The organism is Veillonella parvula DSM 2008, assembly GCF_000024945.1.
Lineage (GTDB): Bacteria > Bacillota > Negativicutes > Veillonellales > Veillonellaceae > Veillonella > Veillonella parvula.
The window spans coordinates 513,701-571,371 of record NC_013520.1 but is presented as its reverse complement, the minus strand read 5'-3'; the positions used below and the strand labels follow the sequence as shown (position 1 = coordinate 571,371).

General features: G+C 36.5%; 37 protein-coding genes, 3 tRNA genes and 1 riboswitch (2 of these 41 running past the window's edge). Of the genes, 5 read left to right on the top strand and 35 right to left on the bottom strand.

Features of this window, described 5'->3' with window-relative positions; all coding sequences use genetic code 11:
• The 20 genes from VPAR_RS02350 to VPAR_RS02255 form a co-directional block, all read right to left on the bottom strand.
• Positions 1–989 carry the 5' portion of an OmpA family protein gene (locus tag VPAR_RS02350; RefSeq protein WP_012864012.1) on the bottom strand. 49 nt of this gene lie to the left of the window's left edge, so only the first 989 of its 1,038 coding nucleotides appear in the window; the start codon lies at positions 987–989; its stop codon lies beyond the left edge, outside the window.
• Positions 990–1,660: 671 nt separating this feature from the next.
• On the bottom strand, positions 1,661–3,070 hold the full coding sequence (locus tag VPAR_RS02345; RefSeq protein ID WP_012864010.1) for an MATE family efflux transporter: 1,410 nt from the start codon (positions 3,068–3,070) through the stop codon (positions 1,661–1,663).
• A gap of 255 nt (positions 3,071–3,325) precedes the next feature.
• A complete protein-coding gene (locus tag VPAR_RS02340) occupies positions 3,326–10,033 on the bottom strand; it encodes an ESPR-type extended signal peptide-containing protein (RefSeq protein ID WP_012864009.1) in 6,708 nt (2,235 codons plus the stop codon).
• A 416-nt stretch (positions 10,034–10,449) separates the two neighbouring features.
• On the bottom strand, positions 10,450–11,421 hold the full coding sequence (locus VPAR_RS02335) for a 5-oxoprolinase subunit C family protein (protein WP_371079506.1): 972 nt from the start codon (positions 11,419–11,421) through the stop codon (positions 10,450–10,452).
• A 37-nt stretch (positions 11,422–11,458) separates the two neighbouring features.
• Positions 11,459–12,202: a 5-oxoprolinase subunit PxpB gene (gene pxpB / locus VPAR_RS02330; protein WP_012864007.1), complete on the bottom strand. Its 744-nt coding sequence runs from the start codon at positions 12,200–12,202 to the stop codon at positions 11,459–11,461.
• A 74-nt stretch (positions 12,203–12,276) separates the two neighbouring features.
• The gene (locus VPAR_RS02325; protein WP_004698382.1) at positions 12,277–13,473 is read right to left on the bottom strand and encodes an NRAMP family divalent metal transporter; all 1,197 of its coding nucleotides are present in this window, start codon (positions 13,471–13,473) and stop codon (positions 12,277–12,279) included.
• Positions 13,474–13,601: 128 nt separating this feature from the next.
• The gene (locus tag VPAR_RS02320) at positions 13,602–14,369 is read right to left on the bottom strand and encodes a LamB/YcsF family protein (RefSeq protein ID WP_012864006.1); all 768 of its coding nucleotides are present in this window, start codon (positions 14,367–14,369) and stop codon (positions 13,602–13,604) included.
• 179 nt (positions 14,370–14,548) lie between these two features.
• On the bottom strand, positions 14,549–15,196 hold the full coding sequence (gene thiE / locus VPAR_RS02315) for a thiamine phosphate synthase (RefSeq protein WP_004698376.1): 648 nt from the start codon (positions 15,194–15,196) through the stop codon (positions 14,549–14,551).
• Entirely contained in the window at positions 15,197–15,835 is a 639-nt protein-coding gene (gene thiF / locus VPAR_RS02310; RefSeq protein ID WP_012864005.1) for a sulfur carrier protein ThiS adenylyltransferase ThiF, read from the bottom strand.
• A gap of 12 nt (positions 15,836–15,847) precedes the next feature.
• Complete coding sequence (thiH, locus tag VPAR_RS02305) at positions 15,848–16,948, bottom strand: 2-iminoacetate synthase ThiH (RefSeq protein ID WP_008715682.1); 1,101 nt, start codon at positions 16,946–16,948, stop codon at positions 15,848–15,850.
• A gap of 9 nt (positions 16,949–16,957) precedes the next feature.
• Entirely contained in the window at positions 16,958–17,728 is a 771-nt protein-coding gene (locus VPAR_RS02300) for a thiazole synthase (RefSeq protein ID WP_004698374.1), read from the bottom strand.
• 1 nt (position 17,729) lies between these two features.
• Positions 17,730–17,927, bottom strand: coding sequence for a sulfur carrier protein ThiS (gene thiS, locus VPAR_RS02295; RefSeq protein ID WP_004695635.1), 198 nt, complete (start codon positions 17,925–17,927; stop codon positions 17,730–17,732).
• Between the two features lie 23 nt (positions 17,928–17,950).
• Positions 17,951–19,255, bottom strand: coding sequence for a phosphomethylpyrimidine synthase ThiC (gene thiC, locus VPAR_RS02290; protein WP_004698352.1), 1,305 nt, complete (start codon positions 19,253–19,255; stop codon positions 17,951–17,953).
• Between the two features lie 78 nt (positions 19,256–19,333).
• A riboswitch (TPP riboswitch) is annotated at positions 19,334–19,441 on the bottom strand.
• Between the two features lie 77 nt (positions 19,442–19,518).
• Positions 19,519–21,672, bottom strand: coding sequence for an ATP-dependent Clp protease ATP-binding subunit (locus VPAR_RS02285; RefSeq protein WP_004698322.1), 2,154 nt, complete (start codon positions 21,670–21,672; stop codon positions 19,519–19,521).
• A 273-nt stretch (positions 21,673–21,945) separates the two neighbouring features.
• Positions 21,946–23,145, bottom strand: coding sequence for a type I restriction enzyme HsdR N-terminal domain-containing protein (locus VPAR_RS02280; protein ID WP_012864004.1), 1,200 nt, complete (start codon positions 23,143–23,145; stop codon positions 21,946–21,948).
• 57 nt (positions 23,146–23,202) lie between these two features.
• Positions 23,203–24,360, bottom strand: coding sequence for a type I restriction enzyme HsdR N-terminal domain-containing protein (locus tag VPAR_RS02275; protein WP_012864003.1), 1,158 nt, complete (start codon positions 24,358–24,360; stop codon positions 23,203–23,205).
• A 241-nt stretch (positions 24,361–24,601) separates the two neighbouring features.
• Positions 24,602–32,068: a YadA-like family protein gene (locus tag VPAR_RS02270; protein WP_012864002.1), complete on the bottom strand. Its 7,467-nt coding sequence runs from the start codon at positions 32,066–32,068 to the stop codon at positions 24,602–24,604.
• A 604-nt stretch (positions 32,069–32,672) separates the two neighbouring features.
• Entirely contained in the window at positions 32,673–35,627 is a 2,955-nt protein-coding gene (locus VPAR_RS02265; protein WP_012864001.1) for a type III restriction-modification system endonuclease, read from the bottom strand.
• 1 nt (position 35,628) lies between these two features.
• Complete coding sequence (locus VPAR_RS02260; protein WP_012864000.1) at positions 35,629–37,569, bottom strand: site-specific DNA-methyltransferase; 1,941 nt, start codon at positions 37,567–37,569, stop codon at positions 35,629–35,631.
• 23 nt (positions 37,570–37,592) lie between these two features.
• Positions 37,593–38,447: a helix-turn-helix domain-containing protein gene (locus tag VPAR_RS02255; RefSeq protein ID WP_231968147.1), complete on the bottom strand. Its 855-nt coding sequence runs from the start codon at positions 38,445–38,447 to the stop codon at positions 37,593–37,595.
• Between the two features lie 181 nt (positions 38,448–38,628).
• Between VPAR_RS02255 and VPAR_RS02250 the strand changes: the two genes are divergently transcribed.
• The 5 genes from VPAR_RS02250 (at position 38,629) to VPAR_RS02230 (ending at position 45,279) form a co-directional block, all read left to right on the top strand.
• Positions 38,629–38,808 (top strand): helix-turn-helix domain-containing protein, encoded by a 180-nt coding sequence (locus VPAR_RS02250; RefSeq protein ID WP_012863998.1) that lies wholly within the window; start codon positions 38,629–38,631, stop codon positions 38,806–38,808.
• Positions 38,809–39,289: 481 nt separating this feature from the next.
• Complete coding sequence (locus VPAR_RS02245) at positions 39,290–39,586, top strand: hypothetical protein (protein WP_012863997.1); 297 nt, start codon at positions 39,290–39,292, stop codon at positions 39,584–39,586.
• Positions 39,549–41,507 (top strand): type IV secretory system conjugative DNA transfer family protein, encoded by a 1,959-nt coding sequence (locus VPAR_RS02240; protein ID WP_231968146.1) that lies wholly within the window; start codon positions 39,549–39,551, stop codon positions 41,505–41,507. The genes VPAR_RS02245 and VPAR_RS02240 overlap by 38 nt, the downstream gene beginning before the upstream one ends.
• Before the next feature lie 6 nt (positions 41,508–41,513).
• Positions 41,514–44,099 (top strand): MobF family relaxase, encoded by a 2,586-nt coding sequence (gene mobF / locus VPAR_RS02235; RefSeq protein WP_012863995.1) that lies wholly within the window; start codon positions 41,514–41,516, stop codon positions 44,097–44,099.
• A complete protein-coding gene (locus VPAR_RS02230) occupies positions 44,068–45,279 on the top strand; it encodes a site-specific integrase (protein WP_012863994.1) in 1,212 nt (403 codons plus the stop codon). The genes mobF and VPAR_RS02230 overlap by 32 nt, the downstream gene beginning before the upstream one ends.
• A 17-nt stretch (positions 45,280–45,296) precedes the next feature.
• Here VPAR_RS02230 and VPAR_RS02225 read toward each other — a convergent pair whose 3' ends face one another.
• From VPAR_RS02225 to murI, 15 genes are all read right to left on the bottom strand, one after another.
• On the bottom strand, positions 45,297–46,397 hold the full coding sequence (locus tag VPAR_RS02225) for a hypothetical protein (protein WP_012863993.1): 1,101 nt from the start codon (positions 46,395–46,397) through the stop codon (positions 45,297–45,299).
• A complete protein-coding gene (locus VPAR_RS02220; RefSeq protein WP_012863992.1) occupies positions 46,372–47,862 on the bottom strand; it encodes a DUF5677 domain-containing protein in 1,491 nt (496 codons plus the stop codon). The genes VPAR_RS02225 and VPAR_RS02220 overlap by 26 nt, the downstream gene beginning before the upstream one ends.
• 86 nt (positions 47,863–47,948) lie before the next feature.
• A tRNA-Arg gene (locus tag VPAR_RS02215) sits at positions 47,949–48,025 on the bottom strand.
• 101 nt (positions 48,026–48,126) lie between these two features.
• Positions 48,127–48,200: transfer RNA gene (locus tag VPAR_RS02210), tRNA-Gly, on the bottom strand.
• A 10-nt stretch (positions 48,201–48,210) separates the two neighbouring features.
• Positions 48,211–48,287: transfer RNA gene (locus VPAR_RS02205), tRNA-Pro, on the bottom strand.
• Between the two features lie 380 nt (positions 48,288–48,667).
• A complete protein-coding gene (locus VPAR_RS02200; protein WP_012863991.1) occupies positions 48,668–49,873 on the bottom strand; it encodes an NAD(P)-dependent malic enzyme in 1,206 nt (401 codons plus the stop codon).
• 288 nt (positions 49,874–50,161) lie between these two features.
• Positions 50,162–50,944: an adenosylmethionine decarboxylase gene (speD, locus tag VPAR_RS02195; RefSeq protein ID WP_008715652.1), complete on the bottom strand. Its 783-nt coding sequence runs from the start codon at positions 50,942–50,944 to the stop codon at positions 50,162–50,164.
• Between the two features lie 77 nt (positions 50,945–51,021).
• Positions 51,022–51,519, bottom strand: coding sequence for a metallophosphoesterase family protein (locus tag VPAR_RS02190; RefSeq protein WP_012863990.1), 498 nt, complete (start codon positions 51,517–51,519; stop codon positions 51,022–51,024).
• A gap of 66 nt (positions 51,520–51,585) precedes the next feature.
• On the bottom strand, positions 51,586–52,161 hold the full coding sequence (locus VPAR_RS02185; protein ID WP_012863989.1) for an XTP/dITP diphosphatase: 576 nt from the start codon (positions 52,159–52,161) through the stop codon (positions 51,586–51,588).
• A gap of 1 nt (position 52,162) precedes the next feature.
• On the bottom strand, positions 52,163–52,918 hold the full coding sequence (rph, locus tag VPAR_RS02180; protein ID WP_012863988.1) for a ribonuclease PH: 756 nt from the start codon (positions 52,916–52,918) through the stop codon (positions 52,163–52,165).
• 163 nt (positions 52,919–53,081) lie between these two features.
• Positions 53,082–54,506, bottom strand: a complete 1,425-nt coding sequence (locus tag VPAR_RS02175; RefSeq protein WP_012863987.1) for a histone deacetylase family protein — start codon at positions 54,504–54,506, stop codon at positions 53,082–53,084.
• On the bottom strand, positions 54,496–56,208 hold the full coding sequence (locus VPAR_RS02170) for a hydantoinase/oxoprolinase family protein (RefSeq protein ID WP_012863986.1): 1,713 nt from the start codon (positions 56,206–56,208) through the stop codon (positions 54,496–54,498). Before VPAR_RS02170 ends, VPAR_RS02175 begins: the two co-directional genes overlap by 11 nt.
• Before the next feature lie 192 nt (positions 56,209–56,400).
• Positions 56,401–57,051: a coenzyme F420-0:L-glutamate ligase gene (locus tag VPAR_RS02165; RefSeq protein WP_004693597.1), complete on the bottom strand. Its 651-nt coding sequence runs from the start codon at positions 57,049–57,051 to the stop codon at positions 56,401–56,403.
• 12 nt (positions 57,052–57,063) lie between these two features.
• Entirely contained in the window at positions 57,064–57,603 is a 540-nt protein-coding gene (locus VPAR_RS02160; protein WP_012863985.1) for a hypothetical protein, read from the bottom strand.
• 12 nt (positions 57,604–57,615) lie between these two features.
• Positions 57,616–57,671: the final stretch of a glutamate racemase gene (murI, locus tag VPAR_RS02155; RefSeq protein ID WP_012863984.1), read on the bottom strand. 748 nt of this gene lie beyond the right edge of the window; the window shows 56 of its 804 coding nt (coding positions 749–804); its start codon lies off the right edge, out of view; its stop codon occupies positions 57,616–57,618.

Below are 57,671 nucleotides of genomic sequence, written 5' to 3'. Positions count from 1 at the left end.
GCTGTAGAGTTAGTTGCAACTGGTTTAACATCACCATTAGCAATACCGATAAGACGATCGGCAGATACACCGTGGTTAACTAAATATTGAGCCACATGTTGTACGCGGCGTTCAGACAAAGCAATGTTGTATTGAGGGTTTGCATCAGTATCAGCGTTACCCATCAATTTAACTTGGTCTTGAGAATATTGGTTAGCAGCATTTACAGCAGCCGTTAAGTTTGGATATTGGTCTGCACGAGCAACATCTTGATCAGAGTCAAAGTAGATAGATTGTACATAGTAGTCCAATTTAGGAGTTTTATATGCAGGCGCTTCTACAGTAGGAGCTGGAGCCGGAGTGTATACAGGAGCTGGTGCTGGAGTGTATACAGGAGCTACGGATTTGTGACCACCGAAACGGTAAGATAATCCTACTACAGGACCTTGGAAGGAAATATTAGACTTATCATCACGTTTAGTATTGATATAACGATACCCTGCATTAATATCCCAGTCTTGGTTAACTTTATAACCTAAACCTGCTTCCCAAGTGGTAGTTCTCTTAGTCCCTACACCCGCTTTACCATAAACGTCTACTTTGGAGCCAAGATTAGCTTTACCAATTACACCCAATTGAGCAATATTATTTGCTTTAGGGAATGTATCACCAGAAATATGAGCATAACCGCCATATACTGCGAAATTTTTATTCAAAGATTGAACCAAGTTAACTTCTTGCATTCTGTCACTATAGCTAGTGCCGAACATTTTATCATTCAAACCATGGTATTGGTATTGTAACGCGGTTTTATCTGTGAAAGCGTATGTTACACCACCATCAAAGTTCCATTTTGCATCAGAAGTCCAAGCTTTAGTTTTTGCTTTAGAATCAGACGCGCCAAGATCAACTTGAAACTCACCTTTATTGAATTGAGTTTGAGGAGTTGCACCTGCTACGGACACGCCTACAGCAGCAACTGCCAATAAAGCTAATAATTTTTTATTCATTATAATTCCCTCCAAAAACAGCCCTTATAATACTTAGGCTTTGGTAATAATATGCTTATATTTTACACAATTTTTCAATATAATTCAATATCCTTCATGAATATCAGATGAATTTTTAGTTATATCTATTAATGTTATAAATATAAATATTTAAATCCTCTTAATTACCTAATCACTGCGATTTTCTGCACATATTACAGTCCCGTAATTATAATACTATTTATCTTTTTTAAGATTCTCTAACAATAATAAGATCACTGGTTCTGTAAGTTCATCAAAATCATTATTATATACACTGATAGATCTAACTATAATTGAACAAATAAAAGCCCCCTTATACACTAAGGAGGCTTTTATCATTTCATATGTATATCCCTTACATATATACGTGAAATCAGAAGTTTCTGGTCAGATAACACATTCCCCAATGTGTCATTTTTTTCACATTAAGTATTGTACATCAAAAATTTTTAATAGACAAGAGTTTATTCACTATTTTTTCATGAATTTTTCTAAAAATTTCAATGTAAAAAAGAATAATCAACAAAATATATAATTATTATCTACCGTTTAAAATTATATCGAGTATTAGTATTTTAAATTTTAACATTTACATGAAGCCTATTTTTAATATAAAGCGAAAGTTAAATTAAAACTATATTTATATCTCATTAAACAACCTTATGTTGCCATGCTCCTCGAATAAATCTCAAATAAGAACAACATAATCTTAGAGACTGATCAAAGCACAAAGATAACCATGCCCCAAAAAGTCCTAAACCTAATGTAATGCACAATAGATACGTAATAATAGGTCGAATGATTGCTACGCTTACAAGAGAATATTTCATGATGTAATATGTATCTCCTGCCCCTTTCAACACACCAGAATACACTTGCTGCAATGCTTGAGGGAATGCAGCGATAGCCATAATACCCATCAAAGTGGCTGAAAGTGTAACAACATCACTTTCACGAGTATATAACTGTACTAAAAAATCACCAGGACCAATAAAGATTAATGCACTTACAAGGCCCACGACTAAACCAATTCGAGCCCCAATTTTACCATAAGTACATGCAATATCCGGTCGTTTGTGTCCAAGGCTTTGCCCCGTATGTGATGCACCTGCAAATCCAAGGCCCATAGCAAAATAATAAAATATATCCATTAAATTCATACATACGTAATGTGCTGCTAAAGGTACCGCACCTAAGGAAGCAACAATCATAGTGTATGTATACATACCGAATCGCTCAAAGAACTGTTCTCCTAAAGAACTACCACCTACATGAAATATTGTATGTAATACGGGTCTTTCAAAAGTCCATTTCGACGAATGACGCAATGTTAATCCAGTAGCAGTATGTTCTGAAATCGTACGCAACAACAATAATGCAATAATCGCACTACTGATCATGGTGGAAACCCCTGCCCCCATAACACCAAGTTCAGGGAAGAAACCAATACCATAAATCAAGAAGAAGTTCATTATTGTATTCAAAATATTCCCTACTACATTAGATTTAAAAATAACTTTAGTATTACCATATCCAATGAGTGCAGCCCCTACGATTTGACTAAAAGACTGAAAGATTAAACTAATAACTATGAAACGACCATACCAAACAGCTGTTTCAATATAGCCATCTTCAGCACCTGTAAAACGTAGAATATGCTCTAAATTTAAGAAACATATCAATAATAACGGTACATAAATCAAAAAATTCAATAAAATAGACTGCTTGAGTACGGCATTCATACCATCCACATCACCTTCACCATGACGACGAGCTATGATTGCCGTCACAGCAATGGATACGGCACGACAGAAGATGAGCATTACCATCTCAGGTTGTCCCATAATACCTACCGAAGCAAGAGCTGATGCACCTAAGGCACCAACCATCGCCAAATCGATGGCCGTCATAAATTGTAACATCAAGCCTTGTAATGTAGCTGGCCAAGCTATTTTTAAATAATTACCATATAGCTGCTTTGTCGTGCCTACAGGTCCTAATCGTTCTGCAACAGGTAACATGGTATCTATTGAAAGCCATCGTTGTATACGGTCTAACATCCTATCTCCTATTCATGTAAGATCATACATAGTAGAGGCATCACTTCGCCTCTTACTTCCACTGTATTATATCACATAACATATGAGAAGTCATTCATATGTTATGCATTTTAAATAAGAATATATATCAAAATAGCAAAAGAACCTCTTATACAAAATGTATGTACCCTATCAGGTATAACAGTGTATAAGAGGTTCTTTAGGTCTACAGGAAAATAATTATCTTAAACTATTATCAAAACTAGCTCTCAACTCTTAACCTTTAGCGGCTAATAATTGATTTACTACTGCACGCAAGTCATCTAAGCCTTGTTTAGTCTCAGCCAATTCTTGACGTTGACGTTCATTTTCAGCTTCCAATGTATTTAGACGTGCTGCTTGATTAGCAATAACAGTTTTTTGATTACTATTTTCTTTTTTGAGACTAGATACTTCATCTTGCATTACATAGACAGAGCTAATTGGACCTGCTTTATAACGTTCTGGAATAGCGTCTTTTCTTTCACGACTACCACCAAATTTATGCGTTACACCTGCATTTACCATGTTATGACTAGTACCAAGTGAAACGCCTACGTTGAACATAGTATCTTCAGTTCGGTAGTGAGCAATACCGATAGCACCCGCAGTTTCACCACGGTAGTTACCAATGCCAGCCATAATTTGTGTTGGTTCCAATGGATCGTATTGAATTGGTTTCAACGCTGCCATAGCTGCCGCATGAGCACCAACACGTTGTGTTTCAGTACCTACACGATTAACAGCTTCTTGTAAACCGGCATTAGATGCTTTCAATTGGCTAACATTTACTGCATCAGTATCAGCTGTGCCAGGAGCTACACCACGAATCTGCTTACCACCATTATTTAAGCCGTCTACAGTAAGGGATACAGGGCTAGCTGTTGCATCTGTCGGAGTAATAGTCATACCACCACCCTTAATTACAGTAGAGTTGCCAGCTGCATCTTTCACAGTTGTACCTGCAGGAGTAATCTTAGTGGATACACCGTTTTCATCACCTACGGTAACACTGTTTAGACCTTTCAAGTCTTTAGCCAAGCCATATGTAAAAGTAGTTTTATCTTGATTAACTACAAGATTATCACCTGCTTGGAATTTTATGGTATCGCCACCTTGTACTTTTTCAACGGTACCACCAGCAGCTGTTACATTCCATGCAGATATATCTTTAACTTGTTGTTTACCAGTCTCTGTTAAGTTGCTCAAGTCTTGATTTGCTGCATTATCGATTTTGCCTTTAGTCGCATCATCGAGTTTAACAGTGACATCGTCTCCATTAGCAACAGTAGTAAGACCATTTTCTCCTTTAACATTGAATTTCACATCACCTGTGCTCAACGATTTTTCATCGGTAGAACCAGAGTTACCACCTAAAGAAATCTTACGGGCAATAGCTGTCGTGTTTTTGTCGATATTAGCTTTATTGGTTGCGATGTTATCCTTATTAGTTGCAATATCAGCAGCATTTCTATCAATTGCAGCTTTATTATTAGCTATTTTTTGCTTGTTATCCGCAATGGCATCAGCATTTTTACCAATCTTATCTGTATTATCAGCAATGTTGGCTTTGTTTTCTGCTACTTGATCATCAACATGTTTCAATTGATCTTCTGTGGCGGCACGTCCAGAGACAGGCTGTGTTTGACCAGGAGTCCATGCAGTGTTAGTCAAACCCGTTACTTGAGGTGTTTCTACACCTTCTGTAGCTTTCACTTTTGGTGCTGTAATTGTTTGATTTGCTTTTACAGTATTGAAGGTTACGTCTTGTTTAGTAGCAATTGTGAAGTCTTTACCATTTTGAGTAATGGAAATGTTATCACCATCGATAAACTTAACTGTATTGCCACCTTCAACTTTTTCGGCAGTATTACCATTAGCTACTACGTTCCATGCGGATAAATCTTTAACTTGTTGTTTACCAGCATCTGTTAAGTTGCTCAAATCCGTATTTGCTGCATTGTTGATTTTATTAGCCGTAGCATCATCTAATTTGACAGTTACATCTTCTCCATTAGCTTCAGTAACAATACCATTTTGCCCTTTAATATTGAATTTCACATCGCCTGTACTTAAGGATTTCTCATCGGTTGAACCAGTATTACCACCTAAGGAAATCTTACGACCGATAGCTTCTGTATTTTTATCAATATTAGCTTTATTGGCTGCGATATCGCCAGCATTTTTAGTGATGGCCGCTTTGTTATCTGCAATATTTTGTTTATTCGTCGCAATATTATTTTTATTAGTTGCTATATCGGCTTTATTAGTTGCGATATTATCTTTGTTAGTAGCAATATCTACTGCATTTTTACCAATTGCAGCTTTATTGTCAGCTATTTTTTGCTTATTATCTGCAATGGCATCAGCATTTTTGCCAATCTTATCTGTATTATCAGCAATATTGGCTTTGTTTTCTGCTACTTGATCATCAACATGTTTCAATTGGTCTTCTGTCGCTGCACGACCAGATACAGGTTGTGTCTGACCCGGAACCCAAGCAGTATTAGTCAAACCTGTTACTTGAGGTGTTTCAACCCCAGTTGTCGCTTTCACTTTTGGCGCTGTAATGGTTTGAGTAGCCGTTACCGTATCAAAAGTAGCATCTTTCTTAGTTGCGATTGTAAAGTCTTTACCATTTTGAGTAATGGAAATGTTATCGCCATCGATGAACTTAACAGTGTTACCACCTTCAACCTTTTCAGCCGTTTCATTATTAGCGACTACATTCCAAGCTGCTAAATCCTTAACTTGTTGCTTACCATCAGGGGTCAAATTGCTCAAGTCTTGGTCCGCTGCATTCTCGATTTTACCTTTAGTTACATCATCGAGTTTAACAGTCACATCGTCGCCATTTGCAACCGTAGTAAGACCATTTTCACCTTTCACATTGAATTTTACATCACCTGTACTCAAGGATTTTTCATTAGTAGAACCAGAGTTACCACCTAAAGAAATCTTACGACCGATGGCTGTTGTGTTTTTGTCGATGTTATCCTTATTAGTTGCAATATCACTAGCATTTTTAGTGATAGCAGCTTTGTTATCAGCAATATTTTGTTTATTCGCAGCAATATTGTCCTTATTAGTAACAATATCACCTGCATTCTTATCAATTGCAGCTTTATTATCAGCTATTTTTTGCTTATTATCTGCAATATTATCTTTATTAGTAGCAATGTCGCCAGTATTTTTATTAATTGTAGCTTTATTATCAGCTATTTTTTGCTTGTTATCCGCAATGGTATCAGTATTTTTGCCAATCTTAGCTGTATTATCAGCGATATTGGCTTTGTTTTCTGCTACTTGATCATCAACGTGTTTCAATTGGTCTTCTGTAGCTGCACGACCAGATACAGGTTGTGTTTGTCCCGGAGTCCATGCAGTGTTGGTCAAACCTGTTACTTGAGGAGTTTCAACCCCAGTTGTCGCTTTAACCTTTGGCGCTGTAATCGTTTGAGTAGCTGTTACCGTATCAAAGGTTACATCTTTCTTAGTAGAAATGGTGAAGTCCTTACCATTTTGAGTAATAGAAATGTTATCACCATCGATAAACTTAACTGTATTGCCACCTTCAACTTTTTCGGCAGTATTACCATTAGCTACTACGTTCCATGCGGATAAATCCTTAACTTGTTGCTTACCATCAGGAGTCAAATTGCTCAAGTCTCGATCAGCTGCATTGTCGACCTTACCTTTAGTTGCATCATCAAGTTTAACGGTTACATCGTCACCATTAGCAACCGTAGTAAGACCATTTTCACCCTTAACATTGAACTTCACATCACCTGTGCTCAAAGATTTTTCATCGGTAGAACCAGAGTTACCACCTAAAGAAATCTTACGAGCGATAGCCGCAGTATTTTGAGCAATATTAGCTTTATTAGAAGCAATATCCCCTTTGTTTGTAGCAATGTCACTTGTATTTCTATCAATTGCAGTTTTATTGTCGGCTATTTTTTGTTTATTATCTGCAATAGCATCAGCATTTTTACCAATTTTATCTGTATTGGCTCCGATATCAGCTTTATTCGCAGCAATATTGTCTTTGTTAGTAGCAATATCTACTGCATTTTTATCAATTGCCGTTTTATTATCAGCTATTTTTTGCTTGTTATCAGCAATAGCATCAGCGTTTTTGCCAATTTTATCCTTATTGTCAGCAATATTGGCTTTATTCTCTGCTACTTGATCATCAACATGTTTCAATTGATCTTCTGTGGCAGCACGACCAGATACAGGTTGTGTTTGACCTGGAACCCATGTAGTGTTAGTCAAACCTGTTACTTGAGGAGTTTCAACCCCAGTTGTCGCTTTAACCTTTGGCGCTGTAATGGTTTGGTTAGCAGTTACTGTATCAAAAGTTACATCATTCTTAGTAGAAACGGTGAAGTCTTTTCCATTTTGAGTGATGGAAATGTTATCACCATCGATAAACTTAACAGTGTTGCCACCTTCAATCTTTTCAGCAGTATTATTATTAGCTACAACATTCCAAGCTGCCAAATCCTTAACCTGTTGCTTACCGTCAGATGTCAAATTACTCAAATCTCGATCAGCTGCATTATCAATTTTACCTTTAGTCGTATCATCAAGTTTAACAGTCACATCGTCGCCATTAGCAACAGTAGTAAGACCGTTCTCGCCTTTAACATTGAATTTCACATCACCTGTACTCAAGGATTTTTCATCGGTAGAACCAGAGTTACCACCTAAGGAAATTTTACGTCCGATAGCTGTCGTGTTTTTATCGATATTAGCTTTATTGGTTGCGATATCAGCTTTGTTTGTAGCAATATTGTCCTTATTAGTAGCAATATCTGTTTTGTTTGTCACAATATCGCCTGCATTCTTATCAATTGCAGTTTTATTGTCAGCAATTTTTTGTTTATTCGTCGCAATATTGTCTTTATTGGTTGCAATATCAGACTTATTTGTTACAATATCGCCTGCATTTTTAGTGATTGCAGTTTTATTTGTATCAATAGCAGTTTTATTAGCTTCTGCTTTATTGTCAACTTTTTTCAATTGAGATACATTGACAGCATCTTTATCAGCAACACCATCTGCTACATTCGTAACTTTCAAATTCCCAGCATTGATACCTTTGTCACCATCAATTTTAACGGTTTCATTACCACCAGCATTATTGAAAGAAGCACTGTTTAATTTAGAAAGATCTTTTTTCAAAGCTACAGAGATTTTCTTATCATTTCTAGCAACCGCAACATTATCGTCACCAGAAAAATCTACTGTATTACCTTTTTCAACCGCTAATGGTGTAGCTTCACCATTAGCAGAAAGATTCCAACCGTATTTATTTTGATCAATCGCTTGATTAATCACATTAGCTACGTTAGCAGAATCCGCCATACCAGCCGAGGCTGTAGCGTTACCATTTGCTACAGTAATGTCTTGCTTTTTACCAGAAACTGTAATTTTCTTACCATTAGCTGTAGTTGTAATGTATGTATTATCACCATTTACAGCCAATTTACTATTAGCAAGGTTCACATCACCTGTACCAGTATCACCTGTAAAAGCTAGATTAACACTCTTTAATTGCGCCACGTTTACTGCATCTGTATCAGCAGTACCAGCAGCAACATAGTTAATTTGACGTGTTTGGTTTGTCGTACCAATAGCAACACCACCTAATTTAGACGTTAGGGCAGCACCACTTAAACCAGCATATATATCTGTACGACTAGTATTAACATTATAGCCCGCTACGCCTGAAGCAATATCAGCTGTAGATTTTGAACCAACAGCTACACCATCTACGACTTTACCTCTAGCACCATCACCAACAGCTACAGAACGACTCGCAGATACGTCTGTTGCGGCATTTGGGCCAATAGCAATAGAATTAGCCGCCGTAGCACCAGTATTATCTTTATTAGCAATATCAGAAGATTTTATAGATATATATTTATAAGCGATTTGGTCTACAATAGCACTAAGTTGAGAGCCATTAATTGCATCTGTGGAAGTAGCACTTACTTCACCTGGAGCCACATGTTTCAACTGACGTTCATACCCTTTAGAGCCAAAAGATACAACGTCACCTGGCAATGTTTTATCACCACCAGCCCAGGAAGCAACAACGTTATTTGGCAAAGTATAACTAGATTGTTTTGTACCGCCTACATCAGTGTTAGAACCACCACCGATGGCAATAGCATTATCACGATTTGCCCTAGCCCCTGTGCCAATAGCAATAGCATTTGTTACATCATTATTGGCTTGACCAGAAGCACCACTAGAAGTTCCTGATAAACGATCCTTCGCATTTGCACCAGTACCAATTGCAATGCCAACATTTCCAGACTGACCTTTCATACCTAATGTGATACCAGATTCGCCAGCCGTTGCCGCTGTATATAGTGGGTTTCTCATATCAAATCCTGTTAAGCTTTGAACAGCACTACGCAAATCCCCAGTTTTATTCTCACCATTATTCGTAGTGTAAATAACTTTTACACTATCGGCTTTAACTACATCATCGCCACCAATAACAATAGAAGAGTTACCTTGAGCTATTGTATTTCCCCCAATGGCAATTGCTTGCTCCCCAATTACTCTTGCACCTTCATTAGCAGTATTACCACCACCAATAGCGATTCCTTGTGGACTGTTAACACTGGTACTAGAATTAGAACCTATTGCAATAGAATATACACCAGCAGCTGCTGCATTTTGACCGAAACCTACAGCTTTGTCACCAGTAACAGAAGCACCATCCCCCAAGCCTACTGCTGTTGCATGCAGATTTGTAGGCAAAGTATTTGCCGCCATAGAGATGCTAGCATTAGTCATTGCTAATACAGCCAAGATTGCTGCTACAACAATTTTCTTTTTACCACTATTATTCTTAGCGAACTCAGATACTACTACGTAACAGTTTTTTGATTTGCTCCAAACCACTTTAAAAATCTTATTCATACTTTCTCCTATAAACTATATTAATATTAATGCTCCCTCGATGTTTTATCATATGGTAAGTCATACGAGAATTTTAAAATTTTCAATATTATAAGTATACCAAAACCTTTAATATACTATCAAGCTTTTTTCATTTATTTTTCACAATTATAGGCATTGCAAAAACAGCGTAGCAATGGGCTTTATAGTGATTCATGTCACAAATTTATATTAAATACGGGCTTATTTTATACCATAACGAAGAGATAAAATGAATATAAATTCATAATCATTATTTTAAACTTGTTTTATAAGATTATATTTTCCCACCACCTCATCAATTCATCTTACATTACATAACAAAAAGCTATCTCATAGAAATAACAATCTACGAGATAGCTTTATTACTAAATTGTATAATTAAATTAGGGAACAAACTAGCATAATTTAAAAACATATAAACTTTGTTGGTGTGCTAATTGTATTCGCTTATGCAAGTGTTTCATATAGGTACGATATATTTCTTGTGATTCTTCTACAGAAATAATATCAAAATGAATTCCATCCCCTACTGGCAACTGGCTTAACCTAGGTAAATCAGCGGTAATGACAGTACCAATCTTTGTATAGCCGCCCGTTGTTTGCCGGTCCGCCATGAGGATTATTGGATTTCCATCTGACGGAACTTGAATAGAACCAAATACAGCACCATCAGAAATAATGTCTGCACTATCGATATGCTCTATAACAGGGCCATCTAAGCGGAAGCCCATGCGATCACATTGTACGGTCAATGTATATATTTTACTACCAAAGGTCTTAATCCCTTTCTCGGTAAAATACTTTGCTTGCTCTCCTAGTACTACACGCAAAGGTTCGTGACACTCACGACCGCCGCGGTTATATAAAGCGGTATTGAATAATTTATGAGTTCCATAGAAGTCGCACACATTCACTTCGTGTCTAGTAAATGCTTTAATGCCAAACTGATCACCCGCTTGTAATGAACGCCCCTCAAAACCACCTATTTTAGCCTTTGTATGAGTGGATACGCTACCGTTAATAGTAGGAACATCGACCCCACCAGAGAAAGCAATATACATACGCACGCCACATTGGCTGAAGCCACCAGAAATGATATCCCCTTCGTGACAAATAAAAGGTATATATCTAGGCACAACTACATTGTTAATGGTTGGGTGCATGTCGGCCCCTGTAAAAGCAACAATACATATACCTTGAACAGTTAGCGTAGGAGGTAACACGGTACATTCTAAAGCACCTAGAGGTTCCTTGTTTCCTACTAGAGCCTGTCCCAAGAGATAGCTTTCACTATCCATAGGACCTGCCACAGGCATACCATATTGTTGAAAGCCAATACGCCCTATATCTTGAATCGTTGTATACATACCCGGAGCATCTACGCGGATTAAAGCGCGTTGAAACTCATTTATATCCACGTAAATCACCACTTTCTATTTCATATATAGATGGAATATATTCCATACCCAAGGATTTAACCCTATGGAATTCGTTTTCATCGATAGACACATAACGAACGTAGTCTCCGGCTTGCAATAGTGCAGCTTGCTCCTTAGACATGTCATACATAGTCACAGGTGTGCGTCCAATAATCTGCCAGCCTCCAGGAGAATCTGATGGATATGTGCCAGTCTGTTCTCCTGCAATACCTACAGACCCGGCAGGAATCAAAGTTCTTGGCGAAGACAACCGCGGAGTTGCAATGCGAGGATTCATTCCACCTAAGTAAGTAAAACCAGGAATAAAACCTAACATATAAACCAAATAATCAGTACCACTATGAATGGATACAACCTCAGCTTCACTTATATGATTATGAGAGGCTACAAAGCCTAGATCTGGACCATACTCGCCACCGTATATGGTCGGGATTTCAACAATCGTAACACGTTCATTTGCGCTGTCTGTTACAGATTCTTGTAATATAGGATTAATAGTTCTACAAATGTCGGAATACGTATATACCATTGCATCATATTGAACAAGCAATGCACAGTATGTAGGAACTAGTTCAATAATTCCATCTAGCTGTAAGAGTTTAATCTGCTCTATAACTTGTCGGATTTGTCGATTAATCTTTGGATCTATTGCTTGACCAAAATCAATAGAGATAGCGCAATCCCCTACAGGTGAAATTGTAGGTTTCATATGTACCTCCTGCTATAACTAGAAAGGACCATCACATTCAAGACGAACGTAATGGTGCTTTCACAGATAATTAATTAACCTAGTAACTTAGCAATGCCCTTTAAAGATGTAACACCAATGTAAGATGTTACGAGCACTACAATCCACCCTGTATAATATAAAAGTTTATTGTGTTTATATGTTCCTACGATTTCAGACTTATGAGTTGCGACAAGCATAACTGCCAACGTAACAGGCAAGATCAAACCATTTACAGAACCGGCTAAAATCAATAGAGATGCTGGTTTACCAATAAAAATCAGGATACATGTGGAAATAAAGATAAATGCCATAATAGTCAATTTTTCATTTCGTTCTACCACCTTAAACAATGTTTTTAAGAAGGATACTGATGTGTAGGCAGCCCCTACTACAGAGGTCAATGCGGCACAGAAGAACACTATACCGAATAATTTATGCCCGATTTCACCAGCTCCTAAAAGAAAAGCAGAACCAGCTGGATCCTTAGCATCTAGTACAAATCCCATAGATACCACACCAAGAACAGCTAAGAATAATAATATACGAACTAGCGCATCAACAGACATGCCCATAATCGCTGCACGACGTACATCCTTTAAATGTTCTTGACCTGTAATACCAGCATCAATAAGGCGGTGCCCACCAGAGAATGTTATATATCCACCTACGGTCCCTCCAATAAGAGTTATCGTAGCAAGCCACGGATAATTCGTAGGTACTATCGCATGAGTCACTGCTGTCCCTACCGGGGGATTCGTTGAAAATGCTACATAAGCAATGAGGACGAGCATAACCGTACCGAGTACTTTAGCCGTATTATCTAGAACACCACCCATCTTCTTAGATGTAAATAGTAAGATGCCCAAAATACCACTAATAGCGGCTGCTGTTGTTGTGTCGATACCAAATATAATATTGAGGCCCATAGAAGCACCACCAATATTACCGATATTAAAGGCTAATCCACCAAGGGAAATTAAAAATGCCACTATATACCCAAGGCCTGGTAATACCTTATTCGCAATATCTTGACCGCGCATTTGGGATACACCAATAATTGTCCACACATTAAGCTGTGCAATAATAGAGAAAATAACGGATACGACGATAGCAAATGCAAAGTCTGCTTTCAACTCATTTGTAAATGCTGCCGTTTGTAACATAAAGCCTGGTCCAATGGAAGACGTGGCCATTAAGAAAGCTGCCCCTAATAGGACAGAGAAACTCGCTTTACCTGTAATTGGTTTCATAGGAACCTCCAAAATAATAATTAATCTATGTCATACTTATTGCTTAAAGCTCATACTTGCTTTTAATACTTATATTCGTATTTTCTGTTAGTATTAATTAAGCATTTATTTTAATGTTCTTAATAGTGTTATCGGTGTTGAAAATTCGCCACCGTTATACCAGCTTTTGATAGCCCTTCCCGAATATACTTTGTGAAAGCTATCGCTTCAGGATTATCTCCATGAACACATATGGAGTCAGCCACAATATCAATGGTCTTCCCCGTATTAGTAACAACCTTACCCTTTGTAACCATCATGAGAACTCGGTCTAAAGCCTCTTGTGGGTCTTTGATGAAAGCACCTACTTCTGTACGAGGAACCAATGTTCCCTCCTCTGTGTAGCCACGATCGGCAAACACCTCCTGTATAACAGGAATACCTCGTCGCTGTGCCTCTTGAGCAATATAGCTACCGCTCAATACCATAGCCGCAATTTTGGGATTTACTGCTTGTAAACCATCTAAAATTGCATCAGCTATTACAGGCGTAACACAAGCTGTATTGTAAAAGGCACCGTGTAACTTCATATGCTGTAAAATAAGGTCATTGCTATCACAAAAAGCTTGTAGTGCGCCCAGTTGGTATATCATATAGGCTTTTGCCTCAGCAGGATTTACTCCCATCGCACGACGACCAAATCCCATCAAATCTGGATAACCAGGATGTGCCCCTACGGCTACGCCCTTTTCTTTACATATGCGGACAGTCGCATCCATAATAAGAGGATCTCCAGCGTGCCAACCACAAGCAATATTAGCACTCGTTACGTGATTTAATACTTCACTATCCATGCCTAATGTATAATTGCCAAAACTTTCGCCTAAATCACTATTTAAATCTACATAATGAGACATATACTATTACCTCTCCATCTTCATCTATTTTATAAATTCTATAGAATATTGAATTTAATGATACGATTATACTAAATAAACCTATACCTTAGCAAGGATTTTTATCATATATACAAAATTATTTTATAAATACAAAAACCACAAGATTAAAATCTTGTGGTTTGTATGTATACTCATTTTTATCTGACCCTACTATATCCCATCATGAGCTCATAAATAGTATTTTGTATATTATCCGATTCTGTTATTTCAGAAACGGCACAAATAAAATCGGGATGCGCTTGCCAAACGGTATCAGCATTTGTGGTTTTAATGCCCCCAATAGCAACAATGGGAGCCTTACTAAACTGCTTTGCCCAATATATATAAGAAATGCCTACAGGATTAGCATTGGGTTTTGTTTGTGTAGAAAAAATAGGCCCTACCCCAATATAATCAATAACACCTGTATATCTGTTTGCCACTTTTAGGTCAGATATACTATGGGTTGACCAGCCAATCAACATATTAGGCCCTACAATTCGTCTTACCGTATTGGGCGGCAAATCAGCTTGCCCAATATGAACACCATCAGCATGTACAGCCAGCGCAAGATCAACATAATCATCAATAATTAATAGAGCATGATAATTAGAGGTCAATCGTCTCAAAATCATAGCCTCCTGATATCGCAGAATAGGTGTTTTTCCCTTTTCACGATATTGAATAATTCGTATCCCTGCGCTTAGCATATCTTTCACAAGCGGAACCACATCTCGAGTACCGCCCGTAATTCCATAAATAGGGCAAGCATTCATTACCTCTGTTAGTTTGTCTTTTCGATTCACCTATTTCACCTCATTAGACATGGTCTTCTCTAGTAAAAGTGATAACGCTAGATCCGCCTGTTTTGCAGCAGCAATAGCTACACGTGGCGCATAAGGATACGCATTGTCTACACCGGAATGCTCGTCACCAACAATATACAAATTTTTACCTAGCTTTTTAGTTCGTAACGCATCGGAATTACCGATTCCAGCTAATCCGGATACCATGATTTTAGGTATATATACTGAAATTGTAGCCTCTAAAAACATAGATTTAGCTTCTACAGTATCAAAGGCTTCTATCAAAATATCGGCTTTTTTATAGATTTCAGGTATATTCTCGATTGTCAATTTATCCTTATAAACCGTAACGATAACATTTGAATTAATGGCAGTTAACACATCTTGTAAAGCCTCTACCTTATACTGCCCCACATGACTCGAAAAATAGTATTGCCGATTTAAATTACTTAGCTCTACAATGTCATAATCTGCAATAATTAGATTTCGAATACCGCTACGGACAAGATTAACCGCACAATTGGATCCCAATCCGCCAGCACCTAAAACGCCTACTACTGAACTCTGCAATTTACGAAACTCCTCAGAACTATAGAAGTGAGATATAGCCGTTTCAAATTCGTTATTCATATGAGCCATACACATATCTCCTCATAGTGCCTGCCAATCTTTATAAATAGGTTGGTATCCATTATTTTCGAGCATTGCAGCCATTTCACTTACGCTGCGATTATCACTAATTGTAAATTGGCTAGAATCATCTTGTTTTGTATGTCCCCCTACAGAGGTTGTTACGCCAGCAGAAAGTTTTGTAATCCCAAGTCTCACCAGATTATCACGCATATACTTGCTTTCACGAGAGGAAAGCGTAATTCCCACACGGGGGAACAAAAGACGCAAAGCCAAAATATATTGAACCAATGCCGTATCATCTACAGGATATTTTGGAGAATAACCTACTGCACAAGGTCGAATTCTTGGAACGGAAACAGATAATTCTACATCTGGATAATGTTGCATAAGGTAATTGAGATGTAACATCGTCTTGTATGCCTCTCGACGCCATTCATCAAGACCCATTAAAGCACCAATATTGACCACTCTAAATCCAGCCTGACAAGCCAACTCAGGCGTATCAATCCGCTTTGCAAAATCACTCTTAGGCCCAAATGGATGTAATTGCGCATACAACGTCGGATTATATGTCTCTTGGAACATCGTCATTCCATCCGCTCCAACTGTGACTAATCCTTTATATTCCTCTAGCGTAAGCGAATACACCTCGACACTAACGCTACTAAAAATAGGAACCAATTTTTCTACGGCAGCTTGTATATATGACGGTGGACTACAAGATTTAGATTCACCAGTTAACACTAAAACTTGCTCTAATCCTGTTTCAGCGATTGCTTTCGCCTCAAGCTCAATATCTTCTAAACTTAGCTTTTCACGGGCAATTCCACTATGATGACTATATCCACAATAAACACAACCATTGTCGCAATAGTTTGAAATGTACATAGGCGTGAACAGTTGTATGGTATAACCAAATTGCTGTACCGTCCGCTTATGAGCTATCTGCGCCATATCTTCTAAATACAGCAGGGCTTGAGGTGATAATAGAATAAGTGCATCCTCAATAGTTAGTACTGATTTAGAGAGTGTTGAAAGTATTTCATCATCAGTTATAGCCTCTAATGTTTCAGCTATATCTTCGTCGTAAACGCTTGAAAGTACATCTATAAATGACATATCATCACCCTACTTTCGCAAGAAACCAGTTAATGGTGAAGATGCACTACCTACAGACTTCTTAGGTGCACATTTTGCAAGATATGCCTTACGACCAGCCTCTACAGCATGATAAAAAGCCTCTGCCATGCCTACTGGGTCCGAACTCGTAGCAATAGCCGTATTAACAAGAACAGCACTAGCCCCCATTTCCATAGCTATTGTTGCATCAGAAGGACGTCCTATCCCCGCATCAACAATAATAGGCACATCAATAGAGTTGATTAAAATCTCTATCAATCCTTTTGCTTCAAGTCCACGATTACTACCTATAGGCGAAGCGAGGGGCATAACACAACTAGCACCAGCATCTACTAGTCGCTTTGCATCCATCAAATTAGGACTCATATAAGGAAAGACTATAAACCCTTCCTTTGCCAACACCTCGGTGGCTTTAATAGTCTCTAAATTATCGGGCATCAAATACATCTGATCTTGAATGACTTCAATCTTAATCAAATCACCACAGCCTAATGCTTTTGCCATACGTGCAATGCGTATAGCCTCATCTGCATTTCTAGCACCCGATGTATTCGGTAATAAATGCATTGTACCAGGGATATAGTTTAATATATCCTCCTCGCTTTGCGTTGTACCTACTCGCCTAAGAGCAACTGTCACAATATCTGATTGTGATGCTACTAATGCATCATGCATCAAATTATAGGATGCATATTTCCCTGTCCCCACTAACAAGCGACTAGAAAATGTTGTATTACCTACAGCAAATGAATCCAACATATCAACCACCTCCTACAAAGCTAACGATTTCTAATCTATCAGCAGCCGTTAATTTAGTGGTTGTATACGTTTCCTTACTAAGAATCTCACCATTAAGCTCAACTACAAAGTGTTTACCGGTATACCCTAATTCATTAAGAACCAAATGAAGTTGCTCGTTTGAAACCTGCTTTGGCTCTCCATTAACAATCAAATCCATAGTGACCTCCCATATGAAAAAGCTTATAAAATATCAATATATTCTTCTTGTAAAGCTTTATTCATACTGCGTACAGCACAGAACTTGCCACACATCGAACAGGTTTCACTATGATCTTCCTCCGGTGCTCTACTTTCACGAATAGAACGAGCCCGTTCAGGATCAAGGGCACAAGCATATTGTGCCTCCCAATCGAGAACTTGACGTGCTTTAGCCATAGTGTCATCTATATCTCTTGCATTAGGAATACCACGAGCAATATCTGCAGCATGCGCCGCTATTTTGAAAGCCATAATTCCGTCTTTTACATCATCTGCATTTGGTAAGGCTAAATGTTCCGCTGGTGTAACATAGCACAAGAATGACGCACCATGCATACCCGCTACAGCGCCACCAATAGCAGCCGTAATATGGTCATAGCCTGGAGCAATATCTGTTACGAGCGGTCCCAACACATAGAATGGCGCTCCATCACACAAGGATTCTTGAACTTCCATATTCATTTGTATTTGATGTAAAGGTACATGCCCAGGTCCTTCAATCATAGCTTGTACACCATATTGTTTCGCTCGTTTTGCCAATTCACCAAGCCTTACAAGCTCTTCAATTTGGCACACATCAGTTGCATCCGCTAAGCAACCTGGACGACAAGCATCACCTAAAGACAAAGTAACATCATATTCTTTGCAAATCTTTAAGATTTCATCAAAGTATTCGTAGAATGGATTTTCATGACCTGTCATGCTCATCCACGCAAATACCAAACTGCCTCCACGACTAACAATATTGAGCAACCGTTTATGATTCTTGATTTGATCTATTGTTTTTCTCGTAATACCACTGTGGATAGTAATAAAATCTACACCATCTTGAGCGTGTAATCGGATAGTGTCCAAGAAGTCTTGAGCCGTTAATTCACCCAAATCTTTTTGATGATGAATGACACTATCATAAATAGGTACTGTGCCAATCATTACTGGCGATGTCTCGATTAATTTACGTCTGAAAATACGGGTATCACCATGAGTGGAAAGATCCATGATTGCCTCTGCTCCAAGTCGAATAGCTCGATTAACCTTTTCAATTTCACTATCATAATCAGTGACGTCTTTTGATGTACCTAAATTAACATTGACTTTCGTTCTAAGGCGTTTGCCAATCCCCTCCGGCGAAATACTAGTATGTTGCTTGTTACAAGGAATAACAACCTTGCCTGAGGCCACTAGGGAGCGTAATACGTCTTCATCCATACGTTCTTTTTCCGCGACGACTTTCATTTCCTTCGTAACTACACCAGCCACAGCCGATTCCAATTGTGTCATAAACATTTTTACATCCTCCTATATAAAAGACATATATAGTTAGGTATGCAAAAACGGGTATCGAACAAAATGATCGATACCCGTTTTAAGTATTAGCGTGCTTCCTACGCGGGCATGATCCCGATCAGGTATAAAGGTCAGGTGCTCGCAGCCCTTTCTCAGCCTATATAATAGGCTCCCTTGCATACTCACTATATAATTATGCTATTAATATTACTACTTTATTCAGATTTGTCAAATGATTATTCCGACACTTTTACGTCTATTATTTATTTCTCAGCCTTATCTTGGTCTTTGCTATCATCGGAATCTGCTTTTTCAGAGATTACAATATGACCATCCTTAACATCGGCAAGCAAGTGTTTAGCATCGATGTGATCCAAGTAGAAATCTGTTACATTATCGCGGATTTCAGATTCGATAACACGACGTAATGGACGAGCGCCCATAGTTTTGTCATACCCTTGTTCCATCAACAATTCTTTAGCTGCATCTGTTACATCAAGAGTGATGTCTTTTTTAGCTAAAGTTTTATTCACTTGATCAAGCATCAAATCTACAATTTTTTTCAAATCTTCTTTGCTCAATTGATTGAACTCGATAACTGCGTTGAAACGGTTCAAAAACTCTGGACGGAAGAATGGAGCGATGCGTTCCATTACATCTACTTTATTTTCATCATCATTGTCACTACCATAACCAAAACCTGCATTGGATGTAGCGATGATAACAGTATTTTTAAAGTTTACTGTGTTACCTTGACCATCTGTTAAGCGACCATCATCCAATACTTGTAGAAGTAATGTAATAACTTGAGGGTCTGCTTTTTCGATTTCATCGAATAATACGATGGAATAAGGATTACGACGTACGCGTTCAGTCAATGTGTTAGAGTTATCTTCATAACCAACATAACCAGCTGTAGCACCGATTAATTTAGATACGGCTGTGCGATCACTATATTCGGACATATCCAAGCGAATGATTGCATCTTTGTTACCAAACATATCTAGAGCTAATTGTTTAGCTAATTCTGTTTTACCAACGCCAGTAGGACCTACGAATAAGAAGCTACCGATTGGACGGTTGCCTTCGTCAAAGCCTGCACGGTTACGACGGATTGCTTTAGATACAGCTTCTACTGCTTTATCTTGACCAATTACATGAGCTTCTAAACGAGATTTCATGTCTTTCAAGCGTTCGATATCGGATGCCCCCATTTGAGATACAGGAATACCAGTCATTCTTTCAACGGCTTCTGCTACATCGTTAACCTTAGCCACTACCTTTTGATTTTCTGTATGGTTATCAAGCTCTGCTTGTAACTTTTGAATACGCATTTTTTCATTAATCGCAGATTCATAGTCTTCTTTTTGAGCATATTCCTCTTGTTTTGCTTTAGCATCAGCAATATCTGCTTCCAATGTTTTAATATCTGTTACAGGATGTTGAGATGCCAAGTGAGCTGCTGTTACATCGATTAAATCAATAGCTTTATCAGGCAAGCTACGTTGTGGAATATACTGTACGGAATAATCTACAGCTGCTTTCAACACCGCATCTGGCAATTCAATATTATGATGCGCTTCGTACAATGGACGAATGCCTTGTAAGATTTTGAAAGTATCCTCTGCAGATGGCGCGTTTACCTTTACCTCATTAAAACGACGAGCGAGAGCCGCGTTTTTCATGATTGTATTACGGTATTCATCTTGTGTTGTAGCACCAATAACAGTCATTTCACCACGAGACAAAGCAGGTTTTAAGATATCTGCCAAGCCTTTGGAGCCTTGACCATCACCGGTAGAACCAGCACCCAAAATTTGGTGGATTTCGTCGAAGAACAAGATAATATTGCCAGCGGCTTTTACCTCTTTAATAAGGTTTTGAATGTTTTCTTCAAAGGAACCACGGTATTGAGTACCAGCTTCCAATCCGGAAATATCGATGGAAATGATTTCTTTATTTTTAATAGCTGCTGGAACATCACCATTTACAATAGCTTGTGCCAAGCCTTCTACTACTGCAGTTTTACCAACACCAGCATCACCTACAAGTACTGGATTGTTTTTAGTACGACGCGCTAAGATTTCTGCTGTTTCTTGGATTTCTTTATTACGACCAATGACAGGATCGAGTTTACCATCACGAGCTTGTTGAGTTAAGTTTGTCCCCAAACGAGCAAGGATTCCATCTTGTTTAATTTTACCTTGTTGCGCAGCTTGGGCAGCTTGCATTTCTTCATTAGATGGTAAACGACCAGTTTGACGATAAAACGCAAACTCTTCTGGAGTTACTTCGCGACCGTTAATCTTATAACTACGTCGTTCCGTGGAATAACCACCCATATTACCCATCAATTGATTAAACAAATCATTCATGCTAGAAAATTCATTACCAAAGTTGTTAAAGTTGTTGTTCATATATTTTACCCCCTCATACATCATAGAGTTTAACTATTTGACTAATACTATTTTTACTGGGTTTATTTACCCTATGACATTATAATAAATCTTAAAAGTCAAAAAGTCAATATATCAAATTAGAATTTTTGACTTTTATTTTGACTAATTTGACTTATGAGGAAAGAATGTAGATAAATACTGAATTTATAGGGCGCGATTAAAACTGAACTTTTGAGTGATTTATTATAAATGCAAAAAGACCATTCGTCGAATGGTCTTTTATTAACAATATTACTTTGATTTTTTATATTCTGCTCTAAATCCATCACGAAGTACTGCATAACGTAGTAAATTCCTTATAAAGGATTGTACATTAGGATCGCTCCACTCTAATAAACGAGAATTATTTAAACATCCAAGAAATATTTCATCACCATGAACAAGCTCAGGCGCCCGCTCCTTAATATATGCAATAACATCTGCTCTTTTAGCTGCGCCCCCTTTACCTCTTGTTAAAGAACCGTTATGTACTATATCTACTATATTAGTAATCGGATTATATCGACAATACCGATCTAAATTTAATTGAAGGGAATGATGCCGCGATTCTTTATTAGCTATAGATATATTAAGTTGAGTAGAGCCACTTCTATTCCCCCAGTGTGGATCATTTTCAGTATGTATAGTTCCACAAATACTAATACCAAGCACTTCATCTTTATTCATATGGTCTTTTGCAATAAATAAGCGAGACCAAACCTGATAATTGCCACCGCCACTATTACCAAAGTGTGGCATACTTACATAGCAATCCTCTGTTACACCTATATTTTTTAATACATCATTCTTTTTAATTTCCTTATGCAAAATTAAATTAATTAGGTTTAAAGCAACCCCTCTGATATATTTAGGCGTATATTCACTAATGTCCCCATGCTCTGCAAATGCCTCTTGAAACTCATCAGACATAAGTTCTTCATATTTATATGCCTCAAAGGGTTCTGGCTCGACAAAAGAAATTTCTTTTATTAAAAGCGCCTCTAATAAAGGAATATCCTTAACTTCATGATAGGCCCCATCATTATAATAATATATAATTGCCTCCACACCATTAACCAGCATAATATAATCAGCACTAAGTATTTCTCTATATCCTGATGCCTGATTAAATACTTCATCACCTAGCACGTTAATATGAGGCGCCTTACATTCTATAATCATCAATACATCTGTACACTCATCATCACGGTAGACAACAATATCTGCTCTTCCACGTAATCCCTTTTTAGTATGTGCCATTGATTCTTCTACAAAAATCCGATTAATAGGTATTCCTAATTCTTGTTGCAAGAATACAATTGTTTTTTGGCGAACACACTCCTCCGGTGTCGCAGCTAACAAAAAACAACGTATTGGATCATATATACAGTCTCCATCCCGTTGAAATTTTTCAAGTTCTATCTTATCAAAAATCTCTTCTATATACTTCATAATAGATTATCTCCTCAAATCATTTACTTGTTCTCAACAACTATAAATTTATAGATATTACTTCCTTTTATATTTTGCACGCACTTCATCACGAAGTATTCCATATCGAAGTAAATTATTTATAAAGTTTTGAACATCAAAATACTCCCATTCCAACAACCTAGAATTATCTATACTACCAAGATATACTTTATTCTCTCTAATTAAATCTGGTGCTTTATCCTTTACATAATCTATAACAACTTGGTGTTTCATAGATCCACCTCTACCAAACGATAGGGCTCCATTATGTGTAACAGTTATCATATTGGTAACTGGATTATACTCACAAAATTTATCCAGATCTAATTGTAAAGTGTGATGTTTATTTTTCTTGTTTGTTATTGATACATTTAACTGTGTATTATAATAACCAATCATACTAAGACCCCAAATTAAGTCTTTATTCTTATTATCTTTAGCGATAAACAAACGAGTCAACTCTTGATAGTTATAACCAGCACTATTTCCAAACCTAGTTCTTTTTACACCAAAATCCTCTGACACACCTATCCCAATTAAATCATCATGATTAATAGCAGTTTTTAGTAAAATTAAATTTAAGAAATTAAGTGCAAATAATTTTATATCATGGTATGTAGAATCACCTAAATAATTTTCTTTTTGGAATGCACGTTGAAGGTCCTTTGACAAAATATCATGATAACTATATGATTTTATCGGCAATGCTCGAGCATACTCTACTTCATCATTTAAAAGTTCTCTATAAGAAGGAATACCTTCAATTTCTATAGCAAGTCCAGAATTATATTTATACATTATAATCTGATGCCCATTAATCAGCATATAATAATCAGCATTAAGAATTTTAAGATATCCTTCTGCCTGCTCACGTACTATATAACAAGATACATCCACCTCAGGGGCCTTACATTCGATTACTAAAAGTGCATCTTTTTTCTTATCATCCCTATAAACAACTATATCTGCTCTTCCCCGTTTTCCTCTTTTCACATGAGCCATAGACTCTTCAACGCTAATCCTCTCAAGTGGCACTCCTAAGTCGCTCTGTAAAAAAAGAATTGTTTTTTGCCGTACCACCTCTTCTGGTGTGCATTGGACAAATATATTTCGTATAGGATCAGCAAAGGATGTTCCTCCTGGTTTATATTTCTGTAATCTGATATTTTTAAATATCTTTTCTATATTCTCCACAATATAAATCCCCTTATAACAGCTGTTTGAAATTCATTATTCCTTCATTTTTAACATTATATCATACATAAATATTAGTAGTCTTATAAAGGGATACTACAGTTAAAAGGAAAAAGGTTCCGTATTTCAGTTGCGGCTTATCGGCCACCAACTTCCTACGGAACCTTTTTCCTTTACGATATCGGATAACACTACAAGAATGTTATAACGAAATCATCATTTTAATTACTATATTTAGTTATTAACCTTTATTGGCTAGTAAACTATTAACCATAGCTTTCAACGATTCGATCTCAGCTTGTTGTTTATCCAATACTTCCTTCTGTCTACTATTCTCTTCTTTCAAAGAGGTCATTTCATCTTGCATCACATAAATAGAGCTGATTGGACCGCCTTTGTAGCGTTCTGGTACAGCTTGTTTAGCATCGCTGTTACCAAACTTGTGAGTATAGCCGGCATTGATCATATTATGACGTCCACCTACGGAAACACCCACGTTGAACATTGTATCTTCATTAGTATAATGAGCAAGACCTAATGCTGCTGCACTCTTACCACGGTAGTTACCATATCCAGCCATAACTTGAGTTGGTTCTAATGGATCATATTGAATTGGTTTCAACGCAGACATAGCCGCCGCATGAGCGCCTACTCGTTGTGTTTCGGATTCAACATTAGCAATTGCATTAGCAAGCTGAGCATTAGATTTTTTCAATTGACCAAGGTTAACCGCATCTGTATCTGCTGTACCAGCTGCGACACCCTTGATTTGATTGTTGCCATTATTCAAGCCTTCAGTAGTTAAAGACACTGTACCAGCATTTGGATTTTGCGGATTAGCAGGTGTGATAGTCACGCCAGAACCATTTACAACAGAAGTATTTCCTGCTGCATCTTTGCTCTTAATAGTGTCACCTTTCATAACAATAGATGCACCATTATCGTCCTTCACTTCCACACTAGATAAACCATTCAAATCTTTAGCTAATTGTACTTGCAACTTACCGTCTTTTGCATTAACACCGATATTGTTATCGGACAATTTCGCTGCATCAGCACCACCAACGATTTCAAGTTTTTCATTCAAGGTCTTATCGATAACTGTATTCCCATTATCACCAGTGAAATGCAAGCCATCGTTCATTGTGGCTACAGTTTCTTTTACAGGATTGCCTGCTGCGTCTTTCGTTTCATAAACGATACGATCTTTACCAGCACCAGTACCTGTCAATCCGTCAGCACCTTTAGCCGCTGTAATAGATGCATTTGCACCATCTTTACCGCGTACGCCCATAGTGCCGTCAGCACCGTTCAATACAACGCCCGGCTTATCATTTGCTACATCCCCTACGGACACACTTTCAAGGCCTGTCATATTTTTATTCAAGGAATACGTGAAAGTAGTACCTGTTTGATCAATAGTGAGGTTATCACCAGCACGGAATTCTACTTCCGTTTTATCGCCAACCTTAGTCGCTACATTATTGCCTGTTGCTTGACCTGTGCCTGTAGCACTGCTCTTAGCCATCCAGCCGAAGTCTGCCACCTTATCTTCTACGGCCATCACACGAGTATCTACCGCTTGGATTTGGTCTTCTGTCGCTGCTTGACCGCTCACAGGAGCCTGTCCACGAGTCCAGGTCTTATTGGATAAACCGTTTACAGTCCCTTTGTTATCCTTGTTAACCGTTACATCGCCCGCTTTAAGATCTTTACCTTCTACAGTACCTTCGGATGTAATATTACCTTTAGTCTTGATGCTGCCATCAGCTCCGTCAAGAACGATATTACCATTACCCAAGTCAACTTTATCAGCCAATTTGATATCGTAATTCGTATGACCATCGGCAGGATCTACAGTTTTTTCTAGCACCAAATTCGGAGTTTCTGTATCTTTCTTATTAACAGATACTGTCGTTTTAGATGCTGCAGCTGCTTTCTTCACATCACCAATGTTCGCCGCATTAGTATCAACATCACCGCCGCTCGCTACATTGGAGATGACTTTGCCACCATTGTTTAAGCCTTTATCGGTAAGAGATATTTCATTTGCACCTGGATTAATAGTCATGCCTTTAGGGCCGTATTGAGTTGTATTCGTACCATCTGTCACAGTCGTGCCTGCACCACTGATTGTAGATACTGCATTGCCGTTTTTGAATTGAGCACTAGTCAAGTCATTCAATTCTTTAGACAATTGCACGTGCAACTTACCGTTTTTCGCATTAACACCGATGTTGTTATCTGATAATTTCGTTGCATCAGCACCACCAACGATTTCGAGTTTTTCATTCAATGTCTTATCGATAACTGTATTTCCGTTATCACCAGCGAAATGCAAGCCGTCGTTCATTGTTGCTACGGTTTCTTTAACAGGATTGCCGTTAGCGTCTTTCGTTTCATAAACGATACGATCTTTACCAGCACCAGTACCTGTCAATCCGTCAGCACCTTTAGCCGCTGTAATAGATGCATTTGCACCATCTTTACCGCGTACGCCCATAGTGCCGTCAGCACCGTTCAATACAACGCCCGGCTTATCATTTGCTACATCGCCTACGGATACACTTTCAAGGCCTGTCATATTTTTATTCAAGGAATACGTGAAAGTAGTGCCTGTTTGATCAATAGTGAGGTTGTCACCGGCACGGAATTCTACTTCCGTTTTATCACCAACCTTAGTCGCTGCGTTATTGCCTGTTGCTTGACCTGTGCCTGTAGCACTGCTCTTCGCCATCCAGCCGAAGTCCGCTACTTTATCTTCTACGGCCATCACACGAGTATCTACCGCTTGAATTTGGTCTTCTGTCGCTGCTTGACCGCTCACAGGAGCCTGTCCACGAATCCAGGTCTTATTGGATAAACCGTTCACAGTACCTTTATTGTCCTTGTTAACCGTTACATCGCCCGCTTTAAGATCTTTGCCTTCTACAGTACCTTCCGATGTAATATTGCCTTTAGCCTTGATGCTACCATCAGTTCCTTCAAGAACAATATTACCATTACCTAAGTTAACTTTATTTGCCAACTTGATATCGTAATTCGTATGACCATCAGCAGGATCTACAGTTTCTTCTAGTACCAAATTCGGAGTTTCTGTATTTTTCTTATTAACAGATACTGTTGTTTTAGATGCCGCTGCCGCTTTCTTCACATCACCGATATTCGCCGCATTAGTATCAACATCACCACCGCTCGCTACATTGGAGATGACTTTACCACCATTGTTTAAGCCTTTATCGGTAAGAGATATTTCATTCGCACCTGGATTAATGGTCATACCTTTAGGACCGTATTGAGTTGTATTCGTACCGTCTGTCACAGTCGTGCCTGCACCACTGATTGTGGACACTGCATTACCATTTTTGAATTGAGCGCTAGTCAAGTCATTCAATTCTTTAGACAATTGTACGTGCAACTTACCGTCCTTTGCATTAACACCAATATTGTTATCGGACAGTTTCGCTGCATCAGCACCGCCAACAACTTCTAGCTTCTGATTCAATGTCTTATTAATAACTTTAGGATTATTATCGCCACCAAATTGCAAACCGTCTTTTAATGTTGCTACCTGTTCTTCAGTACCAGCTGCATTAGTATAAACAATGCGATCCGCTTGGTCTGTTTCACCTACATGAGCATCACCTTTTCCAGTCTTAATAGTTGCCTTTGCACCATCCGGATTTGTAAGACCTAAACTAGTCATATCAGAGATCTCTTTATTTAAGGAGAATGTAATATCTCTACCAGTTTGATTTACATTTAGGTTATTACCTGCTTTAAAAGTCACTGTATCAGAACCTGTTACAGTACTTGTGGAGTCACCAGAATGAGTTCCGCCATCAGCAGCAGTAGCGACATTCCATGTTGCCAAAGTCTTAACCTTTTGTTCGCCTTCCGGTGTAAGATTATCTAACTTATTTGTTGCAGCATTATTGATTTTAGCCTTTGTATCATCATTGATATCAACAGTTACAACCCCATCTGCAGCAGTTGTAGCAGTCGTCATAGTACCGTTTTTAAAGTTCAAACCTTTCTTTAATGTAACGGTCTTATCTGCACCATCATTATCCTTATAAGTTAGGATAGTAGATTCTGCTACCTTAGTTGGATCGATACCAATTTTGTAAGTTGCTGTATCTTTGTCCGCACTAAGCTCCGGTGTCACAGTAATCGGACCATTAGGATCCGCTGCTGCCATTGTAACTGCTTTAACAGCCTCTTGTTTAACTGCTTTTTCTGTCACGGTTACTGTTACATCATCACCAGCTGCAGAAGTCGTTACAAGGCCTGCACCTTTTACATTAAACTTAACATCACCTGTACTTAAGGATTTTTCTGTTGTATTACCTGTATCGCCACCTAAGGAAATCTTACGAGCCAAGGCTGCCGTATTAGTTGCAATGTTCTGCGTATTGATTGCAATATTACCTTTATTTGTGGCAATTTCTGTAGCATTTTTCGTGATATTGTCCGCATTCTTTGCAATATTATCCTTGTTCTTATCGATATTAGCCTTATTCGTAGCAATATCATCTTTATTTGTTGCTACTTGTGTATCAACGGCTTTCAATTGATCTTCTGTTGCCGCACGGCCACTAACAGGAGTTGTAGTACCAGGTGTCCAGGACGTATTAGTAAGACCTTCTACCGCAGGTGCTGTCACTTTCGAACCAGCTGTTACACTGTTAAACGTCACGTCATCTTTTGTTGCAACGGTGAAAGTTTTGCCATTTTGCGTAATAGCGATATTGGAGCCATCATTAAATGTAACGGTATCGCCACCTGTTACTGTTTCAGCATTACTGTTATTAGCCTTCACCTTCCATGCGGACAAGCTCTTAACCTTTTGTTCACCATCTGGAGTAAGGTTGTCTAACTTATTCGTTGCAGCGTTATTGATTTTAGTCTTTGTATCATCATTGATATCAACCGTTACTACTCCATCTGCAGCAGTTGTAGCAGTCGTCATAGTACCGTTTTTAAAGTTCAAACCTTTCTTTAATGTAACGGTCTTATCTGCACCATCATTATCCTTATAAGTCAAGTTAGTAGTCTCTGCTACTTTAGTTGGATCGATACCAATTTTGTAAGTTGCTGTATCTTTGTCCGCACTAAGCTCCGGTGTCACAGTAATCGGACCATTAGGATCCGCTGCTGCCATTGTAACTGCTTTAACAGCCTCTTGTTTAACTGCTTTTTCTGTCACAGTTACGGTTACATCATCACCAGCTGCAGAAGTCGTTACAAGACCCGCACCTTTTACATTAAACTTCACATCACCTGTACTTAAGGATTTCTCTGTTGTACTACCAGTATTACCTCCTAAAGAGATCTTACGAGCCAAGGCTGCCGTATTGGTTGCAATGTTCTGCGTATTGGTTGTAATATTGCCTTTATTTGTAGCAATTTCTGTAGCATTTTTCGTGATGTTGTCCGCATTCTTTGCGATATTATCTTTATTCTTATCGATATTAGCCTTATTCGTAGCAATATCATCTTTATTTGTTACTACTTGTGTATCAACGGCTTTCAATTGATCTTCTGTTGCCGCACGACCACTAACAGGAGTAGTAGTACCAGGTGTCCAGGACGTATTAGTAAGCCCTTCTACCGCAGGTGTTGTCACCTTTGTCGTAGCTGTTACAGTATTAAAGTTTACATCATTTTTAGTCGCTACAGTAAATGTCTTGCCATTTTGAGTAATAGCGATATTAGAGCCATCATTAAATGTAACGGTATCTCCACCTGTTACTGTTTCAGCATTACTGTTATTAGCCTTTACATTCCATGCGGACAAGCTCTTAACCTTTTGTTCACCATCTGATGTAAGATTATCTAGCTTATTTGTTGCGGCATTATTAATTTTAGCCTTTGTATCATCATTGATATCAACCGTTACTACTCCATCTGCAGCAGTTGTAGCAGTCGTCATAGTACCGTTTTTAAAGTTCAAACCTTTCTTTAATGTAACGGTCTTATCTGCACCATCATTATCCTTATAAGTCAACTTAGTAGTCTCAGCTACTTTAGTTGGATCAATACCAACTTTGTAAGTTGCTGTATCTTTGTCCGCACTAAGCTCAGGTGTCACAGTAATCGGACCATTAGGATCTGCTGCTGCCATTGTAACCGCTTTAACAGCTTCTTGTTTAACTGCTTTTTCAGACACAGTTACGGTTACATCTTTACCAGATGCAGTAGTTTTAGCAAGACCAGCACCTTTAATATTTAAAGTACTATTAGCAAGATTAACATCACCTGTTCCACTGTCTCCAGCTACTTTTAAGTTCACACTCTTTAACTGTGCCACATTTACAGCATCTGTATCAGCTGTACCAGCAGCCACACCTGTGATTTGACGTGTATTCGTCTCATTACCTACAGCAAAGGCACCTAAAGTAGATGTCAATGCTTTACCGGATAAAGCACCATATTTATCGGTTCTAGAGTCGTTTACATTATAGCCTGCTACACCGCTAGCTGTGCTCGCTTTAGACTGTGAACCTACAGCTACACCATTCGCTACAGTAACAGTTGCACCAGTACCTAAAGCAGTCCCTTTAGTAGCAGCAGTTGTTGTAGAAGCATCCGGACCTATAGCCATAGAATCAGTCGCTTCTGCACCTTTATTAGATTTATTCCCAGCCAAATCAGATTTAATAGAAATATATTTAGATAAAGTCTTCTCAGCTATTGCATATAACTGAGAGCCATTCACTGCATCTGTAGAAGTTGCACTGACAATACCAGGAGCTACATTTTTAAGCTGACGTTCATAACCAGGAGCACCAAAGGATACAACGTCACCAGGCAACACATTTTCACCACCGGCCCAGTTAACCGTATCTCCATTACTCATAGTATAGCTTGTTTGTGCTACACCCGCTGCATCAGTATTAGCACCACCACCGATTGCAATGGAGTTATCCCGATTAGCTTTTGCACCGGCACCAATAGCGATAGCGTTAACTACATTACCAGCCTTACCATCTAGGCGAGTAGCGGAATCCGCCCCCATGCCGAGAGAAAGGCCCAAGTCACCAGCTTTAGTTTTCATCCCAATGGCAGTCCCTGCATGACTAGCTGTAGCGGTGATATATTGAGGCAATTGGATATTCGCCAAATCAATAGATGCCTGTCTCAATGTACCAGTTTTCGCTTGTCCAGTGTTAATATCTGTATAAGTTACAGTTCTAGCGAATGCAACCTCTACGTCATCACCACCTACTACAATAGAAGAATCCCCACTAGCTACAGTATTACCACCGATAGCAATAGATTGAGAACCAGTCGCTTTAGCACCACTATCATCAGACGCACCCCCAATAGCAATTGCCTGATCTTCTGTTGCTCGAGAATGTCCACCGATAGAAACACTATTATTACCACTAGCAATAATCCCAGAGCCAATACCAATTGCCCTATACCCATCAACTGAAGAAGTTCTAAATTGACTGCTTGTCCCTATAACTATACTAGACATATTACTTGTAGTTGCATACTGACCGATTTTAATAGAGCCTTTGTCTGTTAGCTCCGACGGTAAAGTCGCCCCCATAACATGAGCTGCACCACCAGTTACCGCCAACACAGCAAAAACACTAGTCAATACAGCTTTTTTAGCACTATAGTTATTAGCTATCTCAGACACAACTACATAACACTCTTTGCTTTTGCTCCAAATCACCTTGAAAATCTTATTCATGAAACACTCCTATTACAAGAACTATAACCTAAATATCTATTTATAAAACCTCATACTTACATATGAAAGCTTATAATTAACCATAATATTTATAATTATATAAAATCATCAATATAACAATCAAGATAAATTCATTTTTCATTCATGCTTTATCATCATACAAAAATCCAGTTTTTATAGTATTATTTTAATTCTTTTTTAGACTTATACCATCTTATAAGTACATTTTTTTACTCATTCATATATTAGTTTATGAAATTTTATTCATTTTTAATACAGGTTTATCTTTTTACAGTTTTTTTATGTGTAACTATGCTAAAAACGCAAACAAAAACGGATAGCTCATTATGAACTATCCGCTTATTTCTTTGGTGATCCAGGAGGGATTCGAACCCCCGACCCACGGCTTAGAAGAAAGAAAAAATAATTTCTATACAACATTTTAAGTAAATATAATATATATACATTATATTTACTACACAATCAGTATATTTAATCTTTATATTCTATCTATTATATATTTTATTGCAACTAAAAATGCATTTTTCTCTTTCCACTACATAAAATAACTATTCAAACTATTATAGATACTGATTTAATATTACTAATTTTCCTGTAGCCCTTTTATCATTGGCACAATATCATTATTTTTTAATTGCGCTTTAAAAACAACATTAACACCTGATTCTTTTAAAGCATCAAAAAACTTTTTAGCAGATTCAATTTTAAGCCCCTCTGTGCCCCTTAAAGTAGTGGTGCGATCAATATCTTTGGTTTCTACTATAAGATTTACTTCATAACCAGAATCTTTTTTTATTACATACATAAAGTCAGGACTTGTAGTACCACCAAAATAAAGCGGAACTTGAATACTTTTTCTCGGTATCTTCCCAAATACAACCACTTCATCGATATCACTTTTTTGAATATTTTCTTTCTCTTTAGGACTATCAAATACAACTTGATCATACAAAAAATTATCAGGTACCTTCATTTGATTATCACGGATAATCCCAACAACGCCTTGTGCTATTTCATTCTTAACCTCACCATTATAATTTGTTAAAGCTGTCTCTCGTTTTTCTATTCCTAAAGGTTTATAAGAAAATCTTTTCAAGAAGGCTTTTTCAAACCATTCTTGAAATAGTTCGATAAACTTTGATAATGTTCTCTTGTTAAAGAATGTATCATCTAAAGGATTAGTCTTATTATATAAGCACAAAGCTTTATGCATGGATATAATAGGTACGCCTGTATTCTGATGAACTTGCTTTAAAAATTCTCCATATTTAATGCTCTGGTCAAGAACTTGAGATTTAGTAGGTTCATCACGAACATATGCCTGCATTTTATCAAATACAAGACTTTTTCTAACCGTATAAGCATAAACAGATTCTTTAATTCCACTTTTAAGAATAGACAATATAGCTTTATCCAAATATTCATCTGAAATATCATCTAAGACTAAATAATATTTTTTGTTTAAACTTTTCCAAAGATTTTTAATTTCATCAAATTTATTAGAGCGAATTCCAACATGACCTTTATTATCTTTATTTTTATTTCTAACTTTTCCTTGAATTAAACCTATATTAAATTCCGGATACTCCTCTAAGAATTTTTCTGCTTTTTCTTCAAAAATCTCACCATTACAATTAATATAGCATTTAGATAATAATTCAGCCATTAGTACATTGGGAGTTATCCCCTTATCAGCAGCGACTTTAGGTAATAGCTCCATAATTGAAATGGATTTTTGAAAAGAGTCACTATTAATCTCCGTAACTAAAGATTCTGCAAATCCCTTTTCAGAATAATCACAAAGATACGTTAAATAAAACTGTTCCTCAGACAAACGATTGCCATATTCATCTACCGGCAAGCGTAATCCACGACCAACTTCTTGTAGTTTACTAATTTCCGAACCACTAGAACGCAATTTACAGATTTGGAAAACATTAGGATTATCCCAACCTTCTCTAAGTGTCCATTTAGAGAAAATAAATCTCCGCGTATTCCACCGACCATACTCATCTTTAAAACTTAATAATGATTGCTTGTCTTTTAAAATTTGTTCAATTTCTTTTTGTATATCAATATCACTAGTAGAATTGTCCTCTGCAAAATAACCACCATTAGTTTGTGCAATATCAAGCAATGATGTTTTTAAAAAATCACAATATTCTATTTCTATCGGATTAGTAGACTCTACATATCTTTTATACTCTCGCTCTAATGAATCTTCTAATAACGCTTGAAACTTACAACGTAACGGGCCTATACCATCATCCCCACGATAGGATTCAATTGAATCAATAAAGAATAGTGATAAGGTCTTGATTTTCGTTTCTCTAAAAAAATTATTTCTCTCCTGTTCAATATGATTTTGAATCGCTTGTTTTAGCATTAATTCCTGGTATGTATTACTGTATACACCAGCATATATTTGATCCCCTTTAGCTAGAATTTGACCATTTGATAATGTAATTCCATTTTTTATAGTTTCTTCCTCTGTTTTACCAATTGATTGAATTATTACACCATGAAAGTCATCACTAACAGTTGACAAAGAATCATTTAAAGCTAATGTATAACTTTTACCACTTTTTTCATTTCGAATCACACAAGACTTAGGATTAGTATGTTTAATATCTAAAACCTTAACTCTAGTTTCATTTAAAGATTCCTGCTCAATTAATTGAGTTTCAACACCTTTAACAAGATTACTATTGAATGCTTCACAAGCACCAAGATTAAAAAGCAAATTATTATAATCTCTTTCTTGTTGTCCCCTTTTTTTGGGAAAAGTTGCACCAAAGCGGATTATACATAACGGGTCAATTCGCTCTATCAGCCTCTTATAAGCTGTATTTTCACGCTTGAATTTATGGGGTTCATCTATAATCACAATAGGTCTAGTAGCTTTTAATGTATCATAAGGTTTTGAATAATGACCTAATAAAGTTTGATCATAATCTGTATCCATTGTTGTTTTAGATATAAGCATTCCACTAGTCATTAATAACGCACTGATTTTATTTTTCTCAAGAACAGTAGATCTAGCAAAATTTGCCACTGCTTGAGGAAACATTTTACGGCCTTTATTTGACTTCTGTACATTTAATACTGATAACTCTATCCTTCTACCTGGATATAAATCTGAAAAATGCTGCATAGCATAATTAGACTGAATAAAATTGAGTGTTCCTTCTTTAATAGGAGTCGTTGGAACTAAAATAATAAACTTGAAAAAACCATATAGCTTATTAAGTTCATACATAAGTCTTGTATAACAATAAGTCTTACCTGTTCCTGTCTCCATTTTAATATCCACACCAAATTCATTTGCAATACTAGTTCTAGACTCAACCGGTATAACAGACTCATATAAGCCTGATTGAATTTTATCTATATTATTTTTAAGTGTTATATCCTCTTTACTAAAAATAGGATTTGCAGAAGGCTCATCCGTCTCTACCATATTCACTGAATCAAAAACACTAGCAATACTTTTAACACACTTTGTTTGATGAGGTAAAACAGCTAATTTAATTTCCATTTTAATACCTCTCTATCAATTCAACATGCTTATTATTTTGTAAATTAGAAATATTTCTTCTTAATTCGTGAAGAACACTAAATTCAATTGAATAACTATATAAGACTAATCTATTTATATTTAATGTTCTATTTTCTAGTTGCTTAATTAACTCGAACACATCTTCTGATGCTAATCCGTTCTCTATAATATATAGACTATCTTCAATCTTATCAGCAACATAGTTTTTTAATTGATATGGTGCTATCGAACTAGTAAAACCATAACCATCCATAATTTTATACGTCATCAATATAGCATTTTTTCCTTGTGAACAGTCCGTATCAAATAATTTCACCATATCCTCAAGAATTAAACTATCTGCATCAAACATATCAAGCTTATCTAGAATGTTATTACTTAATGGTTTAATTTCATAAATCTTAAATCCTTTATCAATATCTACCCCATATTCTTGATTTATTTTTTTAGCCGCACGAGATATTCGCTCCCTACCAATTTCATCAATAGTTCTATAACCGGCTCCATAGGCAAGCTCTTTTTCATTTATTGATTCTGGCAACTGGACCAAAATATATTTACGATTTCCTAAATCTGATGCATTTAACTGCATAATAGCTTCTGCTGTTGTAGCCGAACCACTAAAGAAATCTAAAACAATATCATCTTCTGACATACCTATAATTAAGCATTGTTTAATTAATTCTGGAGATTTTGGATGATCAAAATAGCTTTCTTCAAATAACTCATTAAAAGAACGAGTGCCATCTTCAGTTCTATATCCTACACCATTCCATAACGACTTTGCTTTTGTTGTTGCTTTTCTAGATTTTTCATAAATATTATATCCACCATTCTTTTTTTTACGAGCTACTAAATTAGACAGATCAAAGCTGGTAGAATTAATATTTTCTAAACTTTTATTCTTTCCCCAGCGCCAACAACTATCCTCTCCTTTTGAATTTTTGGGATATACCTCAATAAAAAATTCATCATTCGCCTCAAGGCTAATTAAACATGTATTATCCTCCTGTATACTATTAGGATTAATAAAAAATGGATAATATAAATTAGGCCGATTACGTTTAGTAAACTTAGGATTACGATTTCTTAATTCTCTTAGTTCATAACCGCCCTTAGAATCAAATCTTTTAAACTCTACCTTTTTCTCTAATTCATTTAATTCAGTTTCTATAGTTTTAGTGTAAATCAAAAGATGCTCATTTGTTATAGCAATATTCTTATAATCTCGTCCTCCAGGGTTTGCTACAACAGCAACATCAGCCTGGAAGTTTTCTTCACCAAATATTTCATCACAAATTTGCTTTAAATTAGCATACTCATTATCATCAATAGAAATAAATATAACACCATCCTCTCTCAAAAGTAGTCTTGCCAAAACTAAACGAGGGTACATAAATGTTAGCCAAGCAGAATGCGAGGACTTACCATTTAAATCAAGAATGCGTTCGGCCTCCTGTCTATCGATTCCAATACGATCCACTAAATCATCTGCAGTAAAGGTAAAAGAATCATTATAGATAAAATCTTCTCCTGTATTATATGGCGGATCAATATAAATACATTTAATTTTTCCAATATACGAACCAAGCAAATGTCTTAATGCTTCAAGGTTATCGCCGATTATATAAACATTCTCACTATTTTTATTTTTATCTAATCTATTATGTTCAACATGAGGTGCAAGAAAGGTTTCTGTTTTTGCTCCACTTAGATATCTAGCATAAGCCTTTCCTAAAAAATTTAATTCATATCCTTCTTTATTGAAAGTAATATCTTGTTTCTTTAATTGTTGCTTAAATTGCTCTAATAGGAATTCTCCAGAATCATTAAAAAAATACGGAAAATTTATTTTTAAAAGCTCGACGTCTAAACTATTCGGTGTTATAAATTTATTTGCCTCAATATTATCTCTAATCATAATATTCTCCTTTATTACCATTACTACTTGAAACTTCTTTTAATACGCCTTAAACGTCTCATCAACAAATCTCTTCGCTCCTCCTCACTCATGGCAAGCCACCTAGTCATATGAGGCATGGCTCCACTTGTTGACATATAATTTAAACGAACTTTTTCATTAGATATTGGTTTCGATAAAGTAGCTAAATACTGTGGCTCGTTAAGTGGTAAGCTACCTATAGGTGGTTTAATACTAGCCTCATTCCAAATCAATAAGTTTGCAAGATATTGAGAGTCTACTGACATTGGACCAGCGTAATCATTCATAAATGGAAATCCAAGTGCTTTTTCCATCTCAAATAAAAACTCTCTAACATTCAACTCATCTGTTAGGAAAAGGGCTTCATATAAGCGTTGGTTACTATCCGCTTTTAAAAATTTAAAGCACAAAAATTGATTTAAAGCTGTTTCATCTTTAGGTAACTCCATGTTCCATACAGTTAACCCAAAGATATATTCTAAAATTCCTTCAAGTTTCTCTTTCTCTTGATCCTTATTATATATATAAAAACTATAATTAATCTTTCCTATAGGACGGAAATATACAAAATCTTTTTCTAAAAAAGGAATTGCCGTTCTTCCCAAGAGAAAATCTACAGTTACATTAAAATAATCAGCAATGGCAGATATAATTTCAAATGAAGGCATAGAAAGCCCTTTTGCATATTTTGTAATTGCAACAGCCGATACCCCAAGTTCTTTAGCAAGTTGTTTTTTTTGTAAACCAAACTCTCGAATTAATATTTCCAATCTATTAGAAAATTCACTCTTAATAGACATATCTGTAATATGAACATTCATCAAAGAGTCAAAAAATCCCATAAAATACCCTTTCATTTATTTTCTATTGTTTTTTTATTTCATATATAATATAATTAACTCACAAGAAATTTCTTTTTAGTTAATTTATTAACCAAAAAGAAATATATTTACCATTTAAAAGAACTTTAAGTGGTTAAATTTCCTATTATTTAATTATATCTAATTATCTATTTTTACACAACGAGAGGTGAGCAGAATGAAACTCTACACTGTACGCGAAGCTGCTGAGGAATACTTTGCAAAAAATGTAAGTATGAGTCACATTTACAATCTAATTAAAACTAAAAACTTAAATTGCATTCATATAGGTCATAAAATACTAATCCCAGAAAATGCTTTAGATGACTATTGTAAAGCTAATTTTAATATTCAATAAGGATATCCCATTATATGCAAACAAATCCAAATTATTCTCAACAAAAACGTAAATATTTTCCTATCGAACTTCCTAATGGCAAAATTAAATATGTTCGAGATTGAACAAGCTTTAGAAAAAAGCACAAATTAAATACCACTTTAAATCTATGCAGCGAGAGGCGCTAGAGGCTAAAATACAAGTCTTTAGTGTCTTTTTTTTACAAATATAATGAATTAATTTCTAAATTAATGTAAAAAACTAGGTATATAGGAATAGACCTATAGATAAGTTACTTACTAACGGCTTATCTATAGGGACTATTCATTTAAATTAACCTCTAATATTCCTAGATTAAATATAACAATATACCTATTAATAACACAGAAAAAATCTACCACTATTTACAATATATACCTCCGCATGCAGTGCGTATGGTGTATGAAGTAGATTAGGCACTATCTACTCTACTAATCCACCCTAAAATACAAAGGAGACCTTTATGGCAAATACAGACCTAAATGAATCTATAAAAATCTATTGCACATCACAATTAAAACGACAAATTAAAAATATTGCAGCCTTAGAGAATAAAAGTATATCAAGTTATATCACAAGTCTAATTGACCAACATTTTCAACAAAATACTTGTATAGATTCAAACTTTTATAACTCTTTAAATCAAAATCTAGATCGACTTGAAGTTTTAACATTAAGCCTTTTTAAAGGGCTATATGAATTATATAGTGCAGAAGATAAATTTGAAGAAATCTGCTCTACAATTTACAGAAAGGACTAGCACCATGACGAATATTAACAACAATATTGCTTTTAAAGAACTCAAAAGAGGAAAAATTACGTTAGCTATCTGGAAAAAATATCTAAGAAATATATTAATTGGCGTATTACTCCTTCAAACGCTTGCATCAGGAGGACTATTTTATAGCTTTCTTTATCAATCAGAAAATATCATATCCACTCAAAATATATATGTAACAAAAGAAGTAGTATTAAATTATATTAACCCTATAAAGCCAGATACTTATAAAACGCAAATCGGTCAATTTATTGCAAGTCATACATTTGACTTTGAGGTAAATCCTAACAATAAAATCCCATTCAAAAATTATAAAGATGTAATCGACCATTTAACCAATAATCAACTTTATACCTTGAAGGAAAATTACAAAAAATACTGGTTGATAACACTTTTATTAAGTTTAGGGATATCTCTATATTGGAATTATAGTCAATATCTAAAAGATACATCTATATCAAAAAAAGCACTCCATAAGCGTGGTATGCAATTATTATCTCAAAAGCAAATTAGTTTATATACCAAAAACAAACCTCATGTTTTATCCATTGGAAATATAAATATCCCCACTGATACCGAATGTAAACATATTCTTGTCTTTGGTGCTAGTGGCTCTGGTAAATCTGTATTGCTCAGTCAGTTTCTTAATCAAATTAATACATATAGCCAAAAATATAATGATAAGCGCCATTATATTATTACAGATGTAAAACCTGAGTTCGTAGGAAAATTTGCAGAACCCGATGACTACATTTTTTGCCCTTTTGATAAACGTAGTATTAGTTGGTCAATATTTAATGATATTGATGATATTTCAGATTATGATACCTTCGCCTCTATCCTATTTGAACAGGAAGGTGCAAAAGATCCATTCTGGGGATTAGCTGCGGGTGCTATATTTGCAGATGGCTTAAAGTATCTTGATTTACAGGGGCGTAAAACGAACCGTGACATTCTAGAATTTTTTAAACAGTCTACAGAATATCTAACAGAAGCTATTAACTCCCTACCACCAACACTAATAACATCTAAGCAGTACTTAAACGCTCCAGATAATACCTTTACCTCTATACTAGCAACTCTTGCAAGCGGTCTAAAGCCTTTCATGCACTTAAAAGATTCAACCGATAATAATACTCCATTTTCTTTTAAACAATACATTAGAGAAGAGTATCAACGAACAGATGGAACTATACCAAACTTATATTTATTAGTTCCTGCTAATCGCCAACGAATCATGGCTCCATTATTATCACTAGTCATGGATATCATGATTAACGAAGCACTTACTTTACCTGAAAGCCAAAATTGTAGACTTTATTTTATTATTGATGAAATTGGTAGCGTTAACAAGATTCAATTACTCCCTGATTTAATCACAAAAGGTAGAAGTTATGGCATCAGTATTCTTGCTTTAACACAAGATCCTGGTTTATTAAGAGAAAAATATGGACCGCAAGTAATGCAATCATTCTTAAATAACTTTGGCACGCAAATAGTATTACGGATTAACGATGCAACTACTGCAAAAGAGCTGGCGGATAACTTTGGTGTAGAGGAAATTATTGAATACAAAGAATCAATTCAACTACCTCAAAACGGTAGTCCTATCCCCTCAATTAGCCAAGATACAACAACTAAATCACTTATTCTTCCAAGTCAATTACAGTCGCTACCACCATTTAAAGGATACGGAAAGATATTAGGTTTTAATCCTTTTAATTTAGTAATTCCTCAATTGTTCTTCAGTGAAAATCCCAATATAAAACACTTTGACCCTATTGATAGAAAAACAGTAAATTCATTTAAGCCAAATATACAGCCCCATAGAATAAAGTTTAATGAATATAAAGAACATCGTTATGGAGAAGATTTAATTAACAAGTATAAAAGAGGAGAATAATCTACTATGGTCACAACCTCCAATGTGTCCACCATTCAAGCAGGACAATACTATAATAAAGATGATTATTATAGTCGTACAATTACACAAGAGGACTTTTGGTTTGGTAATGGATTGTTATCCTCTATAGGAGATGATATTCCGAATCCATATAAAAGTACTATAACACCTTTATCGCAAGATAATTACGAACAAAAAGTAAATACATTAAAAGACGAATTGACTCCCGATGCAAAAAAATTGGCAATAGATCTAACCTTCTCTCCACCAAAATCTATCTCAATTGCAATGTTAAATCCTGCATTAAAATATGATCTTCTAGATGCACATAATCAAGCGGTTAAAAATGTCTTAACTTTCGTTGAATCTAATTATGTAGTATGGCGCAAGCATACAAATAAAGATAATCGAACAGAAAATATAAAAACTAAAAATGCTTTATTTGCGTGTTTGCAACATAGGGTATCTAGAGAACAAGATCCACAATTACATACCCATTGCTTACTTTTTAGAAAGACAATGATAAATAGCAAAATTATGACGATTGAGGACCGATTTATTCACTCAAACCAATACCTATTCTCTTTAATGTATGACAATGAATTATCTAAAGCTTTACAAGAAAAAAGGATTCCCCTACGGGAATCCTTGAGCAAAGATCAGAAAAATATACATTTTGAAATTGAAGGTATAAATGATACTCTAATCGATTATTTTTCAAAAAGAAAACATCAAATTCAGGATTATCAAGCCAATCAAGGCTTTTCTGATACATGGGATGGCGCACACGCTGCAGGTCTGGCCTCTCGTCGGCCAAAACCACCAGAAGATCTTGCAACTTTAGAGAAGGAATGGCGCAAAACTATTGATAATTTAGGCGGTTTTGTAATAAATAAATCTACACATAATAAGGATACATCAAGGCCCTTAAAACTCAATGATATATTAAAAAAGTCCATTGACAATCTACAAGAAAAGTCCTATGCATTTTCTAAGTCAGACTTAATGATTGAAGTATATAAACAAGGTATAATGCTTGGCGTAACTGTATCAGAATTTGAAAATATATTTGAACACCACTTACAAAGTACTTTAATACAAGTTGGCTTTCGTCAACTAAATAATGAGATATATTTTACAACTCCTAAAAACTTGGCTCGTGCCAAGTATATTGATTCACTCCTTTTAGGCCCCAAAATTGAAAATTATAGCACCTTAGACCAAAATGATGCTAATACAAAAATTGATATTCTTTCCAATAATCTCAAACTATCTCAAGGTTGGGAGCTTTCAAAAGGGCAAAAAGAAGCTATTAATTTAATGTTATCATCTTCTAACAAATATATTGCAGTAGAAGGTATAGCAGGTTCTGGTAAAACAACTATGCTTGAACAAGCTAAATTACTGTACGAATCTCAAGGAGTTAATGTAATAGGTATGGCATTTACAGGAAAAGCAACAGAGGCCCTGGAGTCAGAAGCTGCAATTTCGTCTCAAACTATTCATAAATATCTAAATCACCTTTCACCCACTACGCCTCATAACTTCTGGGATTTTTCATCTGTAAAAAAAGCAGAAACACCAGAAGTCTGGATAGTAGACGAAAGCTCCATGTTAACAGATCACCTACTAAGTAATATTCTAGAAGCCTCTGAAAGAAGAAATGCTAAAGTAGTCTTTCTTGGTGACCCAAACCAATTACTTCCAATTGGTACAGGTAATGCATTTGCTAGAATGACTAGAAAAGATAATGAACAAGTACCTACTGTTCGTATGAGGGAAATCAATAGGCAAGAAGAAGGTTCTAATCTTAGGAAAACAGTAGAAGCTTTATCTGGCAAATTTGAAAATATAGAAAAACAATCTCCACTATCTTATATAGATAACAGTATTAAAGAAATTCCACAACGACAATATCGCTTGAATTCTGTAATTCACGAATACTGTAATTATACACTTGAGCAACAAGATAAAAGTGCTATTTTAGTAGCTCGCAACAATGATCGTAACGAACTCAATTCTGAAATCCATAAAAGACTAATAGAAAAAGGTACTCTAAAAAATGAAAATTTACTAACTAGCGTCAATCAGTATGGTATAGAAAGTTCTAATCCTTATGCTATTGGCGAAAAAGTCATTTTTACTAAAAATGACTACAAACTCAAAGATACTACTGGGGAAACAGTAGGAATAAAAAATGGACAACTTGGCAAAATCATAAACATCAACGGACCTAAAGTTACCGTACAAACCAACACAAATCAAAATGTAATATTTGATACAAGAGAATACAAACATTTTGATTATGGTTATGCAATGACTACTTTCAAAGCACAAGGTATTACTGTTGATAACGCTCTTATTGTACATGATAGTACACAAAAGAACTCCAACACTCGTAATAAAATTTATGTAGATGTAAGTCGTGCTAAAAAAAGCGTAAAAATCTTTACCGATGATAAGGAAGCTCTAATCAAACAAGCTAAACGCTTCCAACAAAAGATTACTTCATCAACTTTCACGCCATACATTGCTAAAGGCAAAGAAAGGAAACCTATACATGTCTCAAAAGAAAAATCTAAGGAGATCTAATGGAGAAGGCACATTTTATCAAAGCCAAGGAAAATGGCGAGGCCAATTTAGTATTACCAAGGATAATCAGTTAATTCGCCGTGCCTTCTCTGGAAACTCAAAATTAGAAGTATATAAATTAGGAAAACAATGGATAGAGGCTACACAACAAAATACTTCTATTTTCTCATCTAAAAATACAAAACTAAAGGACATCTGTAACTACTGGCTACAAGATGTAAAGAAAGTTAGTGTAAAGCCTAAAACATTTCAGAAATATGACTCTACACTGAGGCTATATATTCTTCCTCTCTTAGGTGAAATAAAAATAGCTTCAATTACACCGCAACAAGTACAAACAGTCCTGAATAATTGGAGTAATGGAACATTAAAAGGTAAAAAAGGACATATCATATCTTCTAGTACTATACGTTGTACTAGACGTTATCTTTCAGAACTATTTGAATATGCAGTAAATATCGGTTTATTACTAAAAAATCCTATTAAATTAACTAAAGCACCTAGATTAATAACTACAGAAATTCATACCTTATCACTCGATGAGATTCATCAGCTTACAAGCACAATGAAACAACAAGTTAGTAATAATATATCCTCGCCTTATAGGATTAATTATTACTCATCCTATATCGCAACAAAAATTGCCTTAGGCACAGGAATGCGGCTAGGTGAAGTATTTGGACTATGCTGGGACTGTGTAGATTTAATACATGGACATATATCAGTACGACGAACAATACAAACAGGTACTAAAGGGCAAATATTTCAAGATACAAAGACAAAAACTTCTCGTCGTTGTATCCCTATCAGCCAAGAATTACAAAGTGAATTGACTACTTATAAAGAATTCCAATCCAATTATGCCAAAGAATTAGGAGATAAATGGACTGATTCCTATGGAGTTGTTATCTCAGGTACCTTTGGAAAAATTCTATCAACAAGCAATTTTAAATCTAGATATTTTATACCAATATTAAAACAACTAAACTTAGACCATATAACATTTCATGATCTCCGTCATACCCATGCTACACTTCTACTATCTCAGAAAATAAATCCTAAAATAGTGCAAGAAAGACTAGGCCATTCTACAATTACATTAACCTTAGATACATATTCGCACCTAGTACCTGATATCCAGAAAGAAGCAGTTAAAGCATTAGATAATTTAGGCATATAACCCTTCCCTTTCAAAAATTAATTAGCCTCTTCATTAATTTTTGAATATAAAGTTGCTAAATTATTATCCACTACTTTTTTTATATCTTTCAAGTCCATCATCTCAATCAAATCAAGATTTATGTCTGTCGTACTTATAATATCTAAGTATTGTTTTAAAGAGATCTTTTCTACAATCGATCTATCAAATGCCAGATAGATTAAATGACAATAAATTGCATGTTTAAAAAGCATTTTATCTGCACTTATTTCATTTTCCAAATGTTGATAGCAAAGCAAACTGTAGTAATAAAATGCGGACTTTGATCTTATGTAAGGTATAACTTTATATTCTTCTGATAGTAAAAAAATATCAATTGCCTGTATCAAATAACCTATTATTGAAAATAAAAATACAGATTTATAATCTTTGACTTCACAAAAATGTCTTAGGAAGGGTACTTTGGAGCTATAGCTAATAAGTCCTTCCATTCGCGCTTCAAATGTATCCTCCTTTACATCCTCATTAAATAAAAGAATTCTATCTAGTGATTCAGGTCTTAGATGGTTCTTTATGTCTACAATTGTAATACATGTTTTCATATATACTTCAATTGATTCTATATCCGTAAATAAATTCAAGAATAATTGTTCTGCTAATGAATTAATTTCACTAGAACCCTCTGTCCTATTATTTTCCCTAACAGGTAATAACCAAATGGGCCGTTCTTCCAATTCTAATAATTTGATGTTATCACTGATAAGAAACGAAACATCCTCAATCATAGCTTGAGTATTAATTTTCTCATGACTAGACAATCTTAGAGTCGCATCGCACATTTTAGCTAAAGGGTCATCCATTATATGAATTTTTCCTTGAGCTAAAAAAGGATAGTGTTCAAGACCATCAATATCTAAATAATCTGCTGCAGTATAAAGATAGACACTATAACTTTCAAGTTGATAGTTAAAAAAAATATCTACTAGAGTTTCATGTTTCTTCCAAAATATGAGAACAGAATCTAAAATATTTTCTACATAATCCGGATTCCTAGTAAGAGAATCCTCAATTTTAAGTAATAATATCTTATATTCATCCTGAATTTGATTAAGCCTATCCATTAACTGATTTTGGATCAAATTTATTCACCTCAACTAACAATTTATCAGGAATTCCATATTCTTCATTAAGAACATTCACAATATGATGCATTAGCAATACACAATCATTCCACACAGATGTTAAGTTATCATGTTGCTCCATAGAAGGTATACAGTGATATTGATGTGCAGGATTATCACATTTTACAAAAGAGCTCTCTCTAACACTCCCCCAAAAGCCATGCTCATAAGATGTAAGATATTCATAATAAGTGGCATAAAGATCTGCTAAGCCTGTGACTTCTGCCTTCTTCCTAATATTAGTTTCGTCAAAATAGTTTGTATTTATATCTAAAAACTCAGGCCTAAAAAACTCTTCAACTAAAATATTTAAATATTTTAAAGGAATATGAGTACCTTCACCTTCTGGCATATTGATTTTATCTTTATTCACTTCACATACTAGTTTATACTTTCCTAAACCATATAACTGGTAATCCATCCAGATGTTATCGTGATTATTCTCCTCATGAATTAAATACTTCATTATGATAAGTATTTCAAATAGTCCCCGAACTGAACTTCTCCCAGATATGCTATTATCTAAATCATGTTTATATACCTCATAAAACCGATTATATGCAAATACAGCTAACCCCAAAAGCACTGTCATTTTTTCATCTAAAATTAGAACATCTTGTTTGATTGAAATAAAGTAATCAAAGATATTTTGAAATGCCTCAACACACTGGTCTTTATTCAAATTCTGCTCATCTACTTCGCTAAGATTAACTGAAAATAACTTGCATGTAGACATACAACTTAAATCCTCCCAAAATTTATTCAAATATACTAAATTACTTTTATCCATAAATTGAATAGTACCAAACATCGAACGAACAAGAGGTCGAATTGTGTGCATTTTTTCATTCTCATGAGGCAACCTCGCATAATCGTTCAAATAATCAATTATATGTTCCTGCCCCTTCATGACTTTAATCTTATTACATATTGAGCGGAAAAATAAAACAATATATTTTATATCAGTAGTCATATTAGTTTGACTTCCCATACATTCTTGCATTATTTGTTCTATTTTTGATAAGCGTTTCTCAATACTCATCTTATTATAAAAATTACCATTAAACGTTGGATACTCATGTATATCAAAAATGAGCGTTAATGGCTCAAGCGTATTATCACCAACAGATAATCGAATCTGATCGAATAATTCCTGCTGATTTTCTACTGATTCAGCAAGAAGTGTAGAAAACCTACAATCTTCAATTTTAGGATTTATGTCTTTCCAGTATTTCAAAATTCTAACAGACTGATTAATTCCCTCTATTCGCCCTAATTTATCAAGAATTAAAGCTAACCAAATATATTCAGGGAGTTGTCCATATGTCCAACTTTTTTCAGTTTCTAGCGGATTTGCAATTTCATTCCATACAGATTGAAAAATTCCTTTTTTCCATATATACCCAGATAATTTAGGTTTCATGATTCTTCACCACCAAAACTACTAATGTAACTACTAATCGGATACAAAAAAACGAGCCTTCATTTCTGAAAACTCGCTTATTTACTTGGTGATCCAGGAGGGATTCGAACCCCCGACCCACGGCTTAGAAGGCCGTTGCTCTATCCAACTGAGCTACTGAACCATGTGGATTACCTATATAATTATCTATTATAGTATAAATTATGTACTATGTATCGTCAACTACACCCTATCTTAGTATACCCTAAAAAAGGCAAAAAAAAATGGAGCGGGTGAAGGGAATCGAACCCTCGCGACCAGCTTGGAAGGCTGGGGCTCTACCATTGAGCTACACCCGCAAATAAAAAATGGTCGGAGCAGCAGGATTCGAACCTGCGACCCCCTGGTCCCAAGCCAGGTGCGCTACCAAACTGCGCTATGCCCCGTCATTAATTACTTTGCTATTATAGCAAACCCGGTAGTTGATGTCAACCACTACTCTTGCTGAGTTCTTACTCTCTCGAGTATCGCTCTGCAACGAAAATTATTATATCATTGATAGAAACTAGTGACAAGTACTTTTTTACAACTTCATTAATTTTTTTACTTATACATTAATACATTCTTTAATATATATCTATTCTTACTTCTATTATCCTATACGCCTACACCTCCATATCATTTTAATCTATAAATTATTCGCCCTAATAGTATAAAGCCAATCATATGCTTAATCGAGCATATAAAAACATGCACCCCTTTCGAGGTGCATGTTGTATTGTTCTATAGTTATATAAGATTTTAAAATGCTAGTAAAGCAAATAAATTAACCTTCGTAGCTACCATCTTCTACTGCTTGAGGATTTTTTGCGATACCTTGTTTTACAGCAACTTCAGCAACTGCTTTAGCAACAGCTGGAGCTACGCGAGGATCGAATACGGATGGCATAACATTTTCTTCATTCAATTCGCTATCAGGAATCAAGTGAGCCAAAGCGTCAGCAGCAGCTAATTTCATTTCGTCAGTGATTTGAGACGCACGAACGTCGATAGCACCGCGGAATACGCCTGGGAATACTGCTACGTTGTTGATTTGGTTAGGAGCGTCGGAACGACCTGTACCAGCAACACGGATACCAGCAGCTTTCATATCAGCATATGTAGCTTCTGGGTTAGGGTTAGCCATTGCAAATACGATTGCATCGTCAGCCAAGTTTTCCAAAATTTCTTTTGTGAAAGCACCTGCTGCAGATACACCAAGAAGAATGTCGGCGCCTTTAGCATTTTCAGCCAAGTTGCCATGTTTTTCTTCAAGTTTGAGCAAATCAATCAATTCAGCTTGCAAAGAGTCAAGTCGTTTGTAGTCTTTGTGCAATACGCCAGAGGATACCAACAATGTGATATCACGAGCACCTGCAAGGTACAACAAGCGAGCAATGTTTGCACCAGCAGCACCAGCACCGTTTACAACGATTTTAGCAGTAGCTAAATCTTTTTTAACTAAACGAAGAGCGCCTTTTACACCAGCTAAACATGCAATTGCAGTACCGTGTTGGTCATCATGAAATACAGGAATTTCCAATTCTTCTTTCAAACGGTTTTCGATTTCATAGCATTTAGGAGAGGAAATATCTTCTAAATTAATACCAGCAAAGTTTTTTTGCAATAATCTTACTGTATTGATTAATGTATCAGCATCTTTTGTATCTACAACCAATGGAATGCAGTCTACATCACCGAATTTTTTGAACAATAAGGATTTACCTTCCATTACTGGCAATGCTGCTGCAGCGCCAATATCACCAAGACCAAGTACACGAGTACCGTCAGATACAACGGCAACCATGTTGGAACGGCAAGTTAATTCGAAGGATTCTGCTTCATTATCTTTAATACGCAAACATGGTTCTGCTACACCTGGTGTGTAAGCTACAGATAAATCATGAGCGTCTTTTAATTCATATTTAGTTCCTACAGTAAGGAAACCTTTTAATTCACGTTTTTTTTGTACAGCTAATTCACGTACGTCCATAACAATTCTCCTTTGTGGATACACTCGGACTCTTTAGAGTCGGTAATTTATACCTTTAACTAATTGTATTATACAAAATGCTAAATCATAATTCAAGTTTTTTCGATATAGTTTTTCGAAATTTTTAAAAACTACTATCATTAAGCTCCAGTAGTAATAAAGATTAAGCTCTAATAGTAATAAAGTAAATTATAAAAAAGTAGATAAACCATATAAGGCTTATCTACTTCAAATCTATCTTCGTATTATACGGTAAAAGCTGTCACACCAATGTTATAAAAGCGGTCTTTAAGCTTTTACAGATGGCAAATTGCGTCCATAGAAGATTTCCATCATTTCTTGTTTTAATTGATGTTTAATTTGCTTGATTTCACGATCGCTCAACTCTGACTCAGTGATGCCAAAAAGATAATTATCTAAATCAAATTCTTTTAACATCATCTTTGTATGGAAAATATTTTCTTGATATACATTTACATCAATCATGTTGTACATATTGCGAGTTTTCGCACTGATGTAGTTTTGAATAGAATTGATGCGATGATCGATATAAATTTTCTTACCAGATACATCACGAGTAAAGCCACGTACATGATAATCTAAGGTAAGAATATCAGAATCAAAACTTTGAATTAAATAATTCAGTGCATTTAGCGGAGAGATTTGTCCACATGTAGAAACTTCAATGTCGGCACGGAATGTACTAATCCCTTTGTGCGGATGACTTTCAGGATAAGTATGTACAGTGAGATGCGACTTATCTAGATGCATAACTACATCTTCTTTTTCAATTTCCTCTTCAGAAATCAAAATCGTAACAGACGCACCTTGAGGATCATAATCTTGTTTCGCTACGTTAAGGATGTTAGCGCCGATAATATGGCTAACTTCCGTCAAAATAGCCGTTAAACGATCCGCATTGTATACTTCATCAATGTACTGAATGTATTGTTTTTTTTCTTCTTCCGTACGAGTATAACAAATATCATAAATATTAAAACTCAATGTCTTTGTGAGATTGTTAAAACCATATAACTTCATTTTAGGTTTTGCTTTAACTGGTGTATCCATGATATGTCATAACCCTTTCCATGCATAGACTTACTATTCCTTTTGAAAGTTTCGCAAACAAAGCTTTCACCATATAACTAAACAATATCTTGTTTATACACAAACTCTACATCAAACTGTCCATTATCGTAGGTAACGATAGCAAAGGTACCACCGGAGCGATCACGAGCCAAAGAAATACTGCCAGGATTTACAAATACCGCATCACAGGCACGAACCTCTCCATGATGATGGCTATGACCGGACACGATGAGTCGCGCACCCATGTCAGTTCCTAACTCAATCAGTTTTTGTATTCGATTATAATATGATACCTCATGACCATGAGTCATGTAAATATAGGTATCTTCAAGAGGAATCAATTGCTCTCGTGGTTCAAGCGGTTGCACACGATCGTTATTGCCACGCACCGCATAAACAGGAATATCCGTATGTTCCTGCATATAGCGTGCATCATCGCCAAAATCACCAGCATGAAGCCACATATCGATATCTTGATCGGCAGTAGCAGCCAAGACGAGGTCGATATCCTCTAGATACCCATGAGTATCACTTAAAATGCCAATTCGTTTCATTGTATTTAATCTCTAATGCCACTATATTATATATTTATATGAACTATACCATATAGTTCAGAAATATCAAAGCTTACTAATTAATTCGCGTAATGCTCGACCACGATGGCTAATCGTTTCTTTTACGTCGATGCTAAGCTCTGCCATCGTCTTTTCAAATTCAGGTACATAGAAGTATGGATCATATCCAAAACCATTCTCCCCTTTTGGCTCATCTTGAACGAGTCCATCACAATAGCCTTCCGCAGTAACTTCTCGACCATCAGGATATACAAGCGCTAAAGCGCATACATAATGGCCTGTACGGTCACGTTTACCCTGTAGTTCACGAATTAATTTCTCATTATTTGCATTATCATCACCATGATGACCTGCATAACGCGCAGAATATACACCTGGAGCCCCATCAAGAATATCTACAGTAAGACCAGAATCATCAGCTAAACAAGGTCGATTCGTAGCCTTAGCGTAGTATCGAGCTTTTAACAGAGCGTTTTCCATGAAAGTGGTGCCAGTTTCCTCTGGTTCCTCAACGGAAATCACATCTTTCACAGGTACGCAATCGATAGACAAATGAGAGAATGCCTCTGAAAACTCACGAATTTTTCCTTTATTGCCTGTAGCAAGTACGATTTGTTCCATATTACACCTCTGGTGCTGTTGGATATACCTTACCAACTTTATCTGCTGTACTACCTAATACTTCGCGTTGTTTTGCCATGAGCTCATCTGTAGCAGCCTCTGCTAAATCAAGTAAAGCATTGAGTTCATCACGGTTAAAGGTACCGTGTTCACCTGTACCTTGTACTTCAACCATATTGCCAGAACCTGTACGAACTACATTCATATCTACGATGGCAGCACTATCCTCTTCATAGCAAAGGTCCGTAATAGGACCTTCTGGACCAATACCTACAGAGATGGCTGCACAAAAATCAGTAATTGGGAATTTTCCTGCTCCGCCAAAGGTGAAGTCTACCGCATCAACGAGGGCCACAAAAGCACCCGTAATAGATGCTGTACGCGTGCCGCCATCCGCTTGGATAACGTCGCAGTCGATAGTAATAGAGCGTTCGCCTAAAGCTTCAAGGTCTACGACAGCGCGCAAAGCACGGCCGATAAGACGTTGAATTTCTACGGTACGACCAGTTTGCTTCCCCTTTGCGGCCTCACGACTCACGCGAGTTTGCGTAGAGCGTGGCAATAATGAGTATTCCGCAGTTACCCATCCTTGTCCCGAACCTTTTAACCAGCGTGGCACAGAATCCTCAACAGTAGCCGTACAGATAACCTTGGTCTTACCACACTCAATAAGTACAGAACCTTCTGCATACTCTGTAAAATTCCGTGTTATTTTAATAGGTCGCAATTGACCCGCTGTTCTATTATCGCTGCGCATAGGAACCTCATCATTCTAAAAGTAAATATTAGAACGCCCCTTACATAAAGGGGCGTTATTTCTTATATTATATCACAATTTTACTATTTTTTAGCATTACGAATTATATTGTAATTCGCGATTCTAACATGATAACTGGCGTTATCATTTACGGAGATTAACATTATAGTTCATATTGGCCGTTGCCGAGTGGATCTACCACAACGTAACGGCTTGCTCCCCCTTCTGTTTTGGCTCGTTTTGCTTCTACAATAGCATCTTGACGCGTCCCTTCATCTGCTTGCCAAGGGATGAACATAGCATATACACTTTGCGACCCATACGGTCCGTATTGTCCTCGAGAGAGCACGCTATGCCAGCCTACCTTGTCTTCGTACATACGCACCTTTTCAAGGCGCTCCTCCTGAACGCCTGTTTCGTCATAGTACACATTATAATGATTAGACCAAACATCCCTTGCACCTACGCGCTCGTCTTCGGCCATCTTATGACGGTTAGCCCATTGTATTTTCCACTTAACGATTAAATCATCTATGTAACTAGTTACATTTTGACTCTGTTTGTATTTAACAGGATCAAAGGCAGGTTCTATGACTTTGCTGTAATCAAGACCTGCCATGGATAAAATGATACCCGTATTTATATATGGCAACGCTTCTTGTACGGAATAGCCTCCTTCAAGTACAGCTATATCTGCTTGTAACAAATCGACTAGTTCTGCATAGCCCTTTGCGGTTACCTGCATATTAGCCAACGGATCACTAAAGTGATTATCTTGTCCTGCCGAATTAATAACAATATCTGGATTAAACTCTTCAAGAATAGGCAATACCAGCTCACGCATGACCTTCATCAAGCCTTCGTCACCGGTACCAGGCGGTAGTGGAATATCTATATTACTACCAATAGCCTGAGGTCCACCAAATTCATCCATAAAGCCTGTTCCTGGATAGAGGGTTCGTCCATCTTGGTGAAAGCTAATATACAATGTATCTGGATCGTGGTAAAACACATCTTGAGTGCCATCACCGTGATGTACATCAGTATCTACTACGGCAATGCGTTTGATTCCATAGGTTTGACGTATGTGTTGAATCATAACGGCTTCAATATTAATCGTACAGAAGCCGCGAATACCATGAACCATAGCCATTGCATGGTGACCTGGTGGTCTTACTAACGCAAAAGCACGGTCTACTTCACCGCGCATGACTGCATCAGCTGCCGCAATAGCACCTCCAGCAGATACCCGATGAGCTTCAGTCACCCAAGACTCTAAATCTGGAGCACCAACGTGAACCCGCTCTATTGTATCCCAATCAGCTACTATTGGATTATATTCTCTAATATTAGGTATATCTAACAGACCTTCCTCTACGATTTGATCACGCGTATAAAGTAAACGCTCTTGTCGTTCAGGATGTGTTTCAGAAATTTTCCAGTCAAACGCAGGGAAGAATACTAGACCTAAACTGTTATTATATTCAGCTTTATCAATAGTAGAATTCACGTCGTCATTCAGTTTCGTATTCATATTCTTTTCTATAAGGCCATGACGCTCACGATAGGATAACCCTTTATTCCACATAGTGTTTCACCCCCGCCGCTAGTTGTACTTTTACCGTAATTAAACGCTCCATAGATTGCCATCCCTCTACCACAGGGAAATCCTCAGTGTTAATGACCTCGATTTCTTGCGCTGTATCTAAACCTAAACGTAAAGCCTCTTCACTAAGAACCTCTTTAGCTCGTTCTACAACTTGTTCCGCTCGTTTTAAAGTACAATTTTGCTGTTTAATGCCTAATTCTGGAATGACAAGTAAACGACGTTTTGTATCTACATGAACAGTGAGTTCGATGGTAGATAAAGCTAGTGCAGCGCCTATAGCATTTGCTACGGCAGCATTCTCAGGAATCGTAACAGGTAACTCTAGATACTCACCGATACTTGGACCTAAATTTGGCGCTGTTCCCCCTACCACAACGATATGTTCTGGTACAAATACATCAGGATTTACAATATCTGCTACCACATAAATAGGTCGTTTATTTTCTACTTTTACGACCTCGTTAATACCATGTTGAATCGTTTGCAACGCTTTTTCTACGATTAGTCGTGCTACATCAGAGGCAGTCTTAATAAGAGTTAATTGATTATTTGAGGTATTTACATTTTTAGATCGTAATGTAGCCTGTATAGCATCCGCTAAAGCTTGTAAAGCTCGTGATGCCAGATTAAAGTCACCATAGTTTGCATGACCGAGCACGATAAGTGCATCCCCCAAGGTAGGTTCTATACCACCTAGAGCCACTGATGGTCCCACTCGTTCAGGACCTACGGTAAGATTACCATTTTTAAGGCGAATTACAGATTCCCCACCAATACCGACGGAAGTAACGGCAAAGGATCGCACTGCACTTGGATACTCACGGATAGATACACCATTTTTTGTCATCAATGGTTTACCATGCTTCCAAAGGGATATATCCGTTGTAGTACCCCCAATATCCAGAGCCACTGTATGCTTATTACCTATAACGCCGAGAGCCGATAGTCCAAGAACTGTTGCAGCAGGGCCTGTAAAGGCAGTCTCTACTGGACGACTCACCATATGCTCCATAGGTAGAGAACCACCATCGGCCTTTAAAATGTGAAGTGGAGCCAATATATTCCGTGCACTGAGAGCATCTTCAACATTTTTCTTAAACACCGTAAATACGGGTGTCACAGCGCTATTAAAATAAGCACTAATAGTACGACGAGGGAAATTTAAAGAACCACTTAATAAACTGCCATTAGAAATCGTATGATATGTATTTTTCAATTCCTCTGTAATAGATAGTTCTTCTTGAGGATTCCGCACCCCAAATTTAGCGGACACAGCAGCCAAATCGGTACCACTACGTGCTTGAACCATGTTGGCTATACCACGTACAGCATCAGCAGGGGTACGCTCTACAACGATACCTCTATGATCTGTATAACCTTGAAGATATATAGGTTCCACGGGGAATATATCATCTACATTACGGCCTGGACCTGTAATCACATAGAGATCTACTACTTGCTCCTTCGCTTCTACGATGGTATTTGTAACCACGGTAGTAGATAAGGTTACTTGTTCAATATTTGATGTATCATAGCCCTCCAAAACCGCATCTAAGGCCTCACCTATACCATTCATTAGATTATCCTTTGTAGTCCGCCTCTTCGCAGTTGCCACTACACGATGGGCATCAATGATAACCGCATCGGTAAAAGTTCCACCTACGTCTAACCCTAGTAACATATAACCTCCTTTTAGTATTAATAAAGAATCCATACAAACTCAAAACGTAGTAAAGAAAACTCCATTTAAGCTAGCATATACTCTCTATTTGATCTAATATGCAATCCCTATTCAAATCTGCGTATAGTCCATATTCAGGCTCATTATATAAAAAAGCTGTACCCATCTCTATGTGATGAGTACAGCCTTCTGTTATTTACCAGATACAGATGCGTAATTTTTGATGATAACAATCGGAGTCATTTGACTATCGTTACCAAATGGATTATCAATCAACAATTGTGCAATTTTTTTAGCATCAATGCCACGACTTGTACCTAAAATTGCGGACCGTTTCAAATCATTAACATCAGCTACAACGGCACCATAACAACCAGTGCGAGATACAATTTTCTCAGCCACTTTATCAGGATCCTTTGGACCAAATACAATGTGCTTATCAAATGGAGGCATAGTCCCCGTTACATCATCTGTTAAGGATGCAGCCCGAGCAATTGCATAGAATACCCCTGGTTTACGGAAAATTTTAGCAATAGCGCCTAAAATAAAAGCACCTAATACCTTCCATTTACCATCCAAATTCATAGCCGATTGCATACCATAAATAGATGCCATGGAGCCATCTGGATGGATAAAACGATTAATTAAACGAGCTTGCCAGCACACATTTAGCTCTTCAGGACGTGTAAAACGACCTTGCGTAATAGCTACTACAGATTCAGCAACGCATACGATATCTTCAGGTCCAATATTATGGCCCCCAAATTCAACGATAGCATCAACGATGTCATCATTATCTGTAAGAATACGTGTTGGCACACATACTAACTCTAATTCTGCCATTGTTATGCCTCCTTATTGAACCATTGCTGCTTGAACTTCTTCAGCAGTCAAACGAATACGCTGTTTATCGATATGATAGTCTGTCCGGCCTACGATTTGGTAGTAAATATCGATGTCCATATAAGGGAATCCCTTAATATCTTCTCGAATATTACCAGTTTTACCTGTTAATGTAACATATACACGAATTGTGCCACCTTTGCGTGGTTTGATAATTATAGCTTCAAAGTATCCATCTTGACGCGGACGATTAATATCCATAGCCCAAGCATTTACTTTAACTGCATCAAAATGTTCTTCAGGTAATAATGGACGTGGAAATAAGTCCATTATTGTGCCCAATTGGCGCCCTTTATTTACAAATGGTATATCACAGAACAACGTAATGGATTCAAAACTACGATTAGATACTTGAAAGTTCGTTGCTCGTTTCGCTAATAAGACAATATTTTCATTACCTTGTTTCAACACAAACAAACGGAATAATAAGTACAGAGCTGCAACAGCCACAATAATAGCTATTACTGCACTGAGGATGTTATAAAACCACATAGGGTATCTCCTTTATAATGTAATATGTTCAATGGTACGACGGCTCGTATCAAGGAAGGATGCACTCA

Bases quoted from the DNA above. Each gene is read 5' to 3' on its own strand.
- VPAR_RS02345 (WP_012864010.1), bottom strand. From the start codon at position 3,070: ATGTTAGACCGTATACAACGATGGCTTTCAATAGATACCATGTTACCT.
- VPAR_RS02340 (WP_012864009.1), bottom strand. From the start codon at position 10,033: ATGAATAAGATTTTTAAAGTGGTTTGGAGCAAATCAAAAAACTGTTAC.
- VPAR_RS02335 (WP_371079506.1), bottom strand. From the start codon at position 11,421: ATGTATACAACGATTCAAGATATAGGGCGTATTGGCTTTCAACAATAT.
- pxpB (WP_012864007.1), bottom strand. From the start codon at position 12,202: ATGAAACCTACAATTTCACCTGTAGGGGATTGCGCTATCTCTATTGAT.
- VPAR_RS02325 (WP_004698382.1), bottom strand. From the start codon at position 13,473: ATGAAACCAATTACAGGTAAAGCGAGTTTCTCTGTCCTATTAGGGGCA.
- VPAR_RS02320 (WP_012864006.1), bottom strand. From the start codon at position 14,369: ATGTCTCATTATGTAGATTTAAATAGTGATTTAGGCGAAAGTTTTGGC.
- thiF (WP_012864005.1), bottom strand. From the start codon at position 15,835: ATGGCTCATATGAATAACGAATTTGAAACGGCTATATCTCACTTCTAT.
- thiH (WP_008715682.1), bottom strand. From the start codon at position 16,948: ATGTCATTTATAGATGTACTTTCAAGCGTTTACGACGAAGATATAGCT.
- VPAR_RS02300 (WP_004698374.1), bottom strand. From the start codon at position 17,728: ATGTTGGATTCATTTGCTGTAGGTAATACAACATTTTCTAGTCGCTTG.
- thiS (WP_004695635.1), bottom strand. From the start codon at position 17,927: ATGGATTTGATTGTTAATGGAGAGCCAAAGCAGGTTTCAAACGAGCAA.
- thiC (WP_004698352.1), bottom strand. From the start codon at position 19,255: ATGTTTATGACACAATTGGAATCGGCTGTGGCTGGTGTAGTTACGAAG.
- VPAR_RS02285 (WP_004698322.1), bottom strand. From the start codon at position 21,672: ATGAACAACAACTTTAACAACTTTGGTAATGAATTTTCTAGCATGAAT.
- VPAR_RS02280 (WP_012864004.1), bottom strand. From the start codon at position 23,145: ATGAAGTATATAGAAGAGATTTTTGATAAGATAGAACTTGAAAAATTT.
- VPAR_RS02270 (WP_012864002.1), bottom strand. From the start codon at position 32,068: ATGAATAAGATTTTCAAGGTGATTTGGAGCAAAAGCAAAGAGTGTTAT.
- VPAR_RS02265 (WP_012864001.1), bottom strand. From the start codon at position 35,627: ATGGAAATTAAATTAGCTGTTTTACCTCATCAAACAAAGTGTGTTAAA.
- VPAR_RS02260 (WP_012864000.1), bottom strand. From the start codon at position 37,569: ATGATTAGAGATAATATTGAGGCAAATAAATTTATAACACCGAATAGT.
- VPAR_RS02255 (WP_231968147.1), bottom strand. From the start codon at position 38,447: ATGAAAGGGTATTTTATGGGATTTTTTGACTCTTTGATGAATGTTCAT.
- VPAR_RS02250 (WP_012863998.1), top strand. From the start codon at position 38,629: ATGAAACTCTACACTGTACGCGAAGCTGCTGAGGAATACTTTGCAAAA.
- VPAR_RS02245 (WP_012863997.1), top strand. From the start codon at position 39,290: ATGGCAAATACAGACCTAAATGAATCTATAAAAATCTATTGCACATCA.
- mobF (WP_012863995.1), top strand. From the start codon at position 41,514: ATGGTCACAACCTCCAATGTGTCCACCATTCAAGCAGGACAATACTAT.
- VPAR_RS02230 (WP_012863994.1), top strand. From the start codon at position 44,068: ATGTCTCAAAAGAAAAATCTAAGGAGATCTAATGGAGAAGGCACATTT.
- VPAR_RS02220 (WP_012863992.1), bottom strand. From the start codon at position 47,862: ATGAAACCTAAATTATCTGGGTATATATGGAAAAAAGGAATTTTTCAA.
- VPAR_RS02200 (WP_012863991.1), bottom strand. From the start codon at position 49,873: ATGGACGTACGTGAATTAGCTGTACAAAAAAAACGTGAATTAAAAGGT.
- speD (WP_008715652.1), bottom strand. From the start codon at position 50,944: ATGGATACACCAGTTAAAGCAAAACCTAAAATGAAGTTATATGGTTTT.
- VPAR_RS02190 (WP_012863990.1), bottom strand. From the start codon at position 51,519: ATGAAACGAATTGGCATTTTAAGTGATACTCATGGGTATCTAGAGGAT.
- VPAR_RS02185 (WP_012863989.1), bottom strand. From the start codon at position 52,161: ATGGAACAAATCGTACTTGCTACAGGCAATAAAGGAAAAATTCGTGAG.
- rph (WP_012863988.1), bottom strand. From the start codon at position 52,918: ATGCGCAGCGATAATAGAACAGCGGGTCAATTGCGACCTATTAAAATA.
- VPAR_RS02175 (WP_012863987.1), bottom strand. From the start codon at position 54,506: ATGTGGAATAAAGGGTTATCCTATCGTGAGCGTCATGGCCTTATAGAA.
- VPAR_RS02170 (WP_012863986.1), bottom strand. From the start codon at position 56,208: ATGTTACTAGGGTTAGACGTAGGTGGAACTTTTACCGATGCGGTTATC.
- VPAR_RS02165 (WP_004693597.1), bottom strand. From the start codon at position 57,051: ATGGCAGAATTAGAGTTAGTATGTGTGCCAACACGTATTCTTACAGAT.
- VPAR_RS02160 (WP_012863985.1), bottom strand. From the start codon at position 57,603: ATGTGGTTTTATAACATCCTCAGTGCAGTAATAGCTATTATTGTGGCT.